This is a genomic window from Segatella copri, assembly GCF_002224675.1.
Lineage (GTDB): Bacteria > Bacteroidota > Bacteroidia > Bacteroidales > Bacteroidaceae > Prevotella > Prevotella copri_U.
Window position 1 is genome coordinate 1 of sequence record NZ_NMPZ01000001.1, and the last position, 57,671, is coordinate 57,671.

At 48.4% G+C, this 57,671-nt stretch carries 40 protein-coding genes, 1 tRNA gene and 1 pseudogene (1 of these 42 running past the window's edge); 15 read left to right on the forward strand and 27 right to left on the reverse strand.

Annotated elements, in window-relative coordinates:
* Positions 1 to 72: 72 nt before the first annotated feature.
* From CFT61_RS00005 to CFT61_RS00025, 5 genes are all read right to left on the reverse strand, one after another.
* On the reverse strand, positions 73 to 714 hold the full coding sequence (locus CFT61_RS00005; RefSeq protein WP_262924342.1) for a DedA family protein: 642 nt from the start codon (positions 712 to 714) through the stop codon (positions 73 to 75).
* A gap of 14 nt (positions 715 to 728) precedes the next feature.
* A complete protein-coding gene (locus tag CFT61_RS00010; RefSeq protein WP_089542461.1) occupies positions 729 to 2,447 on the reverse strand; it encodes a glutamine--tRNA ligase/YqeY domain fusion protein in 1,719 nt (572 codons plus the stop codon).
* 259 nt (positions 2,448 to 2,706) lie between these two features.
* Positions 2,707 to 3,099, reverse strand: a complete 393-nt coding sequence (locus CFT61_RS00015; protein ID WP_089542462.1) for a hypothetical protein — start codon at positions 3,097 to 3,099, stop codon at positions 2,707 to 2,709.
* Between the two features lie 45 nt (positions 3,100 to 3,144).
* The gene (locus CFT61_RS00020; RefSeq protein ID WP_089542463.1) at positions 3,145 to 3,834 is read right to left on the reverse strand and encodes a phosphatase PAP2 family protein; all 690 of its coding nucleotides are present in this window, start codon (positions 3,832 to 3,834) and stop codon (positions 3,145 to 3,147) included.
* Positions 3,835 to 3,897: 63 nt separating this feature from the next.
* On the reverse strand, positions 3,898 to 5,805 hold the full coding sequence (locus CFT61_RS00025; protein WP_089542464.1) for an LTA synthase family protein: 1,908 nt from the start codon (positions 5,803 to 5,805) through the stop codon (positions 3,898 to 3,900).
* A gap of 185 nt (positions 5,806 to 5,990) precedes the next feature.
* On the opposite strand from CFT61_RS00025, the gene CFT61_RS00030 reads away from it, so the two are divergent.
* Positions 5,991 to 6,410, forward strand: coding sequence for a helix-turn-helix domain-containing protein (locus CFT61_RS00030; RefSeq protein ID WP_089542465.1), 420 nt, complete (start codon positions 5,991 to 5,993; stop codon positions 6,408 to 6,410).
* A 130-nt stretch (positions 6,411 to 6,540) separates the two neighbouring features.
* Here the strand turns inward: CFT61_RS00030 and CFT61_RS00035 are convergent, their stop codons facing one another.
* The 9 genes from CFT61_RS00035 to CFT61_RS00075 all read right to left on the reverse strand — a co-directional run bounded on the left by CFT61_RS00035 (position 6,541) and on the right by CFT61_RS00075 (position 22,005).
* Entirely contained in the window at positions 6,541 to 7,158 is a 618-nt protein-coding gene (locus CFT61_RS00035; RefSeq protein WP_089542466.1) for a sigma-70 family RNA polymerase sigma factor, read from the reverse strand.
* 170 nt (positions 7,159 to 7,328) lie between these two features.
* Positions 7,329 to 10,265: a PD-(D/E)XK nuclease family protein gene (locus tag CFT61_RS00040; RefSeq protein WP_089542467.1), complete on the reverse strand. Its 2,937-nt coding sequence runs from the start codon at positions 10,263 to 10,265 to the stop codon at positions 7,329 to 7,331.
* Between the two features lie 41 nt (positions 10,266 to 10,306).
* Positions 10,307 to 13,573: a UvrD-helicase domain-containing protein gene (locus tag CFT61_RS00045; protein ID WP_089542468.1), complete on the reverse strand. Its 3,267-nt coding sequence runs from the start codon at positions 13,571 to 13,573 to the stop codon at positions 10,307 to 10,309.
* A gap of 52 nt (positions 13,574 to 13,625) precedes the next feature.
* On the reverse strand, positions 13,626 to 15,731 hold the full coding sequence (locus tag CFT61_RS00050) for a DUF5686 family protein (protein ID WP_089542469.1): 2,106 nt from the start codon (positions 15,729 to 15,731) through the stop codon (positions 13,626 to 13,628).
* 124 nt (positions 15,732 to 15,855) lie between these two features.
* Entirely contained in the window at positions 15,856 to 16,728 is an 873-nt protein-coding gene (locus CFT61_RS00055; RefSeq protein ID WP_089542470.1) for a sigma-70 family RNA polymerase sigma factor, read from the reverse strand.
* A gap of 113 nt (positions 16,729 to 16,841) precedes the next feature.
* The gene (locus tag CFT61_RS00060) at positions 16,842 to 18,560 is read right to left on the reverse strand and encodes a GH25 family lysozyme (RefSeq protein WP_254918796.1); all 1,719 of its coding nucleotides are present in this window, start codon (positions 18,558 to 18,560) and stop codon (positions 16,842 to 16,844) included.
* 90 nt (positions 18,561 to 18,650) lie between these two features.
* Positions 18,651 to 20,018 carry a tRNA lysidine(34) synthetase TilS gene (tilS, locus tag CFT61_RS00065; RefSeq protein ID WP_089542471.1) on the reverse strand — a complete coding sequence of 456 codons (1,368 nt, stop codon included), beginning with the start codon at positions 20,016 to 20,018 and terminating at the stop codon, positions 18,651 to 18,653.
* 103 nt (positions 20,019 to 20,121) lie between these two features.
* Positions 20,122 to 20,865, reverse strand: a complete 744-nt coding sequence (gene kdsB / locus CFT61_RS00070) for a 3-deoxy-manno-octulosonate cytidylyltransferase (protein WP_089542472.1) — start codon at positions 20,863 to 20,865, stop codon at positions 20,122 to 20,124.
* Between the two features lie 39 nt (positions 20,866 to 20,904).
* A complete protein-coding gene (locus CFT61_RS00075; protein WP_089542473.1) occupies positions 20,905 to 22,005 on the reverse strand; it encodes an AAA family ATPase in 1,101 nt (366 codons plus the stop codon).
* 214 nt (positions 22,006 to 22,219) lie between these two features.
* Between CFT61_RS00075 and CFT61_RS00080 the strand changes: the two genes are divergently transcribed.
* From CFT61_RS00080 to trxB, 3 genes are read left to right on the forward strand one after another with little or no spacing between them, the layout of a single operon-like run.
* Positions 22,220 to 22,585, forward strand: coding sequence for a 6-pyruvoyl trahydropterin synthase family protein (locus CFT61_RS00080; RefSeq protein WP_089542795.1), 366 nt, complete (start codon positions 22,220 to 22,222; stop codon positions 22,583 to 22,585).
* A gap of 30 nt (positions 22,586 to 22,615) precedes the next feature.
* Positions 22,616 to 23,200 carry a 7-carboxy-7-deazaguanine synthase QueE gene (locus tag CFT61_RS00085; protein ID WP_089542474.1) on the forward strand — a complete coding sequence of 195 codons (585 nt, stop codon included), beginning with the start codon at positions 22,616 to 22,618 and terminating at the stop codon, positions 23,198 to 23,200.
* A 49-nt stretch (positions 23,201 to 23,249) separates the two neighbouring features.
* The gene (trxB, locus tag CFT61_RS00090; protein WP_089542475.1) at positions 23,250 to 24,182 is read left to right on the forward strand and encodes a thioredoxin-disulfide reductase; all 933 of its coding nucleotides are present in this window, start codon (positions 23,250 to 23,252) and stop codon (positions 24,180 to 24,182) included.
* A 112-nt stretch (positions 24,183 to 24,294) separates the two neighbouring features.
* Here trxB and CFT61_RS00095 read toward each other — a convergent pair.
* Both CFT61_RS00095 and CFT61_RS00100 read right to left on the reverse strand, forming a co-directional pair.
* Positions 24,295 to 24,383, reverse strand: a tRNA-Ser gene (locus CFT61_RS00095).
* 228 nt (positions 24,384 to 24,611) lie between these two features.
* Positions 24,612 to 29,009, reverse strand: coding sequence for a translocation/assembly module TamB domain-containing protein (locus CFT61_RS00100; RefSeq protein ID WP_367379326.1), 4,398 nt, complete (start codon positions 29,007 to 29,009; stop codon positions 24,612 to 24,614).
* Between the two features lie 190 nt (positions 29,010 to 29,199).
* On the opposite strand from CFT61_RS00100, the gene CFT61_RS00105 reads away from it, so the two are divergent.
* The 7 genes from CFT61_RS00105 (at position 29,200) to CFT61_RS00135 (ending at position 36,568) form a co-directional block, all read left to right on the forward strand.
* Positions 29,200 to 30,555 (forward strand): Na(+)-translocating NADH-quinone reductase subunit A, encoded by a 1,356-nt coding sequence (locus CFT61_RS00105; protein WP_089542476.1) that lies wholly within the window; start codon positions 29,200 to 29,202, stop codon positions 30,553 to 30,555.
* A gap of 27 nt (positions 30,556 to 30,582) precedes the next feature.
* Positions 30,583 to 31,740, forward strand: coding sequence for an NADH:ubiquinone reductase (Na(+)-transporting) subunit B (locus tag CFT61_RS00110; protein ID WP_089542477.1), 1,158 nt, complete (start codon positions 30,583 to 30,585; stop codon positions 31,738 to 31,740).
* 18 nt (positions 31,741 to 31,758) lie between these two features.
* A complete protein-coding gene (locus CFT61_RS00115) occupies positions 31,759 to 32,361 on the forward strand; it encodes an FMN-binding protein (RefSeq protein ID WP_089542478.1) in 603 nt (200 codons plus the stop codon).
* A 12-nt stretch (positions 32,362 to 32,373) separates the two neighbouring features.
* Positions 32,374 to 33,000, forward strand: coding sequence for an NADH:ubiquinone reductase (Na(+)-transporting) subunit D (locus tag CFT61_RS00120; RefSeq protein WP_089542479.1), 627 nt, complete (start codon positions 32,374 to 32,376; stop codon positions 32,998 to 33,000).
* Between the two features lies 1 nt (position 33,001).
* Positions 33,002 to 33,625 carry an NADH:ubiquinone reductase (Na(+)-transporting) subunit E gene (gene nqrE, locus CFT61_RS00125; RefSeq protein ID WP_089542480.1) on the forward strand — a complete coding sequence of 208 codons (624 nt, stop codon included), beginning with the start codon at positions 33,002 to 33,004 and terminating at the stop codon, positions 33,623 to 33,625.
* An 18-nt stretch (positions 33,626 to 33,643) separates the two neighbouring features.
* A complete protein-coding gene (gene nqrF / locus CFT61_RS00130) occupies positions 33,644 to 34,918 on the forward strand; it encodes an NADH:ubiquinone reductase (Na(+)-transporting) subunit F (RefSeq protein WP_089542481.1) in 1,275 nt (424 codons plus the stop codon).
* Between the two features lie 504 nt (positions 34,919 to 35,422).
* On the forward strand, positions 35,423 to 36,568 hold the full coding sequence (locus tag CFT61_RS00135) for an ATP-binding protein (protein ID WP_089542482.1): 1,146 nt from the start codon (positions 35,423 to 35,425) through the stop codon (positions 36,566 to 36,568).
* A gap of 131 nt (positions 36,569 to 36,699) precedes the next feature.
* Here CFT61_RS00135 and CFT61_RS00140 read toward each other — a convergent pair whose 3' ends face one another.
* From CFT61_RS00140 to CFT61_RS00200, 11 genes and pseudogenes are all read right to left on the reverse strand, one after another.
* A complete protein-coding gene (locus CFT61_RS00140) occupies positions 36,700 to 37,866 on the reverse strand; it encodes a fimbrillin family protein (RefSeq protein ID WP_089542483.1) in 1,167 nt (388 codons plus the stop codon).
* Positions 37,867 to 37,937: 71 nt separating this feature from the next.
* Positions 37,938 to 38,930 carry a DUF5119 domain-containing protein gene (locus CFT61_RS00145; protein ID WP_089542484.1) on the reverse strand — a complete coding sequence of 331 codons (993 nt, stop codon included), beginning with the start codon at positions 38,928 to 38,930 and terminating at the stop codon, positions 37,938 to 37,940.
* Entirely contained in the window at positions 38,917 to 40,233 is a 1,317-nt protein-coding gene (locus CFT61_RS00150; protein WP_254918797.1) for a DUF3575 domain-containing protein, read from the reverse strand. Before CFT61_RS00150 ends, CFT61_RS00145 begins: the two co-directional genes overlap by 14 nt.
* 309 nt (positions 40,234 to 40,542) lie before the next feature.
* Positions 40,543 to 40,722, reverse strand: a pseudogene (locus tag CFT61_RS00155) (DNA-binding protein); the annotation flags it as partial.
* Positions 40,723 to 41,260: 538 nt separating this feature from the next.
* On the reverse strand, positions 41,261 to 43,030 hold the full coding sequence (locus CFT61_RS00160; protein ID WP_176425454.1) for an ATP-binding protein: 1,770 nt from the start codon (positions 43,028 to 43,030) through the stop codon (positions 41,261 to 41,263).
* 216 nt (positions 43,031 to 43,246) lie between these two features.
* On the reverse strand, positions 43,247 to 43,807 hold the full coding sequence (locus CFT61_RS00165; protein WP_089542486.1) for an NADH peroxidase: 561 nt from the start codon (positions 43,805 to 43,807) through the stop codon (positions 43,247 to 43,249).
* 95 nt (positions 43,808 to 43,902) lie between these two features.
* The gene (locus CFT61_RS00170; RefSeq protein WP_089542487.1) at positions 43,903 to 44,337 is read right to left on the reverse strand and encodes a Fur family transcriptional regulator; all 435 of its coding nucleotides are present in this window, start codon (positions 44,335 to 44,337) and stop codon (positions 43,903 to 43,905) included.
* Between the two features lie 143 nt (positions 44,338 to 44,480).
* On the reverse strand, positions 44,481 to 48,383 hold the full coding sequence (locus CFT61_RS00175) for a TIM-barrel domain-containing protein (RefSeq protein WP_254918798.1): 3,903 nt from the start codon (positions 48,381 to 48,383) through the stop codon (positions 44,481 to 44,483).
* Positions 48,384 to 48,704: 321 nt separating this feature from the next.
* Complete coding sequence (locus CFT61_RS00185; protein ID WP_089542490.1) at positions 48,705 to 49,787, reverse strand: phosphotransferase enzyme family protein; 1,083 nt, start codon at positions 49,785 to 49,787, stop codon at positions 48,705 to 48,707.
* A gap of 309 nt (positions 49,788 to 50,096) precedes the next feature.
* A complete protein-coding gene (locus CFT61_RS00195) occupies positions 50,097 to 50,696 on the reverse strand; it encodes a LolA-like putative outer membrane lipoprotein chaperone (RefSeq protein WP_089542491.1) in 600 nt (199 codons plus the stop codon).
* Positions 50,697 to 50,824: 128 nt separating this feature from the next.
* Positions 50,825 to 53,455 (reverse strand): FtsK/SpoIIIE family DNA translocase, encoded by a 2,631-nt coding sequence (locus CFT61_RS00200; protein ID WP_089542492.1) that lies wholly within the window; start codon positions 53,453 to 53,455, stop codon positions 50,825 to 50,827.
* Between the two features lie 114 nt (positions 53,456 to 53,569).
* Here CFT61_RS00200 and CFT61_RS00205 point away from each other — a divergent pair, with 114 nt between their 5' ends.
* The 4 genes from CFT61_RS00205 to CFT61_RS00220 all read left to right on the forward strand — a co-directional run.
* The gene (locus tag CFT61_RS00205; protein ID WP_089542493.1) at positions 53,570 to 54,181 is read left to right on the forward strand and encodes a 3'-5' exonuclease; all 612 of its coding nucleotides are present in this window, start codon (positions 53,570 to 53,572) and stop codon (positions 54,179 to 54,181) included.
* A gap of 66 nt (positions 54,182 to 54,247) precedes the next feature.
* Positions 54,248 to 55,429, forward strand: a complete 1,182-nt coding sequence (locus CFT61_RS00210; protein ID WP_089542494.1) for a class I SAM-dependent rRNA methyltransferase — start codon at positions 54,248 to 54,250, stop codon at positions 55,427 to 55,429.
* Positions 55,430 to 55,502: 73 nt separating this feature from the next.
* On the forward strand, positions 55,503 to 56,420 hold the full coding sequence (locus CFT61_RS00215; protein WP_089542495.1) for an ABC transporter substrate-binding protein: 918 nt from the start codon (positions 55,503 to 55,505) through the stop codon (positions 56,418 to 56,420).
* Between the two features lie 12 nt (positions 56,421 to 56,432).
* Positions 56,433 to 57,671, forward strand: partial view of a tetratricopeptide repeat protein gene (locus CFT61_RS00220; RefSeq protein WP_089542496.1) — the beginning only. 1,410 nt of this gene lie beyond the right edge of the window; 1,239 of the gene's 2,649 nt are visible here — the first part of the coding sequence; its start codon is at positions 56,433 to 56,435; its stop codon lies off the right edge, out of view.

Here is a 57,671-nt window from a genome sequence, read left to right on the forward strand (position 1 = left end):
AAAAAAACCTCTCCATTGAAGGTTGAACCCCAATGGAGAGTTTTTTTGTATATATGTGCTTCTGAAAGAAGTTTATTTCTTCTTGATACCCTTATAGGCAATAAAGGCTACGACGACTACAGCCAATGCTAAGATGACATAACCAATCTCGTGGCTATATTGTACAGCCTGTTGATAAACGTCATGAGTTGTCTTATAATCGGTGTATTTGTAGATACCCCATCCGATGGTTGCCAAAACAGTGTTCCATACACCTGCACCGATAGTGGTGTAGAGCAGGAACTTGCCCACGTGCATTCCGGCAAGTCCTGCAGGAATACTGATGAGCTGACGAACGGCTGGCACCAATCTTCCAAAAATGGTAGAGGCTGCACCATGCTTGCGGAAATACTCCTCAGCTACTTCCACCTTTTGGCGGTCGATCAGGCACATGTGACCGATTCGGCTATCAGCAAAGCGATAGATGATAGGGCGACCTACCCATTTAGCCAAATAGTAGTTGATGAGGGCACCCAGGTCTGCACCGATGGTAGCAAACACGATGACCAGAATAAACGACATTCCGCTGTTTGGATCCATGGCTTTCCAGGCTGCAGGTGGAACAACCACCTCAGATGGAAAAGGAATGAAAGAGCTTTCGATTGCCATAAACAGTGCAACCACCCAATAATTCAAGTTATCCAGAATCCAAAGAAAAAGATCTGCAGTATTCATAATTATTAATTATATTACTTATTCTGCTTTGCCCAGGTATCCTTCAAGCCCACTGTCTTGTTGAATACTGGCTTCTCGTCTGTTGTGTCGAAATCAGCCATGAAGTAACCGATGCGCTGGAACTGGAGATACTCTCCAGGCTTCTTGGTTGCAGCATACTCCTCTACATAGCACTCCTTGAAATCGTGGTAGCTCTCTGGGTTGAGCAGTTCACGAAAGTCGCGCTCGTCTGCAGATGGGTTTTCAATGGCGAAGAGACGGTCGTACTCGCGTACTTCTGCCTTTACGCAGTGGTCAGCAGATACCCAGTGAAGAGTACCTTTTACCTTGCGGTTGGCACCTTCCATTCCGCTCTTGCTGATAGGGTCGTATTCTGCCTGAATCTCTGTGATGACACCGTTCTCGTCCTTGGTACAGCCTGTACACTTCACGATATAGGCATTCTTCAAGCGAACTTCCTTTCCAGGAGTCATACGGAAGAACTTCTTTGGAGCATCCTCCATAAAGTCGGCACGCTCAATCCAGAGGTTCTTTGAGAAGGTAATGGTATGTGTGCCATCTGCCTCGTTCTCTGGATTATTGATTGCCTCCATCTCCTCGCTCTCACCCTCTGGATAATTGGTGATGACGAGTTTCACTGGGTCGAGTACGGCACTTACACGGCAAGCCTTCTTGTTCAAGTCCTCACGAACTGAAGCCTCCAGAAGAGCCATATCATTGAGGGCATCGAACTTGGTATAACCGATGCTGTCGATGAACATGCGGATACTTTCTGGTGAATAACCGCGGCGACGCATACCGCAAAGTGTAGGCATACGAGGGTCATCCCATCCATTTACCAGGTGCTCATCTACCAGAGTATGGAGCTTACGCTTGCTCATTACTGTATAAGTGAGGTTCAAGCGGTTGAACTCAATCTGGCGAGGACGGTTATCGTTCAATACGTCATCGCTGCCATCCATCTCCTTCAGGAAGTCGACGAACTTGTCGTAGAGTGGACGGTGAGGAACAAACTCCAAGGTACAGATAGAGTGGGTAACACCCTCGAAATAGTCGCTCTGTCCGTGTGCGAAGTCGTACATTGGATAAGCGTGCCACTTGGTACCTGTACGGTGGTGAGGAGTCTGGATGATGCGGTACATGATTGGGTCGCGGAAGTGCATGTTTGGATTAGCCATGTCAAGCTTCGCACGAAGTACCATACTTCCTTCTACAGCCTCAGGAGTGTTCATTTTCTCAAAGAGAGCAAGGCTTTCCTCAATAGGACGGTCGCGATATGGGCTGGCAGTACCAGGGGTAGTAGGAGTACCCTTCTGGGCTGCAATTTCCTCTGCAGTCTGCTCGTCGACATAAGCATGTCCCTTCTTGATCATCCATACAGCAAACTCCCACAACTTCTCGAAGTAATCGGAAGCATAATAGATGTTGCCCCACTTAAAGCCGAGCCACTGGATGTCTTGGAGGATATTTTCTACGTATTCGTTGTTTTCCTTACTTGGGTTGGTGTCATCAAATCTGAGGTTGCAGACACCCTTGTATTTTTCGGCTACACCGAAGTCCATGCAGATGGCCTTGGCATGACCGATGTGAAGATAGCCGTTAGGCTCTGGTGGAAAACGGGTCTGGATTCGACCTGCGTTCTTACCTTCCTTGAGGTCTTCCTCAACCAACTGTTCTACGAAAGAGATGCTCTTTGTTTTCTCCTCGATTTTGTTTTCTTCATTAATTGCCATATTCTATAGAATTACTTTATTATTTTCTAAAACCAGTATTTTTCTCGTTTGATGGTGCAAAGATACAAATTTTATTATAAGTACGGAAATTCTTAGGCTCGAAATTTAAGAAGAAATGTAGGAAAGTAAGAAAATATGTTTTCTGAGGGGGAAAATATAGTGAATAACAGTTAAAGAAAGCGCCTAAAAATACAAAGAAAGCGCCTCCACACCATGTGGGGGCGCTCAGCTTATGATGAATATGTATCAGATGGAAGAATTACTTCTTCTCTTCTACTGCCTTTCTGTAAGTCTCGTTCTTAACGATGAGAGTTCCTTCTTCTGTATCAACAGATACCATATCCTTTACTTCTGCATCGAGACCCTTGCGGATGAGGTTGATGTTGGCAGATGGACCCTGTGGCTTGACATCCATATCCCACTTGAAGTAGTCCTTGTCAAGACCAGTGGTCTTTACTGTAAAGTCTGCGTTGATCGTAATGATGCGCTTTCCGTCAGCACTCTTGTATTCACCAGCAACAGCCTGCTGGAATGCTGAGTCTGTAACCACCTCTTCTGCCTGAGTTGCAGGGGCTGCAGCTGGTTTCTTTTCTGTGCATGCTGTGAAGGCAAGCATACCCATGGCAATAGCCATCAATGTAAGTTTCTTCATAATCTTGATCTTTTAATTATTGATGTTTTGAAAATATTACTTTCTTTAGGATGTGAAAAGCATGATCAGACTTGTAGTAAACATTGTTGCTATGCTGATCAGTCCTACTGATATGGGGAGATAATCATACTGGATCTTTTTCTTGCCGTTCTGAAACTCCTTGGTGTATGATCTTGCCCAACGGTTATAGGCATAGAATACAATCGATGCCATAACGAAGCCAATAAGAACTCCTACCAGCAAATCGCCAGGATAATGTACTCCCAGATAGGCACGAGAATATGTTACCAGTGCAGCCCAGAACGCCAGGAATATATTCAGCTTTCTGTTTCTAACCAGATACATGGCGAATATGGCTACTCCCCACGAGTTGGCGGAGTGGGAGGACGGAAATCCGTATCTGCCGCCCCGGTATCCATCAACCACGTGTACCATATAGGATATGGAGTTGTCCAGGTTGCTTGGGCGGAGACGTCCTACCAATGGCTTGAGTAAGCCTGATGCTGTCTGGTCACAGAGCAATACGAGGAGCGCTACTGCTAGAATAGTGAATATCGTTACCTTCCAGTGGAAATTCTTAATCATCACGAAGATGAACGCTGCATAAAATGGAACCCATGTGAATCGGTTGCTCACCAAAACCATAAAGTAATCGAATAGTTCGTTGTGCATGCCATTGAAAAATAGCAATATCGTTGTATCTATCTGTTCCAGATAATGAATGAGTTCTAGCATTGTTGCCTTTACTATTTTTGTTGATATTTATATTCTCTTTTTTACTGTCATTCAAGATGTTGCCTATTTCTTGGCTAAGTCATCGTATAGCTTCTGGAGATAGGCTTGACCTCGTTTCAGATTAAAGCCTTTTTCGCCTTTGTCATATACGATTCGCTTGGCTCTGTTGTCGTAGATGAGCGAGTTCTCTTCTGAAACAATACCAAATGCATCGTTCACCGCAAAGAATGCGAATTTAGGTGTGGCATCACTCATCATGTTCTTACTGAAAGTGAATTCCCTGTGCTCTACTCCCAGCTGACCGAGCAGGGTAGCTGCAATGTCATGCTGTGAACCGATGATGCCCACTTTCATAGGGCGCGAGATAGCTCCACCTGCCAGGATGAGTGGAATCTGGTAACGGCTACGGTCGTGATCGTTCAGATTTTCCTTGTAACCTCCCACATGGTCTGGTACGAACACGATAAGCGTATTCTTCCATCTTGGCAGTTTGCGGTATTCCCTGACGATAGCACCCATTACGCTGTCGGTGTAGGCGAAAGCATTTAGACGCTTGTCTTTCAATCTGTGGTAAGGCACCTCGAAAGGCTCGTGGCTGCTGGAAGTCTGCAATATTCTCAGCATAGGACGCTTCTCATTCTGCTGTGCCTTGATGTCTTCCATCATTCTGGCTGCTACGATATGGTCTGGCACACCCCATTTGCTCAGCTTGTCTTCTATCGGGAAGTTGGCATCAGAAATGATATGCTGGTAACCCTGAGAAACAAGATAAGAGCGCATGTTGCAGAAATCTGCATCTCCACCATAATAATAGGTGGTTTTGTAATTCTTGTATTTCGCCAGGTTGCGGGCTATGGATGGCAACTGACTAGTCTTGCGTGGATAGCGCATGATGCTGGTTGTGGGCTGTGCAGGATAGCCGCTCAATATGGAAACCATACCTCTGTCTGTGCGGAAACTGTTGGCATAGAATCTTGTGAAGAGGATACTCTGCTGGGCGATGGAATCCAGGCATACGGCTACATCCTTGTATGAGCCCATGGATGGCATGATGTCGCTGGCAAAACTTTCCATAATGACAATGAGAATATCAGGAGTTCCCTTCTTGAAGGTTGCCTCATTGAGTAAAGGGTAGGTGTTCTCATCGCTTGTACTTGTCATCGTAGCGAATATCTTGTCAGCCTCTTTATCTTTCATGAAGCGATACTGTGAGGCGAAGTCCTCCTGGTGAGTAATCGATTCCAGGAGGCTGAACAGCGGATTCACGGCTGAGTGATTCAGATAGGCGTTCTGACTGTAGTATGCCTGTCCCGTGTTCATCGTAGAAACGGTGATGCCACCTCTGATAGGCAGGAAGAGTAAGCCTGTGAGCAGGAGGAGTATGATGGATGTACGGCCACGATGGCGGTCGAAGTCATCGAATCGATTTCTTTTACCACTTCCGAATCCTCCATATCCGTAGCTGTAGCGACTGTATTGCTGGCGTTTCTCGCCTCGCATTCGCAATGTGAACCAAACTCCAATGGTCAGAACTATCAATATGACAATTGAAAGAATCACTTGCCAGATGCTTACACTGGCGATGGCATCAGCCGGTGATGTGAAGAAGTAGAAGAGTGGAGTACTGTCCAATGGATACTTCCAGTATGGATAAAGACTTGCGTTAAGCAGGAAACTGCAAGTGATGAAAAGTGAGGCAATTATGAAGTAGATGTTCATAATTGGTTTAACCAGGTCTCTTTTCAGCCATACCACGGCAATGGAAAGAAAACCAGGAATCACAGATAAGTAACCAGCCATCGATAAATCGAGTGGAAGTCCATGCCAGATAACGGCAGGCAACTCCGTGAAGATATTGTCGACAGGTTGTGTGGCAGAACCCTTTTCCAAAAAGAGGAACAGCGGCTTCTGCAAAACAAACAATACTACAAACGTAGCATAAGTCTTAACAAACCATATAATTTGCTTCATACGAACGTTGAACTTTTCAATATTTAATGTTTAAAATTTCTATATTAATAATGTATCTGTATGCAAAATTAGGAATAATTTTCGAGATAGACAATTATTTTTATAGTTTTTTTCAAAAAAGTGCCAAAAAATTTGGTAGTTTAATAATTTTGCCGTATCTTTGTTGTATTAATTTATTACGCATTATGGCTAAGTATAACATTCAACCCAAAAAAGAGAAGTCAGCGAGATATCAAACCTTGCTGAGTGAGGAGACTAAAGACCGCCTCCGTGATGAGATTATCCGTCTGATTGTAACGGAGAGAAAATACAAGGATCCTGAGTACAACTCTAAGAAGTTGGCTGAGGACCTGAGCACTAACTCTCGTTATATTTCAGCAGTGTGTGCAACTCGATTCCACAAGAATTATTCAGAGTTGGTTAATGACTATCGTGTGAACGATGCAATGTCGCTGCTCACAGATAAGCGCTACGCAAAGATGAGCGTGGAAGATATCAGTGAGATGGCTGGATTCAGCACTCGTCAAAGTTTCTATGCAAACTTTTACAAGCGTCTGGGCATAACTCCACGTCAGTATCGCCTCGAACATTCACAGCATAAATAACTGCGTCTTATAGAAGCAAGCAATACCGCTCATATAAAAATGGCTGTACAGGACAGTTTCTTGTACAGCCATTTTTATTTTGTATTACAATCTATATTCGCTGGCATTTAAGAGAGATCATCATCAGACTTTATTTTCTAAGAAAATGCTTGAGCACCTTACTGGTTGTATTCTTTGATATCTGGCGTATCGCCTTGTCTCTGATCTGGCGCACACGCTCTCGCTTCAGCTGCAGGTCTTCTGCTATTTCTGCCAGTGTTTCATGTGCCATTCCTATACCATAGAACTTAGAGATGACTATGCGGTCTCGTTCTTCCAGTTCTCCAACGCAACGTTCCAAGTCGTTGAGCATCTGGGCGAAAGCTGTATTGTCGTCTGCCGGCTGGGCATCCTTGTTGATCAGGATGTCGAGTAGGGTGTACTTGTTTCCCTCACTGATAGGGGCATCGATGGAAACAGCTTTTGCTGCATTGCGTGGAGCATGCTTTTTCTGATCCTTTGGTACACGATAGAGTGCTGCCTGCTTGTCGATTGTCTGCTGCATCGCCTTGCGAATGAAAGGGGATGCATAAGCCACAAACTGCGAACCGCGTTCGGCATCGTATTTTTGAGCTGCCGTGAGCATCGCCAAAGTTCCTTCGCTAACCAAGTCATCGAAGTCAACACCATTACCACGATAGTGGTTGGCTACCGATTTTACGTAGTTGATGTTATCGCTTACCAACTTATTGATTTCTTTCTCTGTCATATCTCCTTTGGGTCTTTTAATTCATGAATGATGTTTATGATACAATTTTCTGCCGAGAGAAGCTCTTGCGTGATTGCGTAGTGTGCTCTCTCTACTGCAAAAATACAGAGAAATATTTGAAGAAACAAATTTTGCTCCCAAATATTTCTCATTTTAACATTCTGCAATACCTATTTGCATAGTCCGGCGTACGGACAATACTCGCAACGTTTCTTGTCGCAGGTAGGACGCAGTGGCAATGCGGGATTGTAGATGTCGGCAATCAGACTGCGGAGATGCGCCATGAAGTCTTCTTCATACGGTGTGATATCTTCTATCTTTTCCCTGCCTAGTTTAAGGGTTGGGTCGTAGTCTTCTGCACCTGCATTCTGTATGAACAGCAAGCCTGGTGATACGGGATCCTGTGCAGAATTGTATCTTTTGCTGTTCTTGATGATCATCGAGTAGAGGAAAGCCTGCAGATAATAATCCGTATGCTTGCTCAGTGCCTGGGGAGTTGCCGAGAACATCTCATCTATATCCTTGGGATGTGTTGTCTGTGCTTTTCCCGTCTTGTAATCGATGACTCTGATGCGTTCAGAGATGTTCGATATAGGAGAAATGGCATCCAGACGGTCGATGAAACCACCGATCTTGAACTGCTTTTCGCCCCTGCTTGTGTTGACATTCAGTGTATCTGAAACTACCAATTCCATACCGATGATGGTAAATGGTGTCTGGCGTCTGTCTATGGAGATGAGCTGTCGCAAATAGCTGGCTATTACCTCCTTGTTGATGAGTTGCAGACCGTTGTATTTCGGATGATAGTCGTTGTTGCCTACCTTAAAGAGCTCTTCTCTGAAGGCCTGATCTACCAGTCTATCTACCAGCATCTTATCCTTCATTGCCTGGTCCAGGATGTCTGCAGTGATGACGATTGGGCGGATGAGCTGCTGCTTTCCTTTCTCATCTGTCTGGATATCGCTCTTGCTGGCAAAGCCATAGTAGAAAAGTTCGGCTGCCCGATGGAAAATGTTTCCGAAGATGCGGTTATCTACTTCGTCTTCATCAATTTCATCCGGTTCCAGCAACCCCTTTACATATTTATAATAGAACTGCTTCTGGCATCTCTGGTATGTATTGAGAAAAGTAGGTGTGAGCATTCTCACGTCGTCAAGTACCTTCATCACTTCTTCGGTCTTTGGCTCTTCGTCGTATGCCGGGCGAAGGGGTTTCTGACCAGCGATGAGGGTCTTGCGAACGATAGGATGCTGACTTTCTACCATCAGCTGGAGCATGAATCTGCTCATCTCGCCCGATTGACCGTCTTCCGTAGCATTGTTGTAGGTAAGCGTGATGTCGTGGGCACGCTGCAACATACTGTGAAAGTAGTAGGCAAAGATGGCTACCTTGTTTTCTACGGTGGTGAGACCGTAAGCCTTGCGCAGGGAGTAAGGGATGAATGAAGAATCGTTCACGCCCTTTGGTATTTTGCCTTCGTTGCAGGATAGAACCAGAATATGGTCGAAATCGAGGTTTCTGGTTTCGAGTACACCCATTACCTGTATTCCTTCTGCCGGCTCGCCATGGAATGGTATGCTTGTGGTCTGGATGAGCTGCTGTATCAGTCGCTCCAGAGTGATGGTATCTACCTCAAGGTCGCCGGATGTAATGAGTTCCTGCAGACGGTTGAGTAGGGTGTAGGTGCGATAGAGTGATTCGTGGAATAGCGGATCATTCAAATCCTTTGCCTGGGTTCCTATCATGCGCAGAATATCAAGCAAGTAGCTGATGAGCTGCTTGTTGTAGCTACTTTGCGTGGCTTCTGCCGTCTGTTCTTCCAGGTTTCTGAAAAGCAGGGATAGTCCTTCGTCTCCATCCATGCTGAGGAAATCGCGCGATGGGTAGAAGCGTTTCTGCTCTTCCAGCTTTTCAAGCAGGTCGGCATACCGTGAGCTGATGAATCTCGTATAGGGATGGCGCAATGCTGTGAGCACGTAATGAAGACGGTAGGTCTCGCTATGCTGTGGATGACCTGTTCCCTGCAACTGGATGAGCTGCTGGATGAGACTGTAGAAAGGTGTTTGCTGCAAAGGATAACCTATCGTGATATTGACGCTTTTCACCTCTTCCGGAAGTGAATGTATCACACTCTGCAAGAGGTTTTCGTCGCTCAGTACGATGGCTACATTGCGCCCCATCTTGTAGCGGTTGTGTTCCTTGAGCCAGGCGTTTACGTATCTGGCCTGGATGTTCTCTGTTGGTGCAGATATGTAGGTGATATCCTTGTTCTTCGACATGTTGTCGTAGATGTCTTTCTGCGGATAGCTGGCAAGTTCGTTGGGATAGTGCTTCAGATACTGACGGATGTAGTGGCCGGCTTCATTTTGTCCCTCCATATAATACTTGTCGTAATCCCAGTAGAAAAGGGCTTTGCCCTGTTTCAGCAGTCGGTCGCATAGTGTCTGTTCTACTATCTGCATCATATTGAAACCGATGAAGAGATACTTCTTGTAATGGAAGTCTATATCTTCATCGTTTACTACCTTGCGATAGAGTGCTCCTTCATAAGCCAGTTGCTGTTCGGCCAGTTTCTGGTTGAATCCTACGTAGATGTCGTAGAAATGTGACCATAACTGCAGGAATCGCTTCTTCAGTTCTGTATTGTGATCATCAGAGAAATTGCTGAAGAATTTCTTGATCATTGCTTTCTGATAGTCTGTGAGATAAGAAACATCGTCGAGTTCGTGGATGTCACTCAGATTGGCAAAGAGCAGTTTGGCATCTACCATGTTCTTATCTACATCGTCAAAATCGGCAAGGAGGAGCTGGCCCCAACCGTAAAAGTGGTCGAGGGTCTCATCAATGCCTGTGCATGCTACGAATACCTTGTGCAGGTCGCAGATAGACTTGATTGGGTCAGCAACCTTCAGGTCGGAGTGTCGGCGGAAGAGGTCGCTGATGGTGATGTATGTGGGAGTCCAGATCGGCTTGCCGGCCAATTGCGCCAGATAGGTATTGAGGAAGAGCGCTGCACGCTTGTTTGGAAAAACCACTGCGATGTCGCTCATGTTGGTGCCGTATTTTGCCAGCATATCCTGGGCTACTGTTTTCAAGAATGCTTTCATTGTATATTGTTTTTTATTATCTTTGCATTTCATTTATTCATCTATAATACTTCTTCTATTTTGTTCGGATAAACATACCAGAGGTATCCCTTGACATGAGCGTGTCCCATACTTTCGAGCAGCTTCATATAGCCTTTTATCTGGTCGTGGTACTCCGGCTTCGGTTTACCGAATTTGAAATCTACCACCACGGTTTCGTGCTCATCTTTCATCACTCGGTCTGGGCGATGCTCTACCATGTTTCCGTCCTTGTCAGTGCTGATGATGGAACACTCATTGAAAACATTCCATCGGTCAGAGAACCAGTCGCTTACCTTGTCTGATTCCAGACGTTTGCGAATCATCTTCTCAACTCTGTCTCGCGAGATGTTTTCATCGTAGAGAACTCCATCAAGTTCCAGCTGTTTCAGTGCTCCTTCAATATCATCTCTTGTACGGATGGTAGAGAAGAGACTGTGCAGTACTGTACCCATCTTGATATAGAATTTCTGCTGTTCTTCCTGTTCATCTCCTTTGATGAGGTCGCGGCTCTTGTTACTCTGTCTGAATTCTGGAAGCTTAGGTGATACATTGATATCTATCTGCATCATTTCTGCAGGCATCGTAAAGACATTTCTGTTGATTTTCATCTCCATCTCTACTTTTTCCTTCGGTACCACCGGTTCGCCATATTTAAAGATGATGTCGTTGGTCTTGCTGTCTGTACCGATGCCTTCCAACTCTACATTTACCGCGTCGGTAAGCATTTCGTATGCTTCTTTCTCTGCATTTTGCTTCAGCTTCTCAGTAACAGTTTCCAGTGATTTTTCGATGATTCCCGAACGGTAGGCGGTAGATGCGCGTTTGCCGAAGACATAGAGATTATGACTGGCTCTGGTGAATGCCACATAGAGCAGGTTCAGATTATCTACGATGTTCTGCAGATGCTCGTGATGGTAGTCATCTTCATAGATGCTTCCTTTCATCTGTTTGGCACTGAAATCTACAGGAACCAGAGGCAGTTCGTTGTAAGGAGCTTCCTGAGGAGTACACCAGATGGTATTGGCTTTCTCCAGCTGCCAGTCGCAGTATGGCATGATGACATGGTCGAATTCCAGTCCCTTACTCTTGTGGATGGTGATGAGTCGGATACCCTCGATGCCGTCACTATGGATGCTTTTTTCGTGGAGATTGTTTTCCCATTCCTGGAGAAACGCCTCGATGTCGCTGCTGTTGTCTGTCAGGAAGGAATTCAACTTGTCGTAGAAGGCACATACGTAGGCACTTTGTACTTTCATATCTTCTATCTCGCCAAGGTGAAGTTCCGTAAACAGTCTTTCGGTCAGGTCGAGTAGAGGCATCTCCAGCAATTTCTGTCGATTCTCTGTAATCAGTTCAATCACCTTTTCATCATCCAGATAAGTATGGGCAAACTTCAAGAGTGTGGCGCGGGCAATATCGTCGGCAGGGTGCATCAGCAGCTTCAGGGCTGTGATGAGTATCTGTACTGCCTGCGAAGCGTCGAGGCGGAATGCCTCGTCTGAAACCATCTCATAGTCTGAATGCTCCATAAAGTAGGCTGCGATATCCTGGATGGTGCGGTTGTTGCGCACGAGGATAGCGATACGGTGGGTGGGAACACCACGTGCAGTCAACTCATCTACTGTCTGCAGACAGAGTTGCATCATGCGGTCTTCTTTATTTTCTGCATCATTTTCATCGTCCTCTTCCTGTGTCTTGAGGAGTCGCACCTCCACATATCCCTGCACCTTTTTCTTCTCCGGAACTTTCTGTTCTACATCGGCATAGGCTGTAAGCAGTTGCTTGGCTGTTTCTGGTATCGTTTCTGCCAGTTCGTTATATTCCTGCTTGGCGGCTTCTACGAAGAAGGCATTGTTGAAGTTGATGACATTGCGGTCTGAGCGATAGTTGGTGGCTAGGGTCTCTACATCCAGTTGTTTCTTCGGATTCTCAAACTGATCTTCTATGTTGTTGAGAAGTCGCCAGTCGCCTGAGCGCCAGCGGTAGATACTCTGTTTTACATCTCCTACAATCAGGTTGCCTGCATCTTCGCGGCTCATCGTTTCTTCCAGCAGCACCTTGAAGTTTTTCCACTGTATGGTGCTGGTATCCTGAAACTCGTCTATCATCACGTGGTTCAGCTGGGTACCGATTTTCTCGAAGATGAAAGGTGAGTCGCTGCCCTGAATGAGTGAGTGAAGCAATGTCTGTGTGTCGCTGAGCAGGAAGCGGTTAGCCTCCTGGTTCATTTCTCTCACCTTCTTGTCTATGCTGCCCAAGAGGCGCAGCTGGTTGAGGTGCTTGATGGTGAGGTTGGCGCTCTTGTACATTCTTTCGAGCATGTGGCGGTGCTTTTCCGAGACCTGGAGGATAGGATGTAGAACATTCACCACATGCTGATAGAGTGGAGAATTGTTCTTGACTTCCGACTTCTTGACCCAGTTTTCCGGATTAGCCAAGCATTTTGTTAAAGTCATGTTGTTGACGTCATCGTCTCCGTATTTTCCGTTTCTCAATTTATTGAAGTAGCTCCAGATTCCCCTTGTCTTGTTGTTGAGGTCATCGGCCGAATATCCTTCCTCTTCCAGCGCATCGAAAAAGGAAGCTGCGATTTCTTCGAATTTTTCTTTAGCCTGGTTTCGGGTTTCCTTCATCTTGTCTTTGAATGCTTCGAAGAAGCCTTCTTCTTCCATTCGTTTTGACAGCTCGTCGGCGTGCTCCTTATAATAATCACGGAAGATGTGTTCACCGAACGACTTGATCTGGCCGATCACATTCCAGCTCTTGTCGTCTGCGATGTTTTCCTTGATGTAATCCATGATCCAGAAAAGCAGTTTGTCGGTGCTTTCCAGACTTTCTATCAGTTCATCCACAGCTTGCTGTTCCACCTGATAATCGTTCAGTCCGATGCGCAGGTTGGCTGTGAGGTCGAGTTCTCGTGCCAGATTTCGCAAGACACTCTGAAAGAAGGTGTCGATGGTTTCTACTCTGAAATAGTTGTAGTTGTGGATGAGCAGGCGCAAAGCCTCTTCCGCATTCTTTCTGATCTGTTTTTCCGAAAGATGGGGGAGTGCGGTATGTATCTGTACCAGATACTGATCTGATTCGGGTAGCTCGTGGGCAATGCCATAGAGCTGTCCGAGAATACGCAGTTTCATCTCTTCTGTAGCCTTGTTGGTAAAGGTTACAGCCAGGATGGTGCGATAGGCGTGGGGATTGTCTATCACCAGGGTCATGTATTCGCGGGCAAGGGTAAAGGTCTTACCCGATCCCGCACTTGCCTTGTAAACGGTGAGTTGTGAATTCATATATTGTTCTTTTTTTTCTTTTGATTTATAAGGGAATATCCCGTAACGGATTCTACCAGTTTCTGAAAAGTTCGAAGCCGAAGCGGCAGCCTATGCCATCAAACTTTCCCTGTCTGAATGCTGCGAAGAAGCCGAGCGACATCAGGCGCGTGCTTACACCATAGCCCCATTCTGTATAAGGGTAGAGGTGTTTTACCACCAGACCGCTGGTATAGAGTCTTTCTGATTCTACATATCTGCCTATCAGCGGAAGCCAGGCGGCAAGAATCATCGGAGATTCATAGGTGAAGTTGGCACGCAGGTAATAGTTGCTGGCATTATACCAGTAAGACGACAGCAGTTCGAAATCGCCCGACCATTCATCGTTCCAGCCTCCCGGAATGTTGTTGTCGTGGAAGTTGGTGTAATCAACGAAGTCCCAGTGTGCTCCTCTTCGGGTATAGAAACCTGTTCCGAAACGCATCGAGTACGATTGCCTGCGGGAAGAATAGAGAATCGTCTGGGCATCAAACTCGGCTCTTCCGTAGTCGATGTTGCTGCCCAGCAGGTTTTTGAAACCTTGCTCATAGTCGAGTTTCAGCACGATGCCTTTCTCTGCTTTAGGTCTCCATTCTATTCCGATGGCAGGAGCCACAGACTTGTATTTATCCGGATAGCCTATGGATTGATAGAAGTCCGGACGGATGGCAATGCGGTTGTGCGCTACCATTCCCAGTTCCATCGCCCAATGTGGGGAGAGGCGCCAGTGGTTGGTGAGTCGCATGTAATTATCCTTGAATTCCGTAAAGGTGGATTTTCCCATCAGGAGAGAAGGTATCTCCGATGGAGAGAACCCTCCGATGCTGTCTTTCGGATCCATGTACCCCAACGCCTGGCGAGCCAGCTTGTTGGTATTGATGCGGTTGCCGTTACCGATTTCCAGCTGCAGATAACCCTCGTGACGGGTATTGTAGTTGAGTCTGACAGGAATTCTGTAGTAGAAACGATGCTGGCGGAAACTGTAACCGCCTTTTATTCCGGCAGAAAGCTGGATGTTGTCATTGAAGGCATACTGTCCGTTGATTTTGAACTTATATACCACACCCTTGGATTCCGAATAACCCATATATAATGGATTGAACAATGGGTCGATGCGGAAATAGCCCTGCTGCTGTTTGCCGAAGTCGCTGGAAATTCTGTTCAGCAGGTTATCGCCTACGATATCCCAGAGCACATCTTTTGCGAAATCTTTCTTCTTTTCTCCCAGTGCTGCTGCTTTCCTTTTTCGCTCTTCCTGTCTGTCGTAATAGATGCGATAGATCATTTCCTCATCGGTGTTCAGTTTGATAGGTCGCACTTTAGACATCATGACGGTATCTGCGCTATTCTTGATAGTATCTTCCAGAACTTTTGGCAGATCATATATGGTGGTGTATTTACCGGTAATCTTATTGCCCATGAAACTGAAGTTGGCGCGCATGTCACACTTCACAGGTCCCAGCGACTTGTAGCCTTTCTTGCCCATCGTTACGGAGATGTAGAAACGGGTCATATCGTATTCTCCCTCGAAGTCGCACATCTGAATCTGTCCGTTTTGGATGCGGACGATCGCCCTGGTCTCTACCAGCTGGGTGTTTTTGATGCGTGGGTAGGCGTAAACCTGAGCCATACCATAGAGCAGTGGCGTGACGGAGTACTTGTAGTATCGTCTGTTGGAACGATGGAAAGGGGAGAGGATGTTCTCCTGAAATAGGTTTTCTCCATACACATTCGGCGTCATGTAGTTGAGCGCGGCGCTCATCGTACTTTTGCGGTGTGGAATGGTACTGAGATTGAGCAGTCGGTGGATGACAGGTGCTCCCTTCTCATTCACTTCGATGCGGTTGTAGAATTCGCTGATGAACTTTCTACCTGCTCCATAGGAGATGGCGTACATGGTAGGAACGAGAGCCAGGGTGGCGTTTCGCTTGTTGGTACGCATCTGGAATTTAGTGTAGGCATAGCTCGAATTGCTTCCTCTTCCCGTGGTATCTATCTTTTGGGCATAACAGAAGATACGCTGCATCACGGAGTCTGTGATGGCGTCCTTAGCCTTCACTCTTCTGGCATCTGTTGCCAGAGGAAAGCTGATAGTCAAGAGGATGACAGCCGCTATGATGCGAATCAGTTGTATCTTCATATTTATCTATAAAAAAATCGGGTGAGGCTGAGTTGCCACACCCGATTGCAAAGTTAATGTAAATATCTTGAAAGTCCAAACTTTTAGCTTGATATTATACTTTTTTATCCCAGAAAATTTATCTTTATCCCAGATATTTCATCAGAATACCGATCTTGCCGGATTCTCTGAGCTTGGTGATGCTCTTCTCTCTGATCTGTCGAACTCTTTCGCGTGTCAATCCCATCTTGTCTCCGATTTCTTCCAGACCCTTCTCGGTCTCGTCGATACCGAAGCAGGCGCATACGATCTTGCGCTCTCTTTCCTTCAGACATTTGTTGAGAACCTGTTTCAGCTCCTGAGCCATACTCTCATGATCCACGTGCTTGTCGGTACGGCTGTCATCTCCGCTCGACATTACGTCTGCCATCGAGTTGTCATCGTCTTCGCCGAATGGTGCATCGATGCTTACATGATGACCGCTAGCCATCATACTCTGAGAGATTTTATCTTCATCTACACCGGTGCGGGCAGACAGTTCCTCTACGCTAGGGCGGCGCTGGTTTTCCTGCTCAAATCGGTTGATTTCCTGGTTTACCTTGTTGAGCGAACCCACCTGGTTCAAAGGCAGTCTCACGATGCGGCTCTGTTCTGCTATTGCCTGGAGGATGCTTTGGCGAATCCACCATACAGCATAGGAGATGAATTTGAAGCCGCGGGTCTCATCGAAGCGTTCTGCAGCCTTGATGAGTCCGATGTTGCCTTCGTCAATAAGATCGGTGAGTGTGAGTCCCTGATGCTGATACTGTTTTGCCACAGACACCACGAATCTCAAGTTGGCTTCTACCAATTTGTTCTTGGCTCTTTCGCCAACTCTACCTCCCTTTCTTATCTGCTGTGCCAGCTCTATCTCTTCCTCTATAGAGATCATTGGCGCTCTGCCGATCTCTACCAGATATTTATCTAGTGCTTCACTATTTCGATTGGTTATGCTCTTTTGTATCTTAAGTTGTCTCATGATGATCCTACCCCCAAATTTTGTTACTAAACTCCACAAAGTTAGTAAAAAATGTGATAGGTTGTATTTTTCTACAACATAATTTAACTAAAAATACTTGTTTTTTCGAAATTTTATCTAACTACCTCATTTTGAGAGAATTTTGTGAATGCGTCTTGATAGCCATTGAATACATTGATATCTACGGCTCCGTGGATGCCTGCCACACGGCCATCCGGGCATAGCTGCCAATATACCAGGTGGATGTCTGGCTTGTATTCGCCATAGCGGGCAATCCATATTTTATAGTTGTGCTTCAGATCGGGTGCTGCAGGCAGATAGCGGTTTACGAAGATCTGACTGATGTAGAGGATAGGTTTTACGCCCGTGGCTCTTTCCACCAGTCTTAACCAGGTTCTTACTCTTGCGAAGAGAACGCCCGGACCTCCCATCTTGCTGATCTGGCTATGCGATGGCTCCAGGTCGAGAACCGGCGGGAAATCTCCTCTCCTGATGCAGCTGTGTCTGAGGAAATGATTTGCCTGAACAACGGCTGGTGTTCTGGTGCTGAAGAAGTGGTAAGTGCCTACTTTATAGCCATGTGCGCGAGCTGCACTATAGTCTTTCTTATAGTAAGGATTCACTATTGATTTACCCTCTGTGCTCTTGATGTAGATGAAGCGGATCGGGTAGTTTACGTTGCCTGCTACGGTTTTTCTGCTGATGTTTCCCAGATGCGTGATACGCAGTCTCTTCCAGTTTATCTGATATCGCTTTCTGCCTTTGATGTGTTGGTATTTGGAGATGTCGATGCCGTAGATGCGCTGCGAGTTATATATCAGTCGCTCTCCCTTGTATCTGTCTTTCTTCCATTCGCCCACTCTCAGAGGCTTCTTGGGTGAGATGCTGAATCCCCATCCGTTTCTTTCTCCATTCTTCCATTCTCCTTCGTAGTAGGAACCGTCGTGCCCCATCCAGGTGCCGTAGCCTTCTGCCTGGTAGAGACTGTCGTAGCTGCCTGAGAAATAACCCAGTGAGTCATGTCGCTGTTCATAGTTGATGGTGTCTCGGTGGGTGGCTCCCTGCAGGTTTACGATTCCGATGGCTGTGCGGGGTGCGATGCCGTAGATGCCGTCAGGGGTTGTTTCTGATGCCAGCTGAAAGAGGTGGCAGTACTGTCTGTCTTTTCTTTCATCTGCATTCGTCTGGATGAGCTTGCAGTCTTCGCTTCGGGTCTTGCCGTTTTCATCTGTGTAGAATGCCTTATATTTAATAAGGTGTACCAATACCAGTTTGCCGTCTTTCTGGTCTGTCTTGTCTGAAGGTGTTTTACCCTGGATATGATGCAGCGAGTCGAGCATCTTCTTGGCAGAATCTCTCAACACCTTCTCGCGGTTTTCGAAGGCACAGATTCGGTTGTATCCCAGATCCATTACGCTGTGGGAGTGGATATAGTATGCCAGCTCACTTTCTTTCCATTTCGAATCCTTGTAGAGACTGTCGAGTGAATCCACTTTCTCTACTAGCACACTGTCTGCATCGAGTCCCTGATAGCGGTTTCGGGTGATGTCGGTATTGTTGGATGCTGCGAGTCGTCCCTGGCATGAAGGAACGAGTGCCCAGCGGTTCATGAAGGTTGCTGCCAGTGTGGTGGTATCTTCGTCGAATCGCAGCATGGTTTTGCCGTTTCTTCTTATTTCGTAGCAGCTGTAGGCTTCTATTCTGGCTTTGGCTGCCTGCACCTGTTCTCTTGTGGGATTCAGACAGCGGTAGGTCCAATATCCCAGGGCGCAAAGTAGAATGATAAATAGGGCACCAGCTATTCTGATGCCTTTCTTTCTGTTGTTTGTCATTGTTTCAATTCCTCCTATATTTCTTTTCTCTCCCTTATCTATATATCTATATTTCTATTATCTATAGTTCTTGTTTTATCTGTTGTTTTATCAGACTTCTGGATTTACCTCCAGTTCTATCTCCAGGATGGATTGGGTGTCGGGGGTGATTCTGCAGTGGTCTGATGTTCTTTCTCCGATGAGCCAGATGATTTCGCCTGCCTTGTCGGTCAGTACATGTTGGCTTATTTTCTCCATATAGTTTCGCTTGCGGTCTGTCAGATAGTCGCTTACCAGCTTCGTTCCCTTCATGCCGAAAGGTTTGAATCTGTCGCCCTGTTGGGTGAGTCGATAAGTGAGCGGGAAACTTACCTGATTGGCATCCAGGGTGATGCGGCGGCTTTCCTTGCTTGGCGTAAAGTCGGCTGTGCGAGGGTAGCGGCGGATTCTGATTCTCGTGTTTCCGGCAAGACTGTAATTCCCTTCTTCCGGAAGACGGAAGGCTCTTTCTTTCTGCAGGTTATCCATTTCTTTCTGAGATGTGATAAGCAGCTTTTCGCGGTCGATGCAAAGTATGTATTCGTTGCTTTTCCAAATCTTGCCTATGCCTCCGTCCTGGCTGTTCATACTTTCTATGATGCCGTCGATGGTATCACCATGAAAACCATAGCTGCCGATGAGCTGATGGAGCATGAACTCCGGACTTGCCGCCTGCATCACAAGCTGCTTGCCGATGGTTATGGTATTGCTGGAATCATCGGGCTGCGATGGTACGCCCACAGCATCATCGAGCATCATCTTAGCCTGTCGGAGGTATCTGGCCGATTGGGCGATGTTCTCCCTGGCTGCAGGGTTCAGCGTTTCCAACAGTGGAATCACGTGATGGCGGATCTTGTTGCGCAGGGCATCATCTTCCAGGTTGGTGGAGTCGGTGACGTAGTCTTGTCCCTTTTCTGCGAGATAGTCCAGAATGTCCTGGCGGCTGATGCAGAGTAGGGGGCGAAGGATGTTTCCGTTTTTGGGAGCAATGGCAGCGAGTCCATCCACCCCCGAACCTCTCAGCAGATTGAGAAGGAGCGTTTCCACGTTGTCATCTCTGTGATGTGCCACGCAGATGCCGTCGGCTTCAATGTCTCGGGCGAGTTGAGCGAAATAGCGGTAGCGCAGATCCCTGGCAGCCATCTCGATACTCACCTTGTGCTTTTCGGCATAGGTGAGGGTATCGAAGTGGATGCGATGCAGGCAGATGCCTTCACGCTCGCAGAGATCTACGCAGAACTGTTCGTCGCGCTCGCTTTCTTCGCCACGCAGGTGGAAGTTGCAGTGGGCTGCATGGATGGGAATCCCCAGGTTCTTGAGAATCAGGAGCAGAGCCACACTGTCTGCTCCTCCCGAGAGGGCAACAATATAAGAACCGTCGTGCTTCCACATTCCGTGGCGCACGATATAGTTTCTGACTATCGTTTCTATCTTGTTCATATTCTATATTCCTGAATCTTCATCTTCTGAATCTTCGTCTTCTGAATCTTTCTTTGCTGTAATTTATTCCACCTGCCTTGAAAATCTAACCTTTAAGTTTCTTTTAATGTCCTTCTTTCAGAAACTCCTCAGCGCGTTGGAGATCTTCCGGGGTATCGATTCCCACGGTCTCAACGTCTGTGGTTCCCACCTTGATCTTGTATCCGTTCTGCAACCAGCGCAGCTGTTCCAGGCTTTCTGCTATTTCGAGAGAGCTTTGTGGCAGCTGGGTTACCTCTCTGAGCACTTCCTTGCGATAGGCGTAGATGCCCAGATGCTTGAGGTAAGGGAAATGCTGGAGCCACTCCTCGCGTTCCTTGCCACGTACGTATGGGATGACGCTGCGGGAGAAGTAGAGAGCGAAGCCCTGGTTGCTGACTGCGATTTTCGGACTGTTTGGATTCTGTACCGCCTCCATAGATGTGAAAGCCTTGCCCAAGGTAGCAATCTGGGTAGTTGGGTCATCGAAGCAATGGCAGATGGTTTCCAGCTGGCTTTTTGCCACGAAAGGTTCATCGCCCTGTACGTTGACGATGACATCCCAGTCGCCGCCTATCTTCTCGATGGCCTCCTCTATGCGGTCGGTTCCGCTCTTGTGGTCAGTACGGGTCATTACCGCCTTACCGCCAAAAGCTTCCACGGCATTGAAAATGCGCTCGTCGTCAGTAGCCACGTATGCTTCTTCTAAAACAGCAGCCACCTTTTCATATACATGCTGAATAACAGGCTTGCCACCAAGCATGGCAAGAGGCTTGCCAGGGAAACGCGTTGAAGCGTATCTTGCTGGAATAATACCGATAAATTTCATAAGCTTCTTTTTGTTTATTCTCTTGAGAGATGTTTCTGTTTATCGCTTCAGAGCGATGTTGTAATTGTAATAATGTGTATTGCCGGTGATGTCTTCGAGCACCTGGATGAAAGGAGGGAACTTCACGCTCTCGCGTTTTGCGATGCCTTTGGTTTCCAGGATCATCAGGTCTTTTACTGGCTCTGAGAATGAATCCAGCTCGAAGTACTGACCTTTCCAGATAAAGCTCTTGCGGTGCTTGCGGATGGTAGCACGGTAAGGGTCTGCCTGCTGCAGCATATTCTCGTAGAGATTGGCGCTGATTTGTCGCTCGGTCTCAATCTGTTCGTTGTCGGCTACGCGCTTCTTGGTGGTGTGAACATATACGTACTTGCCACCTTCGAATCCGCGGCGACGGAGACGGATCTCGCTGCCTGGTTCTCCCGAAAGATAGGTCTGAACGATATCGCTGTCAATGGCATTAGGAACTTCGCCGGTCAGTTTCACGATATACTTTCTTTCCTCCTCGATAGGTTGTGGAATTCCCAGCACATTGCTGATCTCCTTGAGCACACGGTTCAGCTTGTTGTTGAAGTCCTCGTGGTTGTTGATTACTCTCAGATGTGGGTGGCCCTTCCAGGCGGAAACGATTCTCTTGTCCAGTTCCCTGGCTATCTGCAATCCCTTTTCGTCAGCCTTTTCCACTCGCTGGGCATTGTTGGCTGTGGTATAGAATTGTTCAGCGCCATCTGCGGCAGAAACCAGATGCAGTACGGCATCGTAGCGTTCACGCAACTGGGTGTTGGTGTATCCCTGCTCGGAGATGATGCGGTTCCAGAAGTCTTCTGTCAGATAGGTGGAGATATCCATCGTGCCACGGTCGCAGACGATGATGACGGGCTTGTCGATGGTTTCCGCCATTTTGGTGAAACTGTCTTCCAGTCCAATTTGAGTCAGGAAGGTAGCTTTTTCTCCCTCGAAGAAGAACTTCTCGTTTTTGGTGAGATAGTTCATACCTGCCTGGGTGAACATGGTAGGAACCTCAGGAATCGTAAACACCTTGTATCCAAGGCCAGAGAAGTGGTCGATTATTTTTACCAGCGCAGTGGTTTTACCTGCGCAAGGACCACCTGTAAGTACAATTTTCTTAATTGTATTCATTATCTTATTTTTTGTTATTATCAGATGCGTCTTTTTTGTTATTATCAGATGCGTCATGGGATGCGTCAAGCGCCCTCATTCCTTTTATGGGTGCAAAGATAGCAATAAATTCTTTAAGAAAGAAAAAAACTTTCGGTTTTATTTTGTATTCTAAATGAATTAATGTATCTTTGCAAAGTTAAACGACAAGAAATAAGACAAGAAATAACAGATGATTTACTTCATTTCAAAGAAATTAGAAATATCAGCAGCCCATTCGCTTACCCTCAGTTACGAGAGTAAGTGCAGCAGTCTGCATGGTCACAACTGGCAGATTGAACTCTTCTTTGTGGGCAGAGAGTTGAACCAGGATGGCATGGTGATAGATTTTACCCATGTCAAGAAAGCGGTGCATGGCAAGATGGATCACGCCAATCTCAACGAGGTGTTTGATTTCAATCCTACCGCCGAGAATATCGGAAGATGGCTCGTGGATCTCTTCCCGGAGTGCTATAAGGCTACGGTGCAGGAGAGCTTCGGCAATACTGCCGTGGTGGTTGACGAAGAGAAAATCAGAGGAATCGAGCATCTGGTTCCTTAAAATCGGAGCTGGTAATTAATATTAGGAAAAATGTATAAAGTTAACGAGATATTCTATTCCCTTCAGGGAGAAGGAAGATGGTCGGGCAGGCCAGCCGTGTTTGTTCGTATGAGCGGCTGCAATCTGAAATGTCCTTTCTGTGATACCGATTTCAAGGGATATAAGGAGATGAGCGCCGAGGACATCCTGGCTGCGTGCCAGGAGAAGGGCGGCGATTGCCGCTTCATCGTTCTTACCGGTGGCGAACCAACCCTGCAGGTGGATGCGGAACTCATCCATCTCCTGCATCAGAAGGGATATTATCTTTCGATGGAAACCAACGGCACCCATATGGTTCCTGAGGGCATCGACTGGATTACCTGTTCGCCCAAGTTGGACTTCACGGAGGGCGGCGAACTTGCCTTGAAGAAGGTGGATGAGCTGAAACTGGTCTTTGACGGCGCCCACGAAGTAAGCAATTATGGATTGGAAGCCACCTGTCAGTATCTGCAGCCTTGCGATGTGGGCAATGATGCCCGCAACCGCTTTATCCTCTCCGGCTGCATCGACTATGTGAAGCGGCATCCGGAATGGCAGCTTTCACTCCAGATGCATAAGATTGTGGGTATCCGATAAAGCTTGTAAGATCATCACAAAATCATAATAAAACAACAATAATAATATAATGGAAAAAGTAAAGACTTTGATTATAGGTAGCGGTCCTGCGGGATATACAGCTGCCATTTATGCAGGTAGAGCTGGTCTCAATCCTGTATTGTATTCTGGTATGCAGCCAGGCGGCCAGCTTACCATCACCACGGAAGTAGAGAACTTTCCTGGTTATCCTAATGGCGTGGATGGCACCCAGATGATGATGGACATGAAGGAGCAGGCTGCCCGCTTCGGTGCGGATCTGCGCGACGGAAGCATTTCCAAGGTGGATTTCTCTTCCCGCCCTTATCATCTTACCGATGAGCGTGGCAACGAGATAGAGGCTGATACCGTGATTATCGCTACTGGTGCTTCTGCCAAGTACCTCGGTCTGGCTGATGAGGAGAAATATCGTGGACAGGGCGTTTCTGCCTGTGCTACCTGCGATGGTTTCTTCTACCGCAAGCGTACGGTTGCCGTAGTGGGTGGTGGTGATACTGCCTGCGAGGAGGCGATGTATCTCTCTGGTCTTGCCAAGAAGGTGTATATGATTGTGCGCAAGCCTTATCTCCGTGCTTCTGAAATCATGCAGAAGCGTGTGAAGGAGAAGGAGAACATCGAGATTCTTTTCGAGACCAATACGCTCGGCTTGTTTGGAGAGAATGGAGTAGAGGGCGCTCATCTGGTTCGCCACATGGGTGAGTCCAACGAGGAGAAGTTTGATATTGCCATCGATGGTTTCTTCCTGGCTATCGGCCATAAGCCTAACACGGATCTCTTCAAGGATTTCATCGATTTGGATGAGCAGGGATTCATCAAGGTGGTTCCTGGTACTGCGAGCACCAATCTTCCTGGCATCTTTGCTGCCGGCGATGTTGCCGACCCGGTTTATCGTCAGGGCATTGTTGCAGCCGGCTCTGGTGCCAAGGCTGCTATCGAGGCAGACAGATATTTGCAGCAGTTGTAATCACAGAACTTATAAAAGTTAGATAAAACAAATCTAAAAGTTAGATAAAAACAAATCCGCAGGAGTTTAGTATAACTCTCTGCGGATTTTTTTTGTATGGAGAAAAGTTTCGCGGAAGATGAGGGATTCAAACCCCCGATACCCGGAAGAGGGTATACCGGATTTCGAGTCCAGCGCATTCGGTCACTCTGCCAATCTTCCTTTGTCTGATATTGTTTCAACGACGATGCAAAAGTACTGCTTTTTGATGAACCGACAAAATATTGAACGAAAATTTTAACTAAATTAACCCTCAAGCCTCCAACGTAAATATTTGCCCCGCGTCCCCGCCAGGCGTCCCGCCGGATTTGAAATCCGGCGTTAAAAATGTCCTAACCTATTTAGGCTCTGCGGATTTGCAATCCGCAGCAAAGGAGTATGCTTTTACTTTTATTGGGGGATTACAAATCCCCCGTTGTTTATAGGTCGAACGCTCTCGCTTTTCTTCTTCACCACTTTCTTCTTCTTCACCACTTTCTTCTTTTTCTTGATTCCGAAGAGGTCGCGCCAGCCGTTGAAATCCTTTTTCATAATTAGACCGAGACCTTGCGTGTTGAGGCTGTTTCTGGTGAAATAGCGGTCGTTGGTCTGATTATACATACGCACGGCGAGATTGCCGTTCGGGAAGATGAGATAACGGAGATCGAAGTCGCCGATGAAACTCTGCGTGGCATTCGCGTTATCGCGATAGCCAAACTGACCATTGAACAGCAGGCGATTGTTGAGCAGCCTTCCGCTCAGGATTCCTTCGTACTCTGCATTGTTGAAGCCTTCATCGCCCGTAGAGATGTTGGCACCGAAATTCCAGTTGTTGCTCTTTACCACATTCGATAATACGGTGTTGAGCTGCTGCGAAATCGTTCCGCTCAGGAAACTCTGCATCGCCAGTGATGTCTGACTCTGCTGGTCGGCATCCTCGCTGCTCTGGTTGTTCTTGGTCTGCGCATAGAATCGTCCGATGGCGAGCAGATAGAGCACCTGCTGGTTCATCTCTTCCTGAGAATTGATGATTGAGTAGATCATCTGCTTGGCATCCGAGTTCACCGTTGGCAGGTCCATTGTGAAATCTACGCTCGGCGATTGAGGGGTGCCCGTGATGTTCATCAGGCAATCTACTCGGATGTTGTTGCTGCTGAACGAACGGCCGATGCTCAGGTCGCTCAGCGGAACACCGTTCACCGTATATTTCGCCTGCAGATTCAGTGGGGCATTGTATGGATTACCACCGAAGGCGATGGTTCCGCCCGGCATGAACTCGAAGTCTTTCTTGATTACATTCTGTATCGTGAGCTTATACACTCCGTGGTCCACCACATAGTTGCCGAACATGTCGAAGGATCCCTTGTTAAACCAGTTGGCTCTTAGTACGCCATTACCGTTCAGCGTGATGTAGTCGCCGCTCTGAGGGTCCATCATCAGCTTCAGCGTCAGGTTAGGAGTGGCATTCACCAGGAAGTTGATGCGCATGTCTGACGAGAAGTCGATGTCGTCGTCTGCATCTTTCTGCTGCTGCTTCAGACTGTCGGTCAGCTCCGGAGCGATGTCGTGCCAGTGGATGAAACTCTTGTCGCTGATGGCATCGGGGCTCGCCACGTTATATACGAAGATGCTGCCAGGTCCCGGTTCTGCATCGATGTCGATGATGGTTTCGCCGCTCTTGCCGTGGATGCCCACCTCGCCGGTGGCATAGACGGTACCGTAGAAGGTGTTGTCGCCAAACTCATGGGTGTCGTAGCCCAGGAAGTTGTGCGCCTTCAGGGTGAGGTCGTAGCTCAGTCGGGTGAGGTGCTGGTGATGGATACCGCCGCTTACGAGTGCCATGTTGTGGTTGCGGTCGAAGATGGTATCATTGTTCAGCAGGATGTCATCCGGAATGGCGTGGGCGTGCAGGTTCTTGAAACTGTACTCGGTGCCCAGCTGCTTCATGTGCATCTTGCCGGTGGCGTAGAGGTCGCCCACCAGGTTGATGTCGCTCAGGTCGCCCACCAGATTCACCTTTCCTTTCGCTCTTGCCTGGATGTTGTCCATGAAACTGCCGCAGAAGCTCTCCATGAATTTCATGTTCGTGCCCTGCGCCTCGATGCCCAGGTCTATGTAGTTTCGCTTCGGCGATACATATCCGTCTATGAGCGTCTGGTGCTCCTCGCCCTCGTCTGCCACGGCGTTGATGTCAATCTGGCTCAGTTCCTTGTTGAAGTTTACGTTGGCATGAAGTATTCCCATCGGACCGTGTTCGAACTCGAAGTCCTTGATGTCGAGCTTGGCGTAGGCGTCAGGGTCATTGAAGATGCTCTTCACGATCGCCTTGCCTGAAGCCTTGCCTGAGAAATCCACCGAGTGGAAGTTCACGAGGTTCAGGATATACTCCACATCCACATCCTTCAGCTGCGCCACGATGGAGTCTTCCTTGTTCGGGGTGGCGAGTCCGTTCACCGCCACATGCTGGTCGCCGTGGCTTACCTCGAAGTTTTCTATCTCCAGGTGGTTCTTGCTGTAAGTGATGTCAGCCGGGTGCACCTTCCAAGGCTTTTCTCCGATATGGATGAGCGATGGCTTGATATCTACGTGGGCGGTAGATACGTTGTCCGTATTCTTGTAGAACTGCGCCTCGGCATTCAGCGCCCCGTGGATAGGCAGGCTCTTGGAGTGGTTGTTGTAACCCAGTGATGCCATCAGGGTGTTGTCGGCTGCCGCTGCCTTCACGTGCAGGGTAGGGCTTGTGCTGCCCGCCGCTCCCGTCTTGATGCGCGCATCCACCTTCAGCGTATCGCCCTCGGTGTTCATCTGCAGGGCTCCGCCGCTGTACTCGCTGCCGTTGTAGCTGAAGGCAGGCAACTGTGCCGTGAGGTTTACCGAGCGGTCGAGGTCGGAGATGTTTCCGTCTATCACCACCGGCTGCTGAATGTCGAGCGGCACGCCCAGCATTCTCTGCAGTATTTCGGTAGAGGCTATTTCTGCCTCTATGCTGAAGTTGTTTCTTGCCTTGTCGCTGGTCTTGCCGATGCCAGGTAGGGTAGGCAGCTTGCTTGCCAGCATGTTGGTCATGGTCTGAACCAGGGTGCCGTAGTCGTACTGTCCCTTTACGTGGATGTTGGCGAATGGTGCTTCCAGGTCCAGATAGCTGTCTGCTCCCTGGTTCTTGGCGCTCACCCTGATGTCGTTCAGGGTGTAGGTGTTGTCTGCCATCTTCACGCCCAGTACGGTAGGTTGCAGATGCGCCAGGTTGAGCTGGGCTTCATACTGCTTCTTCGGGATGGAGTACTTGCCCGCCACCTGCAGGTTGATATTCGGGTCGGCGATGGACGCGAGTCCGTCGATGAGTCCCTTGTTGTAGCTGCCGTCCAGCCTGATGTTGCTGAATCGGTAGTTGTTGAAGTCGAACAGCGGAATCTCGCCCTTTGCCACAAGATGTTCCTTGGTGCCCTGTGCGGTGATGTGTGCGGCGATGATGCCCAGCTTGGCATTGTCGAGAATCTTGCCCAGGTTGATGCCCTTGGTATCCACCTTGGCGTAGAGCTGCTTGCCGTTCTGGTGGGCGTCTATCTCCACGTTTCCTGCGTCGGTGCGCAGTACGCCCTTGGTTCCTATCTGGCTCTTGCCTTTTCCGCTGATTACACCTTTATAATATATGTTGCCCAGCCGGAGCACCTCTTTCGGAATCTTCACTTTGCTGCCCAGGTTGGCGGCTATCTGCTCCACGCCCTCGTCAGAAACCTTCAGGGTCTCTATGTTGGCGAGCCAGTGCAGCTTTCGGTTCCAGTCGCTCGCCTTGGCATTCGCCTTGAGCAGGATGCTTCCGCTCTGGGTCTTGAAGTGGAGCTGGTGGATGCGTGCCGATGTACTGGTACCCGAGAAGTGGGTGTCGATGTAGAGGGCATCGTTCCATTTTCTGAGGATAGGAGCGAAGCAAGCCACATCCGACAGGGTGATGAGCGATGGCTTGATGCCGCCCTCAAACTGCAGCGTTTCGCTGATGATCTTTCCCTTCTCGTTTGTGCGGTAGGTGGCGATGAGGTCTTCCAGCAGCAGGTGGCTCTTCGGCAGTTCCAGCTCGAAGTCGCTCAGGCGCGCCTGATGCTTGTCTGCATTCACCTTGAATCGCAGATTCTTTACTTGAAGTCCTGATTTATCGGTGAAGGCTATCTTCTTGATGGATAGATGAATATCATTATCTGTGAGATGATGCAAGGCGATGTGTGCCGAGAGATTGCTGATGCCGATGTGCTGAGATGAGAATACCCCCGCAGCCGATGCGATGTCGCGCTGGTTGTAGGCGATGGATCCGTGGCGGATGATGACGCTTCCGATGCGCAGGTCGAGTGGCTTGTGCTGGGTGGTATCCTTCGAGGCGAGCGAATCGAGCATGAACTGGATGTTCATGTCGCTCTTGGCATTCTGCCTGTAGATGTTGGCTCTCAGCCCGAAGAGCTGTGCCGATGAAACCGAGATTTTTCCGTCTTTCAGCGGCAGCAGGTCAACCTTTGCCGAGAGTCGTGAAGCATAGATCATGCTGTCGCCTTTCTGGTCGAGCATTCTCACATCATCGATGATGATTCGGTTGAAGAAACCCAGGTTGATTTTTCCCACGCTCACTTCTGTTCCGAATTTCTGGGCGAGGGCGGTGGCTATGGTAGAGCCGAGGAAGGTCTGTACTGGTGGCAGGTGCAACAGTACGATGAGTATCACATAAAGGGCGAAGATAGTCCAGATGATACAGCTGATGATATGTTTAAATCGTTTCAGAGTCTTATGATTTTTTATCGTTAATTTGCAATCTGTGTTTGTCAAAACACGCTTGCAATCTGAATCTGTATTGAAATTTAGGCACAAATTTACTGCTTTTTTGTTACATTATCAAATAATTTAGTGATTTTTCTTCCTCGTCTTACTTTTTTTGCTATTTTTGCAGCATAATTTGAATGTTTTCACAAAATAAAACCAGAAAATCAGTTTTAAATATAATATTTTTAATGTAGTTATGGCAAATGTAATTAAGTTACGTAAAGGCTTGGACATTAACCTTACGGGTAAGGCTTCCAAGGATGTAGCCATCCCTGTGGTACAGGCTAGCGAGTATGCACTCGTACCTGCAGCCTTCGTGGGTGTTACTCCTAAGGTAGTAGTACGCGAGGGCGACCATGTCAATGCCGGAGATGCCTTGTTTGTGAACAAGGCTTGCCCAGAGGTGAAGTTTGCCTCACCAGTGAGCGGTCAGGTTACCGCCATTGAGCGAGGGGAGCGTCGCAAGGTGCTTTGCATCAAGGTGAAGGCAGACGCTGAGCAGACCTCTACGGATTTTGGTAAGAAAAACGTTGAGTCGTTGGATGGTGCAGCCGTGAAGCAGGCGTTGCTCGAGGCTGGATTGTTCGGTTACATCAACCAGTTGCCTTATGCTGTATCCACCACACCGGATACCACTCCTAAGGCAATCTTCGTTTCTGCCCTCCGCGACATGCCGCTCGCTGCCGATTTCGAGGTAGAACTCGCTGGCAATGAGGAAGCTTTCCAGGCAGGTTTGACAGCCTTGAGCAAGATTGCGAAAACTTATCTTGGCGTTGGAGTTGAGCAGCACAGCAATGCGCTCGGCGAGGCTAAGAACGTGGAACTCAATGTGTTTGATGGTCCTTGTCCTGCTGGTAATGTAGGTGTACAGGTGAACAACATCGACCCTGTAAACAAGGGCGAAGTGGTTTGGACTGTAGATCCTGCATCGGTAATCTTCTTCGGTCGCCTCTTCCTTACAGGTAAGGTTGATCTCCACAAGAAGGTGGCTGTAGCTGGTAGCGAGATGAAGCAGACCGGTTACGCTAACGTGTTGGTAGGTACTCCATTGACAGCTTTCGTTGAAGCACAGCTGAAGGCTACCGCACACGTGCGCCTGATCAATGGCAACCCATTGACCGGTACCAAGACCACCATGGCAGATTACGTAGGTGGACACACCTCAGAAATCACTGCCATCCCAGAGGGTGACGACTGCGACGAGATGCTGGGCTGGATTCTTCCACGCACCAACCAGTTCTCTACCTCGCGTTCCTATCTCTCCTGGCTCTTTGGTAAGAAGAAGGAGTACAATCTCGATGCCCGCATCAAGGGTGGCGAGCGCCACATGATTATGAGCGGCGAGTACGACCAGGTTCTCCCTATGGACATCTTCGGTGAGTATCTCATCAAGGCAATCATTGCAGGCGATATCGACAAGCAGGAGCAGCTCGGTATCTATGAGGTTAGTCCTGAGGACTTTGCGGTAGCTGAGTTCGTGGATAGCTCTAAGCTCGAACTGCAGAAGATTGTACGTGAGGGCTTGAACACCCTGCGCAAGGAGAATGCTTAGTTTTTAGTACTGTTAATTATTAAAATAATGAGTGCATTAAGAAATTATCTCAATAAGATAAAGCCTAACTTCCAAGAGGGAGGTAAGCTGCATGCCTTCGAGAGCGTGTTTGACGGTTTTGAGAGCTTCCTGTACGTGCCAAATACGACAGCGAAGAGCGGAGCCAGCATCCACGATTCAATCGACTCGAAGCGCATCATGAGCTTTGTGGTAATCGCCCTGATTCCTGCATTGCTCTTCGGTATGTATAATGTGGGATACCAGAATTTCAAGGCTGCAGGTACACTGGATGCTGCCAGCTTCATCGAGGTCTTCGGCTTCGGATTCCTGGCTGTCCTCCCTAAGTTGCTGGTTAGCTACATCGTGGGTCTCGGCATCGAGTTTGCCTGGGCTCAGTGGAAGCACGAGGAAATCCAGGAGGGTTACCTCGTCAGCGGTATCATCATCCCATTGATCATTCCTATCTCTACACCGCTGTGGATGCTCGCCCTGGCGTGCGCCTTCGCAGTCATCTTCTGCAAGGAGATTTTCGGTGGCACGGGTATGAACATCTTCAATGTGGCTGTAGGTGCCCGTATGTTCCTCTTCTTCTCATATCCATTGGCTATGAGTGGTGATAAGGTCTGGGTGGCTAAGGATGCTATCTTCGGTCTGGGTAACACCCTGCCTGATGGCTTCACAGCTGCTACTCCTCTCGGTCAGCTGGCTCAGGGCAGCATGCCTTCAGCAAGTCTCTGCGACTCTATCATCGGTTTCATTCCTGGCTGTATCGGTGAGACTTCAGTCATCGCCATCGCCATCGGTGCCATCATCCTTCTCTGGACAGGCATCGCATCTTGGAAGACCATGGGCTCTGTATTTGCTGGCGGCATCGTGATGGCGCTTATCTTCCAGGCTCTCGGTATGACACCTATCGCTTGGTATGAGCACATCGTACTGGGTGGTTTCTGCTTCGGTGCCGTGTTCATGGCTACCGACCCTGTAACTTCAGCCCGTACAGAGAAAGGTAAGTACTTCTACGGATTCTTCATCGGTGCCATCGCCGTTATCGTACGTGTGATGAACCCAGGTTATCCAGAGGGTATGATGCTCGCTATCTTCTTCGGCAACATGTTTGCTCCACTCATCGACTACTGTGTAGTTCAGAGCAACATCTCTCGCCGTGCTAAACGTGCTATTAAATAATGTAGGAGGAATGTAGATATGAAGACAAATTCAAATAGCTATACTATTATCTATTCGGTTATCATCGTGGTAATCGTGGCATTCCTGCTCGCGTTCGTGTCTTCTTCGCTGAAGGCAACACAGGATGCCAACGTGGCTCTTGATACTCAGAAGCAGATTCTGAACTCCCTGAACCTGCGCGACCTTGACAACGCTACTGCGGCTGCCAAATATAAAGAGGTGGTGAAGGACGAGAAGGAGAAGGATGGCATGAAGTATTACGAGTGCGAGATTGATGGTCAGAAGAAGACTGTTTACTCTGTAAAGGGTATGGGTCTCTGGGGCGGCATTTCAGGCTTCATCGCCGTTGATGCCGACAACAACACCATCTATGGCGTATATTTCAACCACGAAGGCGAGACAGCCGGACTGGGTGCTGAAATCAAGGACAACCTGAAGTGGCAGCAGAAATTCCAGGGCAAGAAGATTCACAAGGATGGAGTAGAGGGCATCGCTCTGGGCGTTGAGAAAGACGCTCCTGCCGGCGACCCTAACAATGTGGATGCCGTTACCGGTGCTACATTGACATCCGACGGTGTGGATGCCATGCTCAAGGAAGGTCTTGCTAAATTCATTAAATAATTAAGCGAAATTATGGCATTATTTAGTAAACAAAATAAGGAGGCATTCATCAAGCCACTGAACGGTGACAACCCTGTCCTCGTCCAGGTGCTTGGTATCTGTAGTGCCCTGGCTGTTACTTCTCAGTTGAAGCCAGCCATTGTGATGGGACTTGCCGTTACTATCATCACGGCATTCTCTAACGTGATTATTTCCATCATCCGCAACACCATCCCTCAGCGCATCCGTATCATCGTTCAGCTGGTGGTAGTTGCTGCCCTGGTTACCATCGTGAGCCAGGTGCTGAAGGCTTTCGCCTACGACGTGAGCGTGCAGCTCTCAGTGTATGTGGGTTTGATCATCACCAACTGTATCCTGATGGGTCGTCTGGAGGCGTTTGCCATGATGAACAAACCTTGGCCTTCATTCCTCGATGGTGTAGGTAATGGTTTGGGTTACGCCCTCATCCTCGTGATTGTGGGTGCTGTTCGTGAGTTCCTGGGCCGCGGCTCTTTGCTCGGTTTCCAGCTGATTCCAGAGGGAGCTTACGACTTTGGATATGTTAACAACGGTATGATGACCATGCCAGCCATGGCATTGATTCTCGTTGGATGTGTAATCTGGGTACATCGTGCCTATATTTATAAGGAGGAGAAGTAAGATGGAGCACGCAATAAGTTTGTTTTTCCGTTCGATTTTCGTCGATAACATGATCTTCGCCTACTTCCTGGGTATGTGTTCATACTTGGCAGTATCCAAGAACGTGAAGACCTCTTTGGGCTTGGGCTTGGCAGTAACCTTCGTGTTGCTCATCACCGTGCCTGTAGATTACCTGTTGCAGACCAAGGTGCTCAGCGCCGATGGCATTCTGGGTGTTGACCTCACTTACCTGAGCTTCATCCTCTTCATCGCCGTCATCGCCGGTATCGTGCAGCTGGTCGAGATGATTGTAGAGAAGTTCTCACCATCGCTCTATGCAGCCTTGGGTATCTTCCTGCCATTGATTGCCGTAAACTGTGCCATCATGGGTGCCTCTCTCTTCATGCAGCAGCGCATCCTGATGGATCCTACCAATACTCAGGCTATCACCTCAGTATGGGATAGCATTGTATATGCAGTAGGTTCCGGTCTGGGTTGGACACTCGCCATCGTCCTGATGGGAGCCATCCGCGAGAAGATGCAGTATTGCGACGTGCCAAAGCCATTGCAGGGACTCGGCATCACATTTATCACAGTAGGCCTCATGGCAATGGCTATGCTTTGCTTCTCAGGCTTGAAAATCTAAAATAGGAGGACTATAGATATGGGTAATACATCATTTATATTGGCTAGTATCGGAGTTTTCCTCGTGGTGATTCTCCTGCTGGTTATCATCCTGCTCGTGGCTAAGAAGTATCTGAGCCCTAGCGGAAATGTAAATATCGAAATCAATGGCGACAAGACCATCAACGTGCCTCAGGGCAGCAGCTTGATGACTACGCTGAATGAGAACGGCATCTTCCTGCCTTCTGCCTGCGGCGGTAAGGCAAGCTGTGGCCAGTGTAAGGTTCAGGTGCTCGAGGGCGGCGGCGAGATTCTCGATTCAGAGAAGCCTCACTTCACCCGCAAGCAGATTAAGGACCACTGGCGTCTGGGATGCCAGTGCAAGGTGAAGGGCGACCTGAAGATCAAGGTGCCTGAGAGCGTGATGGGCGTGAAAGAGTGGGAGTGCGAGGTTATCTCCAACAAGAACGTTTCATCATTTATCAAGGAGTTCAAGGTGGCTCTGCCTCCAGGCGAGCACATGGACTTCGTTCCGGGTTCTTACGCCCAGATCAAGATTCCTGCATACGACTGCATCGATTACGACAAGGACTTCGACAAGGATCTCATTGGCGAGGAGTACATCGGAGCATGGAAGAAGTTCAACATCTTCTCTCTCAAGGCTCACAATCCAGAGCCTACCGTTCGTGCTTACTCTATGGCGAACTATCCTGACGAGGGTGACATCATCACCCTGACCGTACGTATCGCCACAACTCCATTCTTGCCACGTCCACAGGTAGGCTTCCAGAACGTACCAACAGGTATTGCTTCTTCTTACATCTTCTCATTGAAGCCAGGCGACAAGGTAATGATGAGTGGTCCTTATGGCGACTTCCATCCTAACTTCACATCGGGCAAGGAGATGATCTGGATTGGTGGTGGTGCCGGTATGGCTCCATTGCGTGCGCAGATTATGCACATGACCAAGACCTTGCACACCACCGACCGTGAACTGCACTTCTTCTACGGAGCGCGTGCATTGGGTGAGGCATTCTTCCTGGAAGACTTCTGGGAGCTTGAGAAGGAATTCCCTAACTTCCACTTCCATCTTTCACTCGACCGCAAGGACCCAGTGGCAGATGCTCAGGGCGTGAAGTACTACGAGGGATTTGCTGTTAACTGCATCCGTGACACCTACTTGAAGGATCACGAGGCACCAGAGGATTGCGAGTACTATCTCTGCGGACCTCCAATGCTGATCAAGACCGTTACAGATTATCTGGATTCTCTGGGAGTTGATCCTGAGAGCATCATGTACGATAACTTCGGATAAGTTTTTCAAGATGGGGAATTGTCCAGAAAATGTTCGGAGCTTTTTTGGGGTCAATTTCTCAATTGGCGAGCGGCACCTGCTTTTTGCGGGTGTCGCTCATTTCGTTTTAGTATGTTAGGGGGGTAATGAATGGTGGTGCCCTTCATTTTATGAACCCCGCCTGGCGTCCCCCGTGGATTGCCCCCGCCAGGCGTTCCGACGGATTTGCAATCCGTCGTTAAAAAAGGTTCGACCTATAAACACCTGGGGATTTGTAATCCCCCAATAAAAGGAAAGCATACTCCTTTGCTGCGGATTGCAAATCCGCAGAGCCTAAATAGGTTAGGACATTATTTAACGCCGGATTTCAAATCTGGCGGGACGCCTAGCGGGGTACGGGGGTGAGACGTTTCGACCCAAATAGCCCAAACAATTTCCCCTGTGCTAAAAATATTTGAAATTGTGTTTGGTAAATTCGGAATTTCTTCGTAACTTAGCAGCGCAAAACGTAAAGCATGTAGGAATATGGCAAAAATAGTAAATTTCTATCCTGTAGGAATACAGACATTCTCAAATATCAGAGAGGAGAATTATCTCTATGTAGATAAGACCCAATACATCGTGGATTTTCGAGAGAAAAAAATGAAGTACGTCTTTCTGAGTCGTCCAAGGCGATTCGGCAAGTCGCTTTTTGCCTCTACTCTCCAGGCTTATTTTGAGGGAAGAAAGGAACTTTTCGAGGGCTTGGCTATTGCTGATTATGAGAAGGAATGGGTAAAGCACCCAGTGCTTCATTTCGACTTGAGCGGTGCCAAGCACTTTGATGTTGATGCCTTGAACAGTTATCTGAATCTACAGCTTTTGCCTTACGAGAAACTTTATGGTAGAGGAGAAGGAGAAATTTATCCTAACGAGAGGCTGGATGGTATCGTAAAGCGGGCTTATGAGCAGACGGGCGAAAAGGTGGTTGTTATCATTGATGAATATGATGCCCCATTATTGGATGTGGTACATGAGAAGGAAAACCTGCAGCCGCTCCGCCGCATCATGCAGAACTTCTACAGTCCTCTGAAAAAGCTCGACCCATACCTGGAGTTTACCTTCATCACGGGTATCACCAAGTTCTCGCAGCTCAGCATCTTCAGCGAACTCAACAACCTCGATAACATCAGTATGTATAATCAGTATTCAGCTATCTGCGGCATCAGCAAGAAGGAACTTACCACGCAGATGAAACCGGATGTGGCAGCATTGGGAGAAGCTCTTGGCATGACGTATGAGGAATGTCTGGCAGAGCTGACCAGATTCTACGATGGTTATCATTTCAGTGAGAAATCAGAGGATGTCTTCAATCCGTTCAGCCTATTGAAAGCGCTGAATGCACGCAAGATAGCTCCTTATTGGTTTGGTTCGGGCACGCCAACATATCTTATCAAGACGCTGCAGAAGTATCACGTCAACGTGATGAATATTGAGAAAATATCATGTGATGTGGATGATTTCGATGTTTTTCCGGAACTGATGACTTCTGCACTTCCGATGCTCTATCAGGGTGGTTACCTCACTATTAAGAAGTATAACCCGATACTGCATCGCTATACTTTGGATTATCCTAATGAGGAGGTTAAGATTGGTATGCTCAAGAGTGATTGGAAGATTGAGGAAGAATAAATAAGATTATGAATGTCTTAGCAAACTCGTTTAACTCGTATCTCCAAAACGAAGTGGCTAAGGCTGAGTAAAAAAATACCGGGCAAGGAGATGATGCTCCTGCCCGGTTTGTTTTTTTGAAGATGATTGGATTATAAGTCGATGTTGCTTCCTGGTGCATCTTCCCACGCTCCAACTTCAGCATCGAAGTTGATTGGCTGCAAGATTGGCAGGCCTTGATCATTATAGCCACCACCGAAGATGAGGGTGTAGGTGTAGCGCTTGCCCTGCTCCCAAGTTGGACCGAATGGTACGTAGAGAGTATCATATTTACTCTCTGAACCGAATACATAAACATCTGCCTGCTTAATCTTGCAGGTGATTTCCAAATATGATTCAGTAGGGTCGGCTGCGTCAGCTTGCTCTTTTGTCTTTGGAGTTTTTACATCCCAAGCTGTCAATTTCTGTGGAGTATTCAGCATTGGAGTTTCAGAAGAAATATCTGTAACAGTGCTGTTTACTGTGATATCCTTGCCCGTAACAACGGTGAAAGCATTGTGTCTCTTTCCGTCTGTGCCCGGTAGAATAGGATTGAGCGTCCAAGTTCCAGACTCTGTGCTAGTTGCTGGTAAAGTAAAGTTTCCTGCATACTTAATATTGTGAATCTTTATCTCCTTGATGTTTACCTCCATGTTTTCTAATGCAGTCTTAGCCTTAAACACAACCTGTGACAAAATATGCTTGAATTGGAATGTTACCTTACCTCCATTTTCTGCAGTATACTTCTGATCGTTTGCGATACCATACATTACATCAATGTTTTTGGTTTTGTCATATATTGATGTATGGCCATATTCGTCAGTAGCACTATAATAAATCTTTTGACTAGAAGGAGTCATTTGCCATGAATAATTTCCATCCATTCCTTCGCTATAGGAGCCTTCTTCAAATGTGCCAGGGTTTACTGCATAAAAATCCAATAGAGTTGTTGCCTCTGGCCAATAGCGGAGGTCTGATGCTGTTGCATAATCCCACTTTCCGTCCTTGTACTTGATATTAATGCCATTCCAGGCAAGTTCTGTGTCGCTTGTACCCATGAATGCCTTTCCATCCTTTGTGAATGCATACACTTTGAAATCTGTCTTGTTCAAATTGGTAGATGTAATCGGGGTAGCTCTTGTCTCCGCCTTATTACCAACTACATGAAATCCGATAGCGTTGTTAGCTGTTGTTTCTACATTTGCAAGCTCGTTGTCTGATGAGCATGCTGAAAGCAATGCCATAGAGGCCAATGCTGTTCCAAAAATTACCTTTTTCATAATTTACAGTTCAATTTTTTTAATATTTATCTTTTACTATTTAAAGTCTTATCTTTTATTAAGTTAAATCCTTAACATATAATGTCTTCATTCACATCCGCCCAATCATCAACTCCTACATCGAAGCCGGCACCACCGCTGGAATTGTTTCCGCCTCCGCCTCCTCCATCATTCTTGTTATCCGGAACGACGAAGTTGAAATTGATGATGAGATGCACATCACCGAGATGCCCCCTTACGGGGATTGAGTGAACCTGTGCTGAAACATCTTGCTCCAAGACATACACCTTGCCATCCCTGCTCTTCAGATAAAGCTTGAATACCTGAGGCGATTCGAGGCTCTGACAGTAGCCGAAGGTGTAGAAACCGCCCTTGATCTGATTATTGGCAGTCTCGCCTCCGAAAAGAAGATTCTCCGAAACTCCATCGGGCAATTTGTCTTCCGCCATCAGCAGCGATCCTGACATCCCCGAAAGACTCGCACGGATATCCGCCACTCTTTCCAGATTCTGGATGCCATTCACCTCGTAGGTGTAACGGCTCACCATCCTCACCGGATACAGGGTGATCACCTTCTCCGTGCCTTCTGGAATATTCTCCAGCGATACCCAGTCGATGTGGTCGCCACAGAGCCAGGAGGGAGTGGTGCAGGCTTTGGTGCTGTCGGGCGCCTGTACGCTGCGGGTCCTGGCAAGATACTCCACGAAGCTGTTGGGATTCTCCCAATAGATGCCGCTCGTATCGTAGTTGTAGCAGATGATGCGATACTCGTTTTCGGGCAGTTCTATCTGCCTTCCTTCTCCGTTCGGAAAATCGAAGATCCACGGATCGCCTGTGCCATCTTTCGGAAAGAAGATCACTCGCATGCCTTCCGGCTTCTGAAAATCCTCATATCGCTCCCAGTTGAATTCCACCCTCAAAGAGCGGAACGAGGAGGTGACGTAGCGGAATTCCTTGTGCTCGCACGATGAGAGTATCAGAAGAAAGAGCATCAGGCTGAGGGCTTGGATGATTCCAGAATCTCTGAAGATTCTAAATCCTCTGAAGATCCTAATCCTGCTCATTTCCGCCTCCTTTCTCTCTGTTCTTCCTGCCTGAGAACTTGCGGTTGGTATTGCCGTTTCCTATCAGCCATACCAGCGAAATCTCTGCCTTGGTGGGACCTATCCAGCGGCGCTCCTTGGTGGATTGCCATAAGTAGTAGTCAGCCTCGGGCTTATACTCGTGATAGATGCCGCCCCAATAGCCGGCGCCGATGGTGAAGTCGATGTTCAGCCTTCGGGCGATGGGCAGCGAATAGCCGTATTCGGCTCCCACGATGTAGTTCATCTTGTCCCAGAGCGTGCCTCCGGGCTTTCCGCCCATGTAGCCGCGGCCTCCGGTTTCGAAGTCGTATGTGAATATCTGACCGTAGATGCCGATGTGGTGTCCGGTGAGCGGTTTCTCCCCGGCAGCCTTTCCCCACCATTTTCTGATGGCGATGTCACCGCCGTAGGCTCGCCAGTACCAGTGCCGGCGGTCGGTCTTCCACCATCCGTACATCCAGTTGGCAGCCACCGACCATCTTTTTCCCAGATACATCTCCACTCCGATGTTCGGAATCAGGAGCGCATCGTAGAGCATGTTGGTCCGGATGTCCATATAGAAGGGTTTCCGGATTCGCTGCGATGCGATGGACTGGGTGTCGGGGGCGACGATGATGGTATCTGCCGGTGGGATGAACGCTGCAGCAGTGGTATCCGATTTCTGAATCTCCGAATTCAGATTTTCCGGTTTCGGAATCTCCGAGCGATGCACCTTCTCGTACCAGAGATGCAGCTTGGATGATCGGAGCAGAGGGAAGTATTTCCTGTACATATATAAATAAGGTGTACCCCCTCGCAGCTTTTGTATCTTCTGCAGATGACTCTCCTCCGCCTGGGCACCGCTTTTCTGCTCGCTGGCTATCTGGCGCAGCATGGAAAGGGTTTCCTTCCGGTAGGGGAGTTGTGGATCATTTTCCACCAGCCTGATCAGGCCATTCCAATCTCTTCCTAAGTAATGGGTAGTTCTTAGCGAATCGGGCAATTCACCATAGCGGGAGAGATAATCGAACAATACCTTTGCTCTTTTCTCAGACAGCCAACGGTTGAATTTCACGCTTCCCTCGGGTGAGGCACCGCCCACTACGAGGATCTTTCGCAACTGATAGGCAGAGTCTGCGTAAGTGATACGCATCGTGTCTGCTATTCTGTTCAGTGCCGATTGGTTTTCTCGCAGGGTAGGGACGAGATCTATCTTTCCCTGCTTGAAATAAATTCTTACAGAATCCTGCATATTCTGATGGTTTTGAGCCGCAAGGCTTGCCCCATAGAACATGAAAGCCATGATCAGTATATTATTTCTTGTTAATCCGCACATTATTATCAATAGAGTTTTAAACTCTGTTCTTATATATCTTTTTACTTGTTTACCTATACTTTTGTATTCGGCTGCAAATTTAGTGAAAAATAATGAATTTCGGGGGGGGTATTCGTTAACAAAACTTAATTATGATACATTTTTAATAGTTTCATCTATATAAAAATATGTATGGCAGAAAATTGATATGTAGAGTTTGCAATTGAAATGTTTCTAATAATGCTATTTTGTGCGGGTTATGCTATTTACAACTCGTGATTGTTTATTGTTTCCGAACAAATTCTTGCCTTCGAGCAGCATCTCTCTCATGCAGTCCACTGCCATGTAGAGGATGGCGCTGATGTCGGCTCTGGAATATACGCTGCCGTGAGAAGTGATGTGCTTGGCAAACTTCTCGATGGTCATCACATCGGTGTACTGCGAGATGGCGAACGCATTCTGCTTTTGGGTCTTCATTGATGACCGGCGCCTGCCATCATTTAAGCCCCGCCCCGGTCTTCTATTATGACCGCCTTTTGGCACGATAGGCTGTTCCTTCGATTGCTGGTGCAAAGATACGATGAATTTCTGTATCTACCAAATTTTTGCCTGTGATAAGGAGCGATTTTCAGCAAAACACTTTCGATTTGAAACTTCGTTAAAAAACAAGCTCTATGTTTTATGGGGCGCATCTCTATGTTTTTGCGGTGTCGAAAACTATATTTTGCGTTATAAATCAGCATATTACAGAGTAATATCCGATTAAGTGGGAACGTGTTCAGTATTCAGTATTCAGTTTTTTCGCCCTTGTTACCATCCTCTGTATAGATAGTATATTATATATATAATAATATATATATATAATATAAAATATCTACTTACAATTTATAACCATAGAAAGGGTAACTATCGCGAAAAAACTGAATACTGAATACTGAACACTCTGTGAATTTGCTGACCAGCGATTTTTCAAGAACCGTTATCCGCCAGGTATCCAGCCGGATAACGGTTCGTTCTATAGCAATATCCTTATCTCCTCGCAAGCCACCATTTCCGCTCCGCGGTAGATAACCACCAGCTTGTGGAGCTTTGTGGTCTTTACCGCCTCTCTGACCATCTCACTGTCCGCATAGCGGGAGATTTGAGCTGATGCCTCCTCGAAGAGCTTTTTCACTTGCTCATCTGTGGTTTGGCTCTTGCAATATTTCAGCTCAATGATGTATGAATCCACCATGTCCTTGTAGATGTCACAGAGCGGAGAGAGGAAGATGTCGGCATAGCCGCCGTCATTGTCCAGCTCAGAGATAGGGCGATAGAACTTGTTCTGGCTCGTCATCGCCAAGGTGAAGCCATGCACGTAAGCCTCTCCCTTCTGCTTGTCTCGCTGTGAGGAGTACTTCTTCAGGCAGTCGGCGATGAAGTTGAAGTATGGCTTGAATTGTCCATCGTATGCCAATTTACTCTCCAGTTTACCCTTGCTGTAGGAATCATAAGCCAAGTCATTCTCCTTGTAGGTGTCGAGCAGGTAGGTGTACATCTGGTCACGTACCACCTCATTCGGGATGATGAACTTGGTCTCACCCTTGTATGTTCCGTCTATCGTCACCATGCCGAAATAGAACAGCAGGCTGAGGAAGTTGTCTGGGTCGTTGATTCGCTCGGCAGGGAAGTTCTCGTTGAGTGTGCCTATCACGAATCCCTGAGTCACCAACTGCTGGATGATGCTGGCATCGTGGGTGAACTCCTTGTCGTGGCGGATGAGCATGCGCATCTTGTCATAGTCGATGCGGATGTTTGTCTCCACCATCTTCTTAGGGATTTGGTATTCGCTTCGGATGTAATTATCTACGAAGTTGAGCACCATTACCGAGTTGTACATAGTGGTCTCACCATATCTCTCCTCGGCAAAGCAATAGTTGTCGTACCAAGGCTTCATTACCTTGATCAGCTCATCGGTGGTGTGATTGAACGGCAGGACGCTGCCGTAATAATCCAGCATCTTTCTCACTTCTTCCTCGGTAAATCCCGTCATCTCATTGAAGTCAGGTGAGAGCGAGTAGTTGGTTCCGATGTTGAATCCGCTGGTCAGGTCATCCATGGTCACAGGGCTTACTCCCGTGACGAACACTCTGCCCAGAGTATTGCCAGCCGCACCCTTGATGGTATTGAAGAACTGTCGCAAGTATCCCTCTCCGTGGGTCTGGTTGCGATACCTCATAAGATGCTCCTCATGGGCGAGAATCATATTGGTGAAGTTGTCGTACTCATCGATGAAGAGATAGATCTTCTTGCCCACCTCCTGGCACTTCTGGCACAAGAATCTCAGTTGAGACACTGCATCTGTTAACTTTTCCATTCCTTCCTTGGTATTGGCAGGAAGAATATGTGCATAGATGTCGCAGAAGAAATTGAATACAAGGCAACAATGGTTGTCCAGTCCATCCTTATAATCATCCAATCCTGCTGCCACCTCGGCAAAATTGAGGTGGATGATGAGATAAGTATTATGCTCCGGAGTAGGATTCTGCCCGATGTATAGCTTGCCAAAGATTTCCTCAAACTTGTCTTTCTTGTTGATGTCATAGTAATTCTCAAGCATGGAGAGGGTAAGTGTCTTGCCGAAACGGCGAGGGCGAATGAAGAAGAAATACTTGTTGGATTCTTCTATTTGCTCGATGAAAGGAGTCTTGTCCACATAGTAACAATCCTCTTTGATGACATCCTCAAAATTCTGCATACCGTATGGTATGCGCTTGCGATAAATGCGCTTTGGTCTTACTATCATAACTCAGTTTGATTATTCGTTATTGAATCTGATGGCAAAGATAATACTTTATCTCCTAATCTCCAAAACTTTTCCAGAAAAACTTCTATCGAGTATGCTTTTACTTTTATTGGGGGATTACAAATCCCCAACCGAAAACGAAGGAACCCGATTCTGAATCTCTATGATTCGGAACCGGGCTCCAGGACTTAGTATCGAAAAAAAATAAAAATAGTCTTACTTGAAGTATCTCTTGTAAAGACCTGCGAAACCTGCACAGTGGCGAGCCTCGTCCTTAGCCATCTCATGAACAGTATCGTGGATAGCATCAGAACCCTGCTCCTTGGCAAGCTTGGCAATGCGGAACTTGTCCTCGCAAGCACCCTTCTCAGCTGCGATGCGAGCCTCGAGATTGCTCTTGGTATCACCCAAAACCTCACCCAGCAACTCTGCAAAGCGAGATGCATGGTCAGCCTCCTCGAAAGCATAACGCTTGTAAGCCTCTGCAATCTCTGGATAACCCTCGCGGTCTGCCTGGCGAGCCATTGCAAGATACATACCTACCTCGCCACACTCACCTGCAAAGTGATCCTTCAATCCCTTGATGACCTCCTCATTGACGCCATCCTTATATGCCTGACCGAGAACGTGTACAGTAGCGAATGTCAAATCATCATCCACTGTATCTTCCATCTCCTTGAACTTGCTGGCTGGAGCCTTGCAAATAGGGCACTTCTCTGGTGCCTCTGTACCCTCGTAGATGTAACCACAAACGGTGCAAATAAATTTCTTCTTCATAATGTTAATGTATTAAAATGTTCTTGTATTGTATTATATTATCTTATTACTATTAATTCTCTTGTCTTACGAATCATTTCGGCTTTCTGTTCCTGTTAATTCGTCTTCTTCTCCATCTTCTTGGCGCAAGCTGAACAGATGCCCTTGTAGTAGAGCTGTTCCTCCTGCACGATGTTGCCATCTATCACCTTGGTCTCTGTTACCCGTGGTGCTGGCTCATCGAAGAGGTCGATGATCTTGCCGCACTCCTTGCAGTAGAAGTGAACGTGTGGCTCGATGTTGCCATCATAGCATACGCGATGCTCGTCGATGGTAATCATCTGGGCTGCATTTACCTCACTCAGCATGCGGAGCGTGTTATACACTGTGGTACGGCTTAGGGTCGGTACCTTGTTCTCCAAAGCTTTGTAAACATCTTCGATGTTTGGGTGGGTAGGATGCTTGATCAGGTAGTCCAGGATTGCCAGTCTCTGTACTGATGGTCTGATGCCTTTCTCTACCAATCTGTTGTAAGCTTCTGTTTTTTTCATATTCCTATCTCTTGATTGATTTTTACGTTTGCAAAGGTAATGAATTTATTTCTATCTACCAAATAATTCTGTAAAATATCCAAAATAATAGGTATTATTTTTAGATAATTTACAGAATTAAATGTTTATTCACAAAAAAGAGGCTATTTTCCGGTCTTTACGCCCAGGAATTTATCTACCATCATCAGCTGTTTGAGCTGGAAGGCTGGCTTGCATGCCTTCTTTGCCTTGAGCTTGATGGTGAAGAGATCGCGGGTGCCCTCTACGGCTGGCTGCTCACCGATGTTGACGAAGGTAGGGTAGAGCACCTTGCTGCCATCTGAGTGCAGACGGTCCTTGGTGAGGTTCTCCATCTTGCCCATATCCTTCACATCCACTCCGATGAACTCGTATTCGGTGGCGCTGTATGGCAGGGCGAAGCTCAGGGCATTGAGCGATACGAGACCCTTGCCCTTTACGGTGAGGGTGATGGTTTCGCCTGCCTTGTACATCTTCTTGTCGGCTGCGAGACTGATGCTGCCCTCTACGGCTGGCACCTTCTTGCTGCTTACTCCGCTCTTGAGCTGGGTAGCCACCACGGAGATATCGTAGGCGTCGATGAGACCGTTGCCGTTGATATCGCCCTTGCTTACGTAGCCCTCAAAGTCCTTGTCGCCCCTGCGCAATCCGCAGTAGTTGAGGTAAGAGGTGAAGTCGTTCTCGTCGATGCGTCCGTCGTGGTTGATGTCGCCAGCCTTCTCCATCTTGCTGCCCGGAACCTTGAATACGTACATCTCGGCACCCGAACCCATTCCGCCTCGGGCTTCCTCTACGGTCATCCTGATGTACTGAGCCTCTGGGTTGCCCTGGAACTGGTATTCCTTCACGGCATTCTCGTTCTTCCAGTCGAAGCTTCCGGTCTCGGTCCAGTTGATGCCGTCGTTGCTGATGGCGAACTTGCCCTTCTGGATCTGTCCGTTGGTCTCGCGCTCAGAAGCCGGGAGATAGTGAATCTTCTCGAGCTTGGCGATGCCGTTGAGGTTGAGGGTTACATCGAATGGCAGCACACCTTCCTTCTTGTAGTAGTCGGTATGCCAGAAGTTCTTCTCGTTGAAGTCGAACATCTTCGAAACCTCCAGGCCTTCCCAGTCCTTCGTAGAGTTGGTGGCTGTGATGTTGCGGATGGCTTCATCGAGAGGGTCCTTGATGGTGTGCGCCTGAACGGTGGCCCATTCAGAAACGCCGTCCTTGTTCACGGCTCTCACCTGCACCTCGTAATCGGTTTCCGGCTTCAGGTTCTCGATGGTGAACTCGGTGCTGCGGATGGTAGAATGAATCACGCCATCCACCTTTACCTCATAGTAGTCGGCGTTGGCCTGCTTATTCCAGGTAGCCACCAGCTCGAAAGCCTTGTTAGGGCTCTGGCTGTCCTTCATCGTTACCTGAGGAGCCGCAAGGGCACCGTTGGAGTGGAGCAGCACATCGGCGTCATCCATCTGATAGCCATCCATGCGGAGCTCTACGTCGTTGGCAGTGATGTCGGTCTTCGCCAGTCGTACATAAACCATCGGATTCTTGCGGATATCCATCTTCTCGAAGTCGCTGCCCGGTGTGGCGAAGCGGTTGAGCTGAGGAGCCTCGTCGAAGAACCATGCATTTCCGGTGTTGCGGAGTTCATCGAGCGAATTCACCTGGGTCAGCTTCACGCTCTTTCCGCCAATCTTCGCCGCCAGCTTCTTAGGCATCTGGCTCAGATTGATGCGCAGCTCTGTAGCCTGGTTCTTCTCCTGGCCCTGGAAGTGGCCCGTGGTCTTGTAGATATGTACATTGAGACGGTCCTTCTGCAGGGAAGAGGTGATGTGGGTGGTGGCGTGCTCGCCCAGGCGGTAAAGCTCGGTCTTGCCGTCATCATCATAGAGGGCGTAATGGGTTTCGCCGTATGGATAGAGTTCGAAGATGCGCTGGGTGTTGTCTATCTGCGATACGTTGTTGTTAGGATTTACCATCGGGATGATGGCGCCTCGCTTCACGAAGACAGGCAGTTTCCAGTAGGGAGCCTCAAACTCGTTGATGATTCTTCCACCTTTATATATATGTCCGCTGAAGTAATCCACCCATTCGCCCTGAGGCAGGTAGATGCCGTTGCGGATATCGTTGCCCTCCTTATCCATCTTGGTTTCCTTGTAGATAGGAGCCACGAGGAACGACGGACCGCACATGAACAGATACTGTGTTGCCTTGCCCAGGGTATAAGGGTTGGCATCGTCGAGGAACATCGCTCTTACCAGCGGCTTGCCGGTTACAGCCTCGTGGGCTGCTGTGTAGATGTATGGCATCAGCTCTGACTTGAGCTTCAGATACCAGCGGTTGACGGAAGTTACCGGTTCGCCCAGGATATGAGGATACTTGGCATTGCTGCCCCAGCCATCCATGTTCAGACCCATCGCGGTGAAGGCCTTCCATTCGAATTCTCGCATGTTGACGATTGGATTCTTTCCGCCGAAGATACCATCGTTGTCGCATGTGATGTTGGAGATACCCGAAAGTCCGGCTCCGATGAAGGTAGGGATGTGGAAGCGGATGTACTCCCAGTCGCCGCCCGTCTGGTCGCCCGACCAGACGGATGCGTATCGCTGTGTACCAGCCCATCCATCGAGCGAGATGATGAACGGGCGGGCATTCTCGCCATAGTAAGGCATGATCTGAGCCACATCAGCCACACCGTTCAATCCGAAGGAATAGCCGTCGCCTACCCAGGCCACATCGGTCTTGAGCACTCTTACGCCGGCTGTTCCCACCTCCTTCACGATGTCGCGCTGCAGGAGCGCTTCGATGCTGTCTTTCGGATGCAGGTCTGACTGGGTCCAGAGTCCGATCTCCACACCGTGCTTGCGGGCGTAATCTCCGAATTTCTTCAGGTTCTGGATGTTGCCGTCCAGGGTAGTCTCCTGACCGTATCCGGCTCCGTATCCATCGTTTGGCAGGAACCATCCCAGCGGCATATCGTGCTTCACATATCGGTCGATTGCCGCACGTGCTGAGAACTGGTAGTTGTTCTTCTCGCCATTCAGTGATTCCTTGATGCCGGTCTTGTCGCTGGCACTCTCCTTATACGTCTTTCCATCCTCGAACATCATGGTTCGGCCCTTGTCAGATTCCTTCCAGTAGTCGCGGTTGTAGGCATTGAGATGGCCCTCGTAGAAGCCGAACTTAGGGAGGAGTACAGGGTTGCCGGTGAGCTGGTAATAGCCATCGAGCAGATCGGTAGGCTTTTTGCCCACCATGAAGAAAACGTCTAAGTTCCTGGATTCGTGAGAGAGTTCTACCTTTCCGTTTTGGGTAGAACCGAAGTCGTAGAGACCTGGCTTGAAGGTGTACCACATGAAGCCGTAGCCAGCGGTTGACCAATAGAATGGGGCAGGGGAAGCCACTCCGCCATCTACCCAGTTGTTGGTGTTGACGATTTCGATTTTCTCACCCTTGTGAGAGAATCTTCCGTTCTGTACGCCGCCACCGAAGAAATACTCATCCGGCTGTTCGCGCAGGCTGAGGGTTACTTTTTCGGGTGTAAACTGTGCCGGAGCGCTCTGCTCTGCCACGGTCTTTCCGTTTTCGAGGTTGATGATTCTGAAGAGCTGGGTAGCCTTGTCGAAGACGACTTGTGCCTTGGTGGTAGAAAGGATGATGGAGTTGTCGTTCTCCTCTACCTTCACCTGCTTATGATTCAGGGCAGTGCGTGGATTATCCACCAGGATGCTCGCCTCAGGCTTTGCCTCGGGTGCTCTCATCACGCCATCGTTGTGATCTTCGAAGATACGGAAAACACTTTCGCCATAGAAATCTACGGCGACACGTTGCTGGTTGGCGAAGACAATCTCCACCAGCGTAGGATTGATTCTGAGAATCTGAACATCTCCAGCCTTCACGGTCTGGGCTGCCTTCTGGGCATCGGGAGCGGACGGAAGCAGGGGAGATGATGCTGTGTTGGTTGTGTTGGCAACCATAGGCAAGGTTACTGCCATTGCCATCAGGTTGCCAACAGATAATTTCTTATAAATATTACTCATTGTCTTATTTATAGATTATTTTGAGAGTTTTTCGATAGTTACCGCCACACGCCCTGAAAGGGCAGAAGCTCCTAGCCCAGGGCATCGCCCTGGGGTAATGATGGATGCAAGTCTGTCGCCCTGTAAGGGCAAAAGCCTTCAAATACCAGGCAATATACAAAGCTTTTGCCCTTACAGGGCGCCTTGCTGATTGCTTGTATACCCAGGGCGATGCCCTGGGCTAGGAGCTTCTGCCCTTTCAGGGCGTCCTTGAACCACATTCGCTAGTTCTTCAGGGCGTGTGGAGCATACTTGCGAAACTTGAATCTCTAATTTCTATTCTTACAGTTTTTCGATGAATGCCTTCATCTCTGCCTCGTGTTCCTTCGCCTTGAGGAAAAGATGCCACTGGTTCTGGGCTCTTACGAGGTTGTGCTCAGGATACTTGCACTTCCAGTAGTGATCGCCGTTGAGGTAATCCCAGAGGAAGCGGACTGCCTGCATGTATGGGAAGAGCTCGGCTGCATGAGGAAGCAGGGAAATCTCCAATGGAGAAAGGAAGGCTGATGCTGACTCCACATAGCCGCGGGTGAATGATTCGAAGATGTCCATGCGGAAATCTATCTTCTCGAACTCTGGAGAATCCTCGGCGATGGTATTCGCTGCCGTGCGGAGGAAATCGCCGTAATCGCTCACGAAGAGTGATGGCATCACGGTATCGAGGTCGATGACGCACAAAACGCGGCCCTCTTCATCAAACATCATATTGTTGACCTTGGTATCGCAGTGGCAGACATGCTTCTGCAACTTGCCCTCGCGGAAGAGGCGCTGGCAGAGACACATCTCATCCATATAACTCTCTATTTCTGCGATGAAATCCTTTACGCCTTCTGCTCGTCCGGCACGGTCTTCCTTGACAGCCTGACGGAGCTGGTCGCGGCGCAGTTCCATGTTGTGGAAATCAGGGATGGTTTCGCCGAGACGGTCGGTGATGTCTGTGAGCTGAGCCTCGAACTCTCCGAAGGTCTTTCCTGCGTAATAAGAACTTTCTGGGTTGACAGCTTCCTGGGTGATAGCACGAGGAATGAAGACGGAAATGCGCCAGTACTGCTGGTCTTCGTCTTTTACATAGGTCTTGCCGTTGCTCGCCTTGACGAAGGTGAGCACCTTGCGGTCGATGTCGTCAGCGCCCTGTTTTTCGAGCTGCTGGCGGATGTGTGTAGTTACTTCCTCGATATTATGCTGCAAGAGATCTACATCGGTGAAGATAGAGTCGTTGATGCGCTGGAGAACATAGTCTGGTGCATCATCTTCTACTGTTGTCACCTTGTAGGTGTCATTGATGAGTCCATTACCGAGAGGTTTTACCTCATTTACAGTTCCGGTGATATCGAACTGTGAGATGATAGGTTTGAGATCTTTCATTTTAGTTTGGTTTTAAATATATTTTTAAAGCTTTTGCCCTTACAGGGCGTAGTTTCTTATTGGATTTTTAACCCAGGGTGATACCCTGGGCTAGGAGCTTCTGCCCTTACAGGGCGTATTGCTTGCAACATTCTCCCAGTGCTAGGAGTTTTCCCTTTTCAGGGCGTATTGCTTGCAATATTCTCCTTATGCTGGGAGCTTGTTAGTTGGCTCCTCACGCCCTGAAAGGGCAGAAGCTCCTAGCCCAGGGCAACGCCCTGGGTTGTTTGGATGCAAGCCTTTCGCCCTGTAAGGGCAAAAGCTTTGACATTATCTCAGGTCGATGACTTCTGCTCCTGGGAATTCCTTGCTGTTGAAGACGAAGGAATTGTTGGAAATACCTTTTGCCTTGAAGCCGGAGATGTTGATGGTGCTCCAGGTAGAACCCTGGCGCATCTTTACCTGCGATGGCACGTGGGTGTTCTTGTTGATGGTGATATACATCTCTGCCACGGTACGCTTCTGGTTGTTGGCAACGAGATGCACCTGATAGTTGCTGCCCACAGTCTTGAGGCTGCTCTTATATCCTGTCTTGTAGATGTGGATGAAGGTATAAGGATTCATCGACATCTGCTTGGCCTGGGTAGGGTTGCTCACGTTCACCTCGTTGGTCTTCTTCATATAGGTCCACTGCGTCTTGCCGTTATACCATACGATGGCTTCCGGTGTGCGCGCATTAAACTTGTTGCCCTTGATGGTGATGGTACCGCTTGCCGAACCATACTTAGGACTAGACAGCTTGAAGTTGGCGGTAGCACCCTTCTTGTTGCCGATAACGGCAGCGGTCTTGTCGAGCACCTGCTGGGCGGTCTGCGCCATAGTGCCCAGGCTCATCATCGCTGCGAAAGCGATAGCTAAAATCTTTTTCATATCCTTACTGTTTATTGTATTAAAACTAAACCTAAAGCTTTTGCCCTTTCAGGGCGTATTGGTTCTTCGCTCATTGACCCAGGGTGTTGCCCTGGGCTAGGAGCTTTTGCCCTTTCAGGGCGTTTCTCTTACGAGTTCCTCAATTGCATCAGCAATGTATTGAGCTGGTTCTCATCCTGCAGGAGTACCTCTCTTGGCTTACTGCCCTGAGCGGCTCCTACGATGCCTGCTGCCTCAAGCTGATCCATCAGTCTGCCGGCACGGTTGTAGCCGATGCTGAAACGGCGCTGAATCATACTGGTGCTGCCCTGCTGCGAGAGAACGATGGCATGGGCTGCCTCCTCGAAATATGGATCCAGGTTGCGGGTATCTACGCTGCCGTTGCCTCCTACGCCGCCATCTTCGCTGGCTGGTTCAGGGAGTTCCATCGGTTCGATAGGACCAGGCTGGTTGCAGATGTATTCGTTGATGCGCTCAATCTCTGGTGTATCTACAAAGGCGCACTGTACACGCACCGGTTCGTTGCCGTTGAGATAGAGCATATCACCACGACCGATGAGCTGGTTGGCTCCCGTTCTGTCGAGGATGGTCTTGGAGTCGATGGCCGATGTTACCTTGAAGGCAATACGGCCCGGGAAGTTCGCCTTGATGTTACCGGTGATGATGCTGGTGGTAGGACGCTGGGTAGCGATGATCATGTGGATGCCCACGGCACGGGCCAGCTGGGCGATGCGGGCGATAGGAAGCTCTACCTCCTTGCCAGCTGTCATGATCAAATCTCCAAACTCATCGATAATTACCACGATGTATGGCATAAATTCGTGACCATCAGTCAGTTTCAGTCTGTGGTTCACGTATTTCTGATTATACTCCTTGATGTTTCTGGCTCCCGCCTTCTTCAGCAGGTCGTAGCGGCTGTCCATCAGCACACAGAGGCTGTTCAGCGTTCTCACCACCTTGGTTACATCGGTGATGATAGGCTCCTCCTCATCCGGAACGGCAGCCATAAACTTGTTGGTGATGCGTGAATATACGCTGAACTCCACCTTCTTAGGGTCGATGAGCACCAGCTTCAGCTCGTTAGGATGCTTCTTGTAGAGCAGGGATGTGATGATGGCGTTCAGACCAACAGATTTACCCTGACCGGTAGCACCGGCAACGAGCAGGTGAGGAATCTTCGCCAGATCCACCATGAACACCTCGTTGGTGATGGTCTTGCCCAGCGCGATAGGCAGCTCCATCTTGGTTTCCTGGAACTTCTTGGAGTTCAGGATGCTCTCCATGCTCACGATGTTTGCCTTGGCATTAGGCACCTCGATACCGATGGTTCCCTTGCCAGGGATAGGAGCGATGATACGGATACCCAGGGCAGCGAGGCTCAGGGCGATATCATCCTCCAGGTTCTTGATCTTGGAGATGCGCACACCCTCGGCAGGCTGAATCTCGTAGAGAGTGATGGTAGGGCCCACGGTGGCACGGATGGTCTTGATCTGTACGCCGAAGTTGCCCAGCACCTCGATGATTCGGTTCTTGTTGGCCTTCTGCTCCTCTTCGTCGATAGACACCTCCTGGTCGTCGTATTTCTTCAGCAGGTTGAGGGTAGGGTACTTGTATCTTGTGAACGGCTCCTTCGGATTGATAGGCGTATTGAGCACCTCGGCATTGCTTACGGTGTTGCTGGTAGCCTTCTCCTCTCCGGTAGCCACAGAGATATCCATTCCGATATGAGCCGAAGCGGCAGCGGCTGCAGCCATCTCCTGGCGCTCTCTTTCTGCGCGCTGTGCTCTGAGCTCACGCTGCTGCTGAATCAGGCTCGGAGCAGCCACGTTCTTGTCGGCATCAGCCTGCTGGCTGTCATCGGCTGCGGCTGCATCAAGGTCGATTGGCGTGGTGGTCTTCTCATTTCCGTCCTTCTGCTCCTTGTCCATCTCCTGCTGCAGAGAACTTTCCTGGTTCTGGTCAGCCCCCTGGTTTTGGGATGTCTCCTGAGCCTGAGAAGTCTTGGAATTCTTGTCCATCTCCTCATCATCATCCACGACACCCTGGGCAGCATTGCGGTAAGCTTCATCGATGGCATTATTCTCCTCCTGCTCCTCCCTGTGGTTGGTAATCTCGAATTTCACCTTATTAGATATATAGCCGATAGGGTTGAGTGCCTTTCTCACGATGGTGATGGTCTCGGTGGTGATATAGGTGAGGAATGCGATGGCCACGAAGAGAAGGATGGCGGTGAGTCCCGGAGGACCGATGACGTTCTCCAAGGTCTGGACCACAAACATGCCGTGCTTTCCGCCCGGATTGAAGATGAGACTACCGAAGATAGGAGTGAGGAACTTGGCGAAGGTGACGGATGACCAGATCATCACCACCATCATGCAGAAGAACCACTTCCAGAGATTCACGCGATAGACATTCATCAGCTGGAAACCCACCATCACCACGAAGCAGGGAATCAGGAAGGCAGGGAAACCGAAGTTCACCGCCATCAGCCAATAGGAGAGGATGGCACCAATGGATCCGCAGTAGTTCTGGAACAGCTGCTGGGTGTTGGTCCATTCTCCGGGCTGCATGTTCTCCAGCAAGCTCTGGTCGGCAGCGCCCGTACTGAGGAAGGAAATCATCGCCAGTATCATGACGACAGCAACCACGAGAAGAGCGAGTCCGAGGAAGAAATCGGTGATCGTATTGTTGAAAATATATTGTAAACCAATGGCTTCGCTAAATGATTTAGTTTTGCCTGATGTTTTTTTCTTTGCCATTTTTCTATTCCTTTTTAATATTTAACTGCAAAATTAGCAAAAAAGATTGAGAAACGCTCCTTTTTTTCGGGATTTTTTGCTAATTTTGCAACTTGTAATGAATAAATAGCAGTAATGAAGATAATTTTCACTAGTTTCGAAAAGAAAACTATCAATAGCCTGCCTCGAATTCTCTTTCCTGGCAAAATGATAGTGATAGATAAGGCTGAAGATACAGATGCCGCTGTAGAATATCTCCTGGGACAGGATATTCTGGGTGTGGATACGGAGACACGACCAAGTTTCTCCAAGGGTATGCACTTCCAGGTATCACTGCTGCAGGTGAGTACCCGCGATACCTGCTATCTCTTCCGCCTGCATCTCACGGGTATGACACCAGCCATCATCCGATTCCTGGAGGATAAAAAGGTGCCAAAAGTGGGATTGTCTTGGCATGATGACCTCTTGCAGTTGCATCGCAGATGCGATTTCAAGCCGGGATATTTCATCGAGTTGCAGGATGTGGCTAAGAAATTCGGCATCAAGGATATGAGCTTGCAGAAAATCTACGCCAACCTCTTCCATCAGAAAATCAGCAAGGCTCAGCGACTCAGCAACTGGGAATCCCAGGAGCTCAGAGAGGCTCAGTGCAGATATGCCGCCACGGACGCATGGTGCTGCATTCATATCTACGAGGAGTTCAACCGTCTCAGCAAGGATGACGATTACGAGCTGGTAGAGTTCTAGGTTGATGTATTCGATTTTTCGTAAATGAGAGAATTGATAGAACTTAAAAGACTATATAATATAATAATGTATAAGAACGTATATTTAAAGAAAGGAAAAGAAGAATCTCTCAAGAGATTCCATCCATGGATATTCTCCGGCGCTATCCAGCGCATGGACAATGATATAGAGGAAGGTGAAACCGTAAGGGTCTTCACTTCTGCCGGCGACTTCATCGCCATCGGTCACTATCAGATCGGTTCCATCGCCGTGAGAGTGCTCTCTTTCAGCGATGTGGATATCGACAACGAATTCTGGTGCGCCCGATTGGAGTCGGCTTACAAGATGCGTCTGGCGGTAGGTATCGCCGGAAATCCAGACAACAACACCTATCGACTGGTGCATGGCGAGGGAGATAACCTGCCGGGTCTCGTTATCGACTGCTATGGTCCTACTGCCGTGATGCAGGCTCACAGTGTGGGTATGCACGTATGCCGTATGGAGATTGCCAAGGCGCTGAAGCAGGTGATGGGCGACGAGCTGCAGAACATCTACTACAAGAGCGAGACCACCCTGCCATACAAGGCAGACCTGCGCCAGGAGAATGGCTTTATCCTGGGTGGCGATGCTGATGATGTGGCTGTGGAGAACGGATTGAAGTTCCATATCGACTGGCTGCGCGGTCAGAAGACCGGTTTCTTCGTAGATCAGCGTGAGAACCGCTCCCTGCTCGAGCATTACGCCAAGGGCAAGAGCGTGCTCAACATGTTCTGCTATACCGGCGGCTTCTCTGTCTATGCCATGCGCGGCAATGCCAAGGCGGTTCACTCCGTGGACAGCAGCGCCAAGGCGATCGAGCTGACCAATGAGAACATCGCTCTCAACTTCCCTGGCGACCCACGCCACGAGGCATTCTGCGAGGATGCGTTCAAGTATCTGGATGAGCACGACCAGCAGTATGATCTCATCATCCTCGATCCTCCAGCCTTTGCCAAGCACCGTGCAGCGCTGCGCAATGCGCTGAAGGGATATACCCGCCTGAATGTAAAGGGCTTGCAGAGAATCAAGAAGGGTGGAATCCTCTTCACCTTCAGCTGTTCTCAGGTGGTTACCAAGGATAATTTCCGCAACGCTGTGTTTACTGCAGCAGCCCAGGCAGGAAGAAAGGTTCGCATCCTGCACCAGTTGCATCAGCCAGCCGATCATCCTATCAACATCTATCATCCTGAAGGCGAATACCTGAAGGGACTCGTGCTTTATGTGGAGTAAGCTCTGACAGCTTAAAAAGAGTAAAATCTCTATGTCAGAGTATATACGATGAAGAATGTAGAGTAAAAATACAATGAAGAAATTTTCAATCATGATATGTCTGGTTTCAGCTCTTCTGCTGGGAATGGCCAGTTGCGGCGATTCACAGCAGAAGCGACTGCGACTGAGCAAACAGGAGAAGGCCCGACTCGACAGCATCGACCGGGCTTCGCTCAAGGTGGGTGTGATGCCTACGCTCGATTGCCTTCCGGTATATCTGGCTTACGAGGACAGCATCTTCCTGAAGCAGGGAGTAACGGTACATCTCTATCGCTACAATGCGCAGATGGACTGCGATACAGCCATCGCCCGAAAGAGGGTAGAGGGTACGGTGACCGACCTGGTGAGAGCTGCCCGCCTGCAGAAGCAGGGTACACAGCTCTTCTATCCTGTCTCTACCAATCTGTACTGGCAGCTTATCACCAACCGCAAGGCGCGTATCTCGGAGCTGAAGCAGTTGTCAGACAAGATGATAGCCATGACCCGTCATTCTGCCACCGATTATCTCTCTACGCTTGTCATCGACAGCGTGAAGACCAAGTATGACGTATATCGCGTGCAGATCAACGACCTGAACATCCGCCTGCGCATGCTCCTCAACAATGAGATGGATGCCGCCTGGATGCCGGAGCCATACGCCACACAGGCAAGAATGGCTAAGCATGTGGCACTGGCGGATAGTAGAGACAAGAACCTCCAGTTGGGAGTGATTGCCTTCCGCAGCAAACTGAAGAGGGAACCTCGAAGAAAAAAACAAATCGACAGATTCGTGAAAGCTTACGACATCGCTGTAGATAGCATCAATAAGAATGGCGTACAACACTATTCCGCTTTACTGACCAAGTATTATGGTATTGATGCCCAAACCGTTAGCAATCTGCCAAAATTAAAGTACAGTCACGCTATGGAGCCTCGCCAGCGAGATCTCAAGGTGGCAGATATTAACAATTAAACAACTACAATTATGTCAGAAGAAGTGAATTTGTCAGAAGAGTCTAATAACCCAGAAGAAGATGTTCTGGATCAGGATTTTTTGTTGGAGAAGATTGACGAAATGCGTGATTTGATTCATCAGCAGCGTTTTAGCGAATGCAAGCCAATGCTCGTGGAGGTCTTTACCCCCTTTTCGAGCAATAAGCAGTATATTAACCGTCTGCTGCAGAGCTTGCTGACCTCCCTTTTCGCCAATATGAGTCTTTTCCAACGCAAGAAGATTCCTGATGGAGTGTTTGGCATTCCCATAGAGCATAACAAATCTTTTGAGGAACTTGATATCCCGGAAATGACCCCTGAGGCTAGAGCGAAGTACATCTCCAGCACTATTTCTGGGCTCGACCAGCTTCTGGTAGATGTCGAGATGGATATCCGTTCAGACCAGGGTGTTTTCAAGGATTTGAAAAAGCTGGGTGAGGAGATTGATATCAAAGAGGTGAAGTCAACCCTCGAGAAATTCGTTTCCCGAGAGGCGATGCTTTTCCTGAACCACGACCTCTCGAAGGAGGAGCAGGACCAGGCTTCAGCCCGTCTGTATCAGGAATGGGAAGAGTGTCGCGAAAAGATTTTCGGCAGATTTGTCTCTTCTGGACATTGGACCGATGAGAAATGTGCTGCTGTCAAAGACACCATTCTCTCGCCTACAGTTGATTCCTTGACCTCTCAGCTTTTGGTGAGTGCCATTACGCTCTCTGCCGCCACTGTCTTTGATATGGGTAAATTCACTTTGCTCTACGATATTTACCGTCAGACAGATGACGATGAGGTGAAGGTGCGTGCCCTTCTGGGATGGCTGCTGGTTTCCATGAATTCCAGCTACTACAAACAGCAACCTGATTTTCGTAGCTTTGCAGAGCAGTTGACCGAGGATTGCAAGAATGATCAAGACTTGCTTGCCGATATCATAAAAGCCCAGAAGATGCTTGCCGTGACTGTATTCAGCGAGCAGAAGTCTATCGACTATACCAATGATATCATGTCATCGCTGTCAAAACGTTTCCTCGGCGACCTGAAAAATAAGGTAGCTGATTTGCTGGACGCTGATGAAGATATGAGAAATCTCTTCGAAATCGATGAAGACGAGGAAACTTCGGAAGAGGAGAGTCCTATCCGTTCTGTCGATATCAATACCGATGAGGATGGGGTCGATAATCTCAACGTGGGTGTGGATAGCCCGCTCTCTATGGATGAAATGATGGATAAGGGTATT

Bases quoted from the DNA above. Each gene is read 5' to 3' on its own strand.
- CFT61_RS00005 (WP_262924342.1), bottom strand. From the start codon at position 714: ATGAATACTGCAGATCTTTTTCTTTGGATTCTGGATAACTTGAATTAT.
- CFT61_RS00010 (WP_089542461.1), bottom strand. From the start codon at position 2,447: ATGGCAATTAATGAAGAAAACAAAATCGAGGAGAAAACAAAGAGCATC.
- CFT61_RS00015 (WP_089542462.1), bottom strand. From the start codon at position 3,099: ATGAAGAAACTTACATTGATGGCTATTGCCATGGGTATGCTTGCCTTC.
- CFT61_RS00020 (WP_089542463.1), bottom strand. From the start codon at position 3,834: ATGCTAGAACTCATTCATTATCTGGAACAGATAGATACAACGATATTG.
- CFT61_RS00025 (WP_089542464.1), bottom strand. From the start codon at position 5,805: ATGAAGCAAATTATATGGTTTGTTAAGACTTATGCTACGTTTGTAGTA.
- CFT61_RS00030 (WP_089542465.1), top strand. From the start codon at position 5,991: ATGGCTAAGTATAACATTCAACCCAAAAAAGAGAAGTCAGCGAGATAT.
- CFT61_RS00035 (WP_089542466.1), bottom strand. From the start codon at position 7,158: ATGACAGAGAAAGAAATCAATAAGTTGGTAAGCGATAACATCAACTAC.
- CFT61_RS00040 (WP_089542467.1), bottom strand. From the start codon at position 10,265: ATGAAAGCATTCTTGAAAACAGTAGCCCAGGATATGCTGGCAAAATAC.
- CFT61_RS00045 (WP_089542468.1), bottom strand. From the start codon at position 13,573: ATGAATTCACAACTCACCGTTTACAAGGCAAGTGCGGGATCGGGTAAG.
- CFT61_RS00050 (WP_089542469.1), bottom strand. From the start codon at position 15,731: ATGAAGATACAACTGATTCGCATCATAGCGGCTGTCATCCTCTTGACT.
- CFT61_RS00055 (WP_089542470.1), bottom strand. From the start codon at position 16,728: ATGAGACAACTTAAGATACAAAAGAGCATAACCAATCGAAATAGTGAA.
- CFT61_RS00060 (WP_254918796.1), bottom strand. From the start codon at position 18,560: ATGACAAACAACAGAAAGAAAGGCATCAGAATAGCTGGTGCCCTATTT.
- tilS (WP_089542471.1), bottom strand. From the start codon at position 20,018: ATGAACAAGATAGAAACGATAGTCAGAAACTATATCGTGCGCCACGGA.
- kdsB (WP_089542472.1), bottom strand. From the start codon at position 20,865: ATGAAATTTATCGGTATTATTCCAGCAAGATACGCTTCAACGCGTTTC.
- CFT61_RS00075 (WP_089542473.1), bottom strand. From the start codon at position 22,005: ATGAATACAATTAAGAAAATTGTACTTACAGGTGGTCCTTGCGCAGGT.
- CFT61_RS00085 (WP_089542474.1), top strand. From the start codon at position 22,616: ATGTATAAAGTTAACGAGATATTCTATTCCCTTCAGGGAGAAGGAAGA.
- trxB (WP_089542475.1), top strand. From the start codon at position 23,250: ATGGAAAAAGTAAAGACTTTGATTATAGGTAGCGGTCCTGCGGGATAT.
- CFT61_RS00105 (WP_089542476.1), top strand. From the start codon at position 29,200: ATGGCAAATGTAATTAAGTTACGTAAAGGCTTGGACATTAACCTTACG.
- CFT61_RS00110 (WP_089542477.1), top strand. From the start codon at position 30,583: ATGAGTGCATTAAGAAATTATCTCAATAAGATAAAGCCTAACTTCCAA.
- CFT61_RS00115 (WP_089542478.1), top strand. From the start codon at position 31,759: ATGAAGACAAATTCAAATAGCTATACTATTATCTATTCGGTTATCATC.
- CFT61_RS00120 (WP_089542479.1), top strand. From the start codon at position 32,374: ATGGCATTATTTAGTAAACAAAATAAGGAGGCATTCATCAAGCCACTG.
- nqrE (WP_089542480.1), top strand. From the start codon at position 33,002: ATGGAGCACGCAATAAGTTTGTTTTTCCGTTCGATTTTCGTCGATAAC.
- nqrF (WP_089542481.1), top strand. From the start codon at position 33,644: ATGGGTAATACATCATTTATATTGGCTAGTATCGGAGTTTTCCTCGTG.
- CFT61_RS00135 (WP_089542482.1), top strand. From the start codon at position 35,423: ATGGCAAAAATAGTAAATTTCTATCCTGTAGGAATACAGACATTCTCA.
- CFT61_RS00140 (WP_089542483.1), bottom strand. From the start codon at position 37,866: ATGAAAAAGGTAATTTTTGGAACAGCATTGGCCTCTATGGCATTGCTT.
- CFT61_RS00145 (WP_089542484.1), bottom strand. From the start codon at position 38,930: ATGAGCAGGATTAGGATCTTCAGAGGATTTAGAATCTTCAGAGATTCT.
- CFT61_RS00150 (WP_254918797.1), bottom strand. From the start codon at position 40,233: ATGGCTTTCATGTTCTATGGGGCAAGCCTTGCGGCTCAAAACCATCAG.
- CFT61_RS00160 (WP_176425454.1), bottom strand. From the start codon at position 43,030: ATGATAGTAAGACCAAAGCGCATTTATCGCAAGCGCATACCATACGGT.
- CFT61_RS00165 (WP_089542486.1), bottom strand. From the start codon at position 43,807: ATGAAGAAGAAATTTATTTGCACCGTTTGTGGTTACATCTACGAGGGT.
- CFT61_RS00170 (WP_089542487.1), bottom strand. From the start codon at position 44,337: ATGAAAAAAACAGAAGCTTACAACAGATTGGTAGAGAAAGGCATCAGA.
- CFT61_RS00175 (WP_254918798.1), bottom strand. From the start codon at position 48,383: ATGAGTAATATTTATAAGAAATTATCTGTTGGCAACCTGATGGCAATG.
- CFT61_RS00185 (WP_089542490.1), bottom strand. From the start codon at position 49,787: ATGAAAGATCTCAAACCTATCATCTCACAGTTCGATATCACCGGAACT.
- CFT61_RS00195 (WP_089542491.1), bottom strand. From the start codon at position 50,696: ATGAAAAAGATTTTAGCTATCGCTTTCGCAGCGATGATGAGCCTGGGC.
- CFT61_RS00200 (WP_089542492.1), bottom strand. From the start codon at position 53,455: ATGGCAAAGAAAAAAACATCAGGCAAAACTAAATCATTTAGCGAAGCC.
- CFT61_RS00205 (WP_089542493.1), top strand. From the start codon at position 53,570: ATGAAGATAATTTTCACTAGTTTCGAAAAGAAAACTATCAATAGCCTG.
- CFT61_RS00210 (WP_089542494.1), top strand. From the start codon at position 54,248: ATGTATAAGAACGTATATTTAAAGAAAGGAAAAGAAGAATCTCTCAAG.
- CFT61_RS00215 (WP_089542495.1), top strand. From the start codon at position 55,503: ATGAAGAAATTTTCAATCATGATATGTCTGGTTTCAGCTCTTCTGCTG.